Genomic DNA, 57,671 nt, shown 5'->3' with positions numbered 1-57,671 from the left:
CATGCAGAAGGTCACCACATTCCTGTGGTTCGACAAGAACCAGGCCGAGGAGGCGGCGAACCACTACATCTCCGTCATCGGCGGTGACTCCCGCATCCTCGACGTGACCCGCTGGACGGCGGCGGCGCCGGGCGAGGAAGGAGCGGTGATGACGGTCCGCTTCCAGCTGGACGGCACCGAGTACATCGCGTTCGACGGCGGCCCAGAGTTCCCCTTCAGCGAGGCCGTCTCCCTCTCCGTCGACTGCGCCTCGCAGGAGGAGGCGGACCGGCTGTGGGACAAGCTCACCGCGGACGGCGGACAGGAGAGCCAGTGCGGCTGGCTCAAGGACAAATTCGGCGTCTCCTGGCAGATCATCCCGCCCGGTCTCGGCGAGGCGCTGACCGACCCGGACCCGGAGAAGGCGGCCCGCGCGATGAAGGCGATGCTCGGCATGAAGCGGCTGGACATCGAGGCCCTGCGCAACGCCTGAGGCGGCCGGTCTCCCGCGCAGCGCAAGAGGAGGGCGCCTGGCGGTCGATAAGGTCTGGCTCATGGCCAACCGACCTGCGCTGCCGCCACCCCCGCCGCCCGTGGAGATACGCACCTGGCCCGACCGGGGAGCGCTGCTCGCCGACCGGGCCTTCATCCTGGGCGCGTTGGTGAGGATGCACATGGGCCCCGGCCGGTTCGGACTGCTGTGGATGTGGGGAGCGCTCGGCGCGCTCGGCTGGGCGCTGACCGGTACCGCGCTCATCACCTTCGAGGAGTCGTACGACGTCATCAGCGCCTTCCTCGGCGTCATCATGCTGGCGTTGGGCGCCTGTTGCCTCGTGCCCGCCGTCATCCTCGTCGTCATCGGCCTGCGTCGGGACCGGCAGGTGCGCCGACTCCTCACACAGTGGGGGGAGTTGGCCCGCGATCCGGTGAACGATGCCGCGTACCGGCTGCCGGGCGTGAGTCTGTTCTGGCTCCTCGGCTCGTTCCCGCTGTGCGCCTGCGGGCTGTACGCCTGCTTCATCGTGCCGGCGGGCGCCGTCGCGGGCGATGACACCTATGGGCTGATGGCCCTGGCCATGGGTCTCGGATTCATCGGCTGGCTGATCGGCCTCATCGGCGCCACCAAGGCGTACTGGCACCGGCGTTGGGTCCTGCGGACACTGCTCGGGGCACCTGCCCCTGAACCGCTGATCTCGATGAGGGGCGGTGCCCACCGCTGATCCTGGGCCCCGCCCTGCGGTCGTGCCGTCCGGCCGGTGTCAGCGCAGACCGGCCTCCGGGCCGGTCACGGGGCGGCCGATCAGCATCGTCGGCGCGTCCGCGACCCGGGTCAGGAAGACCGTGGCCGCGTTCGGGCCCTGGAGCTTCATCTTCCGCCGCAGTTCCTCCGGTTCGACCGCCGAGCCGCGCTTCTTCACCGTGAGGACGCCGACCTTCCGCTCCCGCAGCAGCGCCTTCAGCCGCTTCATGTTGAACGGCAGCTGATCGGTGATCTCGTAACCGGCGGTGTACGGGGAGTCGTACAGCTCGTCGCTCGTGACGTACGCGATCATCTCGTCGAACAGCCGGCCGTGGCACCGTTCCACGATCCCGGCGACCAGATGCGCCCGGATCACCGCGCCGTCCGGCTCGTAGAGATAGCGCCCCACCGGCCCGACCGGCGGGGCGGGCAGCGCGGCCGGGGCGGACAGGGTGGCGCCGGACGGGAGCAGGGTCGCGCGGTACGAGCCCGCCTCGAAGCCCTCGCCGAACCAGAGCACCGCCTCCTTCACGTCGCCGCCGTCCGAGATCCACTCGGCCTCCGCCTGCGGGCCGATCGCCTCGTGCGGGACGCCCGGGGCGATCTTCAGCGCGGCCCTGGGCGCCTTCAGCGCGGCCGCGGTCGCCCAGGACAGGGGCGGGGAGTACGCCTCCGGGTCGAAGATCCGGCCGCGCCCGCCCCGGCGGGCCGGGTCGACGAACACCGCGTCGTACGGCGAGGTGTCGATCTCCGTGACATCGGCGCACCGCACCTCGATCAGCGCCTCCAGGCCGAGCGCGGCGGCGTTGGCGCGGGCCACCTCGGCGGTCAGCGGATCGCGGTCCACGGCGAGGACGGAGATCCCGGCCCGTGCCAGGGCGATCGCGTCGCCGCCGATCCCGCAGCAGAGGTCGGCGACGCTGCGCACCCCGGCGTCCGCGAACCGCCGCGCGCGGTAGCCGGCCACCGAGGTGCGGGTCGCCTGCTCGACCCCGTTCGGCGTGAAGAACATCCGCTGCGCGTCCTCGGCGCCGAACTTCGCCGCCGCCCGCTGCCGCAGCCGGGCCTGCCCCAGCGCGGCCGAGACGAGGGCGGCCGGGTGGGTGCGGCGCAGCCGGGTGGCGGTGGCCAGTTCGGTGGCGGGGTCGTACGACCGCAGCGCGGCCAGCAGCTCGGCGCCCTCGGGGGTGCGCAGGGCCAGGAAGGCGGCGAGGGGGTCGGGGGCGTCGGGCGGGACGGTCGGGTCGAGAGCGTTCACCCGCCCCATTGTGGGCCAGTCGGCTGTGCGCCAGCCGGGGGAGTGTGCGGGGCGGGCGCTGTGTCGGCCCGGCGGCCCGGCCCGGGGCTGGCAGGATGCGGCGCCATGCAGCTGGTACGACAAAAGGAAGAATTCGCCATGAAGATGCGCAGACCGGGTGCGGTGTCGGGCGGGCGGAGCGGTGGGGAGGGCGGTCGGGGCCCTCTGCGCGGCAGTGGCGGACGCGGCCGGGGCGGTTTGCGGCGCCGGCCGGGCTTCGCGGTCCTCGCCGCGCTCCTGGTCGCCGCGGCCGGCTCCGGCTGCGCGGCCGAAACCGGCGGTCACGCCGCGTCCGACCCGGACCCCGGCCGCGCGGCCGCCGCCAGGGCCGGACAGCCGGGCGGCCCCCCGGTGGGGGCGGCGGGTTCGGTCGCGGCGCAGGCCCGGAAGGCGCGCCTCGCCCAGGCCGCACGGGCCGTCGCCGCGAAGAAGTGGGGCCTGGCGAGCACTCCGCTGGCGCCGCCCGCGCCGCCGGCCGTCAAGCCGCGCCTCACCACCCGCGAGGGCTTCGAGACCGAGGGCGGGAACGCCTCGCTGCCGCCGGTCTTCACCACGGTCCCCACCGACAAGAAGATCGTCTTCCTGACGATGGACGACGGGGACGACAAGGACCCCGAGCTGCTGAAGATGATGGCGGAGCTGAACATCCCGTACAGCGCCTTCCTCACCGACTACGTGGTGCGCGACAACTACGCGTACTTCAAGGAGGCCCAGGCCCGCGGGGCCGTCCTCGGCAACCACACGCTGAACCACCGCTACATGCCCGGCCTCTCGTACGAGGAGCAGAAGCGGGAGATCTGCGACCAGCAGGACATCATGCAGCAGCAGTTCGGCGAGCGACCCCGGCTCTTCAGGCCCCCGTACGGCAACTACGACGGCGACACCCTGCGGATCGCCAAGTCCTGCGGCATCACGGCCGTGCCCCTGTGGGCGGCGGAGGCGTTCCCCGACCGCATGGAGTGGCGGGAGGAGGACCAGGACCTGCACCCCGGCGACATCATCCTCACGCACTTCCGGGGCAAGGAGGACTGGAAGGGCAGCATGCCCGACATGATCCGCAACGTCATGAAGGTCGTCACGGACAAGGGGTACGCCGTGGCCCGGCTGGAGGACTACGTATGAGAAGGGCGCACCGGCTGCTGGCCGGACTGCTGACCACCGGTGCGCTCCTGACCGCCACCGCCGGCTGCGCGCAGTCCGTGGACCCGATCGAGCGGTTGGGCCGGAAGGCGGTTCAGCGGGTGAAGCCGTCTCGGAGTGCCCCTGCGGTGCGCGGTGACCACGGGGCGCCGGGCGCGATGGTCGTCGTCGCCTGCGGCGGGCGGGCCCCGGTACGCGGGTCCGCGGAGCGGCTGGTGCGGTCGGGCGGAGGGGCTGTGGCCGCGGGGTGCGCGAGGCGGTAGCCGCTCCGCGGGACGCGGACCCCGTACGCCACGAGGGGCGTGAATTGGCACTCCGCTTGACCGAGTGCTAATCGCGGTCATAGTCTCAGTGCTGGCACTCCCCACTGGAGAGTGCCAGCAGTTCTGTGCGACCGGCAGGTCCGGCACCCGCGACGACGGGCCCACCTGGTCGCCACCCCAAAGACTGATAACCCCGTGAGATCTCCGAAGGGGGAGACCGGATCGTGTCGACCAGCACCAAGGTTGCGATCAAGCCGCTCGAGGACCGCATTGTGGTCCAGCCGCTCGACGCCGAGCAGACCACGGCCTCCGGCCTGGTCATTCCGGACACTGCCAAGGAGAAGCCCCAGGAGGGCGTCGTCCTGGCCGTGGGCCCGGGCCGCTTCGAGAACGGCGAGCGCCTGCCGCTCGACGTCAAGACCGGCGATGTCGTTCTGTACAGCAAGTACGGCGGCACCGAGGTGAAGTACAACGGCGAGGAGTACCTCGTCCTCTCGGCCCGCGACGTGCTCGCGATCATCGAGAAGTAATTCACCCAAGTTTGCTTCTGTTCTGCGCCCCTGGCCCCCTGCGAAATAACTGCCGGGCGGCAGGGGCGCAGTTCTTGTTTTGAGAGGACAGTTCAGCTCCATGGCGAAGATCCTGAAGTTCGACGAGGACGCCCGTCGCGCCCTCGAGCGCGGCGTCAACAAGCTTGCCGACACGGTGAAGGTGACGATCGGTCCGAAGGGCCGCAACGTCGTCATCGACAAGAAGTTCGGTGCGCCCACCATCACCAACGACGGTGTCACCATCGCGCGCGAGGTCGAGCTGGACGACCCGTACGAGAACCTCGGTGCCCAGCTGGTGAAGGAGGTCGCGACCAAGACCAACGACGTAGCCGGTGACGGCACGACCACCGCCACCGTCCTGGCCCAGGCGCTCGTCCGCGAGGGCCTGCGCAACGTGGCCGCGGGCGCGTCCCCGGCCGCCCTCAAGAAGGGCATCGACGCCGCGGTCAAGGCCGTGTCCGAGGAGCTCCTCGCGACCGCCCGCCCGATCGAGGACAAGTCCGACATCGCCGCCGTGGCCGCGCTCTCCGCGCAGGACACCCAGGTCGGCGAGCTCATCGCGGACGCGATGGACAAGGTCGGCAAGGACGGTGTCATCACCGTCGAGGAGTCCAACACCTTCGGTCTGGACCTCGACTTCACCGAGGGCATGGCCTTCGACAAGGGCTACCTGTCCCCGTACATGGTGACCGACCAGGAGCGTATGGAGGCCGTCCTCGACGACCCGTACATCCTGATCCACCAGGGCAAGATCGGCTCGATCCAGGAGCTGCTGCCGCTCCTGGAGAAGGTCATCCAGGCCGGTGCCTCCAAGCCGCTGCTGATCATCGCCGAGGACGTCGAGGGCGAGGCCCTGTCGACCCTGGTCGTCAACAAGATCCGTGGCACCTTCAACGCCGTCGCGGTGAAGGCCCCCGGCTTCGGTGACCGCCGCAAGGCCATGCTCGGCGACATCGCCACCCTCACGGGTGCGACCGTCATCGCCGAGGAGGTCGGCCTCAAGCTCGACCAGGCCGGTCTGGACGTGCTGGGCACCGCCCGCCGCGTGACCGTCTCCAAGGACGACACCACCATCGTCGACGGTGGCGGCAAGTCCGACGAGGTCGCCGGCCGCGTCAACCAGATCAAGGCCGAGATCGAGTCCACGGACTCCGACTGGGACCGCGAGAAGCTCCAGGAGCGCCTGGCGAAGCTGGCCGGCGGTGTCTGCGTGATCCGCGTCGGCGCTGCCACCGAGGTCGAGCTCAAGGAGAAGAAGCACCGTCTGGAGGACGCCATCTCCGCGACCCGCGCCGCGGTCGAGGAGGGCATCGTCTCCGGTGGTGGCTCCGCTCTGGTCCACGCTGTCAAGGTCCTCGAGGGCAACCTCGGCAAGACCGGCGACGAGGCCACCGGTGTCGCGGTCGTGCGCCGCGCCGCCGTCGAGCCGCTCCGCTGGATCGCGGAGAACGCGGGCCTCGAGGGCTACGTCATCACCTCGAAGGTCTCCGAGCTCGACAAGGGCCAGGGCTTCAACGCCGCGACCGGCGAGTACGGCGACCTGGTGAAGGCCGGCGTCATCGACCCGGTCAAGGTCACCCGCTCCGCCCTGGAGAACGCCGCGTCCATCGCGTCGCTGCTGCTCACGACCGAGACCCTGGTCGTCGAGAAGCCGGCCGAGGACGAGGCCGACGCCGGTCACGGCCACGGCCACTCGCACTAGCGCCCCTCCCGGCAGGCTTTGCCCCGTCGCGCCGCCCGGCACGCACGCTCGCTGCGTTGGCCAAAAGTCCTGGTAGCTCCTCCCCCATAGCCCGAAGGGCATGGGAGGTGCCCCCATCAAGGACTTCCGGCCGCCTTGCGATCGCACGCACTGGACGACGCTCCTTATGGGGCAAACATTGCCGGTCACGGCACTAGCGGTAGTTCTTCCGCGCAAGCGGTGAGGTCCGGCGCCCCTTCGGGGGTGCCGGACCTTTCGCGTGGGGGGGGCGGCGCCTACGGGCGGCGGCGTGCCGTAACCACCGCTCACTGAGGTCCGTACTTGCGGCCCGTCCTGGAGGTCACCCCTCCGAGCAGGCCGCGCGGCGTCACCTTCACCAGCCCCATCAACGCCTTGTACCGCGCGTCCGGGATCGAGAGCGACTTGCCGCGCGCCAGGTCCGCCAGCGCCGTGGCGACCAGCTTGTCGGCATCGAGCCACATCCAGCCCGGGATGTTGCCGGTGCCCATCCCGGCCCGCTGATGGAACTCCGTCCGTACGAAGCCGGGGCAGAGCGCCATCATCCGCACCCCCGAACCGGCCAGGTCCTTCGCCGCGCCCTGGGTGAACTGCACGACCCACGCCTTGGACGCCCCGTACGTACCGCGCGGCACGAAGGCGGCCACCGAGGCCACGTTCACCACGCCGCCCCTGCCGCGCTCCCTCATCCCTGCGGCAGCCGCCGAGGTCAGCCGCAGGACCGCCTCGCAGTGCACCTTCAGCATCGCCAGCTCGTCGGCCATGGACACGTCGAGGAACTGGCCCTTGTTGCCGAACCCGGCGTTGTTCACCAGCAGATCGACCGCCTGCCTGCGGTCCGCCAGCCGGGCCTCGACGGCGGCGATCCCCTCGTCCAGGGACAGGTCCGCGGTCAGCACCTCGGCCTCGATGCCGTGCCGGTCGTGGAGTTCGGTGGCGTGTTCCCGCAGCCGGTCGGTGTCGCGGGCCACCAGCACCAGGTTGTGCCCCCCGGCCGCGAGCCGCCGCGCGAAGGCGGCCCCGATGCCCGCGGTCGCGCCCGTAATCAGTGCAGTCGTCATAGGCGGCACGTTAGTGCCCCGAGTGCGCCTGCGGACGACCCGTCCGGCGCTCGTCGCCCGCCCCTTGGCGCGCCACGTACTCGCGTGCCTTCCGCAGGGCCTCGGGGTCCAGCGCCTCACCGGCCGGCAGCACCAGCGGCAGCAGGTCACGCCGGGTCGTCGCGGCCCGGAATTCCAGTTCCACGGTCACCTCGTGGTCCGGCCGGTGCACGATCTCGACCGGGTCACCGGCCCGGATGCTGCCCGGCGTGATCACCCGCAGGTACGCCCCGGGGGCCGCCGCCTGCGTGAACCGCCTGACCCAGCGCGCCTCGTCGAGGTGGCCCGCGAACGTGCGGCACGGAATCCGGCCGGAGGCGACCTCCAGGACCAGTTCCGCGCCGATCCGCCAGCGCTCGCCGATCAGCGCGCCGCTGACCGTCACGCCGCTCGTGGTCAGGTTCTCGCCGAACGAGCCGTTGGCCAGCGGGCGCCCCAGCTCCCGCTCCCACGCGTCGAGCTCCTCGCGGGCGAAGGCGTACACGGCCTGGTGCGAGCCGCCGTGGTGGCGCAGGTCGCAGACCGCGTCCCCGGCCACGCCGCTGCCGCCCTCACCCTTCGGGCCCGGGTCGCAGACCCGTATGAGCCCCTCGACGGGGCGCTTGTCGATCCCGGTCACGCCGCCCGGGGAGTCGGTGTAGGGCGCGGGCGTCGGGCGGCCGGCGTTCACGGTCAGGACAGTCATGGCAGTCATGCCCGCACGGTAGCGACATCCGACCCAAAGGCGCGCGCCAATAATGCGCAGGAAGCCCAAGAGTCCCTTATATTCGAGGGGTGATCGAAGCCCGTCATCTCCGAGTCCTGCGCGCCGTGGCCGGCACCGGCTCCTTCTCCGCCGCCGCACGCGAGCTGGGCTGCACCCAGCCCGCCGTGAGCCAGCAGATGAAGGCCCTGGAGTCCTCGGCGGGCACCACGCTGCTCATCCGCACCGGACGCGAGATGCGGCTGACCCAGGCCGGTGAGGCGCTCGTACGCCACGCCTCGGGCATCCTCGCCGGGCTCACCGCCGCGGAGGAGGAGGTCGCCGCGATCGCCGGGCTGCGCGCCGGCCGGGTCCGGCTGGTCTCCTTCCCCAGCGGCAGCTCCACCCTGGTCCCCGGCGCCCTGGCGGCTCTCCGTGCCGCTCACCCCGGCACCCGCGTCTCGCTGGTCGAGGCCGAGCCGCCGCGCTCGGTGGAGATGCTGCGGGACGGCGACTGCGACATCGCGCTGGCCTTCCGGTACGGCACACAGGGTGCCGAGTGGGACGACCTGGTGGTGCGGCCCCTGCTCACCGACCGGCTGATCGGCCTGCTTCCCGAGGGGCACGGGCTAGCGGACCGGAGCGAGGTGGGCATCGGCGAACTCGCCGGGGAGCCGTGGATCGCCGGCTGCCCGCGCTGCCGCTGGCAGCTGGTGGAGGTCTGCGAGGCGTCCGGTTTCACCCCGCGCATCGACTTCGCCACCGACGACTACCCAGCGGTGATCGGTCTGGTCGGCGCGGGGCTGGGAGTGGCCGTCCTGCCGGCGCTGGCGATCGAGTCGGTACGCCCGAGGGGAGCCAGGACCGTCTCGGTGGAGCCCGCCATCGAGCGCGAGATCGTCGCGCTGACCCTGCCCGACCTGGCGCAGGTCCCGGCGGTGGCGGCCACGCTGGACCAGCTGTCGCTGGCGGCTGCGCGCTGAGCGGTCGGGCTCTGGGCGGTCGGGCGCAGGGGGACGGCCGTCGCTGGGACCGGCGCGTGCCTCGGTCCCGGGCCGGGCTCGGTGTGAAGAAACGTTTCTGTTGTGGTTCGGCGTGGTGGGTGTCAGCCGTGCCCGGGCGGGGACGAGGGTGTCGCCGCGCTGATCAGCCGGTTGCGGGCGCGGCCCATGAGCTCCTCGCGCTCGTCCTCGGTCAGTCCTCCCCACACTCCGTAGGGCTCGCGTACCGCCAGCGCGTGCGCGGCGCACTCGGCGCGTACCGGGCAGCGCATGCAGACCTCTTTCGCGGAGGTCTCGCGGGCGCTCCGGGCGGCTCCGCGTTCCCCTTCGGGGTGGAAGAACAGGGAGCTGTCGACCCCGCGGCAGGCCGCCAGCAGCTGCCAGTCCCACAGATCGGCGTTGGGTCCGGGAAGGCGGGAGAAATCTGCCATTGCTTGTCCCCTCGAAACCGTGCTGAGTCGGAAACGTCGTGGTCGTCCGTCGTGCCGTGCCCCTGACCGTACATCTACGGTCGTAGTAGATGTAAATATGACTGATTGCGAATCTAGCCACAGACACCAGCAAAAGGGAAGAAATCCCGCTAAATGGTGCATAAGTTCGTCGGAAGGTTCGGTTGACGGCTGGACGACCCCGTGGCGCTCTCCTCCGTGTACGACCCCTCACGTAGAGTGCCGAACTCGGTTGTCCGACCCGTAACTCTTTCGAGTGACCATCGTTGAGAGTGCGGAGGCGGTTGGCAGAGAAAGCGATCGGGCAGATGTCCGAGAGCGTCAACCGCACAGGTGACGACTGGTAACAGCCTGGAGGCTCAAGGTGACGCGCATCAGCTTCGGAGGGCGGTCATGACATCCGTTCTCGTCTGCGACGATTCCCCGCTTGCCCGAGAAGCGCTCCGCCGCGCGGTCGCGACCGTGCCCGGCGTCGAGCGTGTGACGACGGCGGCCAACGGGGAGGAAGTCCTCCGCCGCTGGGGCGCCGACCGTTCGGATCTGATTCTGATGGACGTACGCATGCCCGGTCTGGGCGGTGTGGAGACCGTCCGCCGGCTGCTCTCGGCCGATCCCGGGGCGCGGATCATCATGCTGACCGTCGCCGAGGACCTGGACGGGGTCGCGCTGGCGGTCGCCGCGGGGGCTCGCGGCTACCTGCACAAGGACGCCTCCCGGGCGGAGCTGCGGGCGACCGTCACCCAGGCCCTCGCCGATCCGACGTGGCGGCTCGCCCCGCGCCGGCTGCGGTCGGCCGAGATGGGCGCGGCGCCCACGCTCACGGCGCGTGAGATCCAGGTGCTCGAAGGGATGAGTCACGGCCGCTCCAACGCGGAGATCGGCCGTGAGCTGTTCCTCTCGGAGGACACCGTGAAGACGCACGCCAGGCGCCTGTTCAAGAAGCTCGGCGCCTCCGACCGCGCGCACGCGGTGGCACTCGGTTTCCGCTGGGGCCTGGTCCGCTGAGCGGCTGCCGGGTGACCTCGGGCCCACCCCCGTCCGGGATGACCCGACAGCCTCCCGGGACCGGCCGCCCGATCCACTCCCCGTCCGCTCGCGGGCGGACGGGGCGACCCCGGGCCAGGGGTGCGGAGACCGGTCGGGTCCCCGGACGCGACCGCTCGCATCCCGCCCGTGCAGCCCGCCGCCCCCGCGGCATGTGACGCTTCCCGGCCGATGACGCATCCTTGATACGTGGAGTTCCTCGGGAACGATTCGGTCGAGCGGAAGGGGAGGGCGCAGGACATGACTTCCGGCGCACCCGCTCATAACGCTTCAGTGCACAACTACGGACGCGGTGCCGCGGATGACGCGGCGCCGGGGCACCATGGTCCGATGCGCGAGGACGGAACGACGGCGATCGGTGCCCTGGTGCATCGTGCCGTCGAGGGTGACGCGCAGGCCACGCACGATCTGCTGGCCCATGTCCACCCCCTCGCGCTGCGCTACTGCAGGTCCCGGCTGAACCGGCTGCCCGGTGATGCCCGTCACTTCGTGGAGGACCTGGCGCAGGAGGTCTGCGTCGCGGTGCTGATGGCGCTGCCCCGGTACAAGGACACCGGCAGGCCCTTCGAAGCCTTCGTGTTCGCCATCGCCGGCCACAAGGTGGCCGACCTCCAGCGGGCCGCGATGCGGCACCCGGGATCGACCGCGGTGCCCTCCGACGAGATGCCGGAGCGGCCGGACGACTCGCTCGGGCCCGAGGAGCGGGCGCTGCTCAGCAGTGATGCCGCCTGGGCCAAGAAGCTCCTCGCCAACCTTCCGGAGAATCAGCGCGAGCTGCTGGTGCTGCGGGTCGCCGTCGGGCTCACCGCCGAGGAGACCGGACAGATGCTCGGCATGTCGCCGGGGGCCGTCCGGGTCGCCCAGCACCGTGCGCTCAGCCGGCTGCGGGCCCTCGCGGGACAGTGAGACCGGGTCGGCCGGCCCGGCGGGAGAGCCGCCGCGGGCCGTGCCCGGCCCCGTAGAAAGCTACAGAACCTGCGGGTGATCTTGCTCGTGGAATGAGACGCCTCCCGAGGCCGTTAGCATGGACATCCGCACCGATCAAGGCCATTTGGGGAAGGTGTCATGACTGCAAACGTCGACGGAGTGCCCGAGAAATTCGCGACGCTCGGGCTGACATACGACGACGTGCTGCTGCTGCCGGGCGCATCAGAGGTGCTGCCCAACGCGGTCGACACCTCGACGCTCATCTCGCGGAACGTACGCGTGAACATCCCGCTGCTGTCCGCCGCGATGGACAAGGTGACCGAGGCGCGCATGGCCATCGCCATGGCCCGTCAGGGCGGCGTCGGCGTACTGCACCGCAATCTCTCGATCGAGGACCAGGTCAACCAGGTCGACCTGGTGAAGCGGTCCGAGTCCGGCATGGTCACCGACCCGATCACGGTCAGCCCGGACGCCACGCTCGGCGACGCGGACGCGCTCTGCGCCAAGTTCCGCATCAGCGGCGTCCCGGTCACCGACCCGGCGGGCAAGCTCCTCGGCATCGTCACCAACCGCGACATGGCCTTCGAGTCCGACCGCTCGCGCCAGGTCCGCGAGGTCATGACGCCGATGCCGCTGGTCACCGGCCGGGTCGGCATCTCCGGCGTGGACGCCATGGAGCTGCTGCGCCGCCACAAGATCGAGAAGCTTCCGCTCGTTGACGAGGCGGGCATCCTCAAGGGCCTCATCACGGTCAAGGACTTCAAGAAGGCCGAGCAGTACCCGACGGCGGCCAAGGACGCCGAGGGCCGCCTGCTCGTCGGCGCGGCCGTCGGCGCCAGCCCGGAGGCGCTCGACCGCGCCCAGGCGCTGGCCGGTGCCGGGGTGGACTTTCTGATCGTCGACACCTCGCACGGCCACAACAGCAACGCCCTCAACTGGATGGCGAAGATCAAGTCGGCCGTGAACGTGGACGTGATCGGCGGCAACGTCGCGACCCGTGACGGCGCGCAGGCCCTGATCGACGCCGGCGTGGACGGCGTCAAGGTGGGCGTCGGACCCGGTTCGATCTGTACGACGCGTGTGGTCGCCGGTATCGGCGTCCCGCAGGTCACCGCGATCTACGAGGCGGCGCTGGCCGCCCGTGCCGCGGGCGTCCCGGTCATCGGCGACGGCGGCCTGCAGTACTCCGGCGACATCGGCAAGGCGCTCGCCGCCGGCGCCGACAGCGTGATGCTGGGCTCCCTCCTCGCGGGCTGCGAGGAGTCGCCGGGCGAGCTCCTCTTCATCAACGGCAAGCAGTTCAAGTCGTACCGCGGCATGGGTTCCCTGGGCGCGATGCAGTCCCGCGGACAGGGCCGCTCGTACTCGAAGGACCGCTACTTCCAGGCCGAGGTCTCCTCCGACGACAAGCTCGTCCCCGAGGGCATCGAGGGCCAGGTGCCCTACCGCGGCCCGCTGGCCAACGTGCTGCACCAGCTCGTCGGCGGTCTCCGCCAGACGATGGGCTACGTGGGCGCGGCCTCGGTCGACGAGATGGAGAGCAAGGGCCGCTTCGTCCGGATCACCTCGGCGGGCCTCAAGGAGAGCCACCCGCACGACATCCAGATGACGGTCGAAGCACCGAACTACAGCAGGAAGTAACGCAATAGCGCAGGTGAGGGGCGGTCCGGGGTTCCCGGGACCGCCCCTCACCTGTGTGTCGGGGATACTGGACAGCGCAGACGTAGAGGGAAAGGCCACACATCGTGACTGAGATCGAGATCGGGCGCGGCAAGCGCGGCCGCCGGGCGTACGCATTCGACGACATCGCCGTCGTCCCGAGCCGCCGGACCCGCGACCCGAAGGAGGTCTCGATCGCCTGGCAGATCGACGCCTACCGCTTCGAGCTGCCGTTCCTGGCCGCTCCCATGGACTCCGTCGTCTCCCCGCAGCATGCCATCCGCATCGGTGAGCTCGGCGGCCTCGGGGTGCTCAACCTGGAAGGTCTGTGGACCCGGCACGCCGACCCGCAGCCGCTCCTCGACGAGATCGCGGAGATGCCCGTCGAGTCCGCGACCCGCCGGCTCCAGGAGATCTACTCCGCCCCCATCCAGGAGGAGCTGATCGGCCAGCGCATCAAGGAGGTGCGCGACGCGGGTGTCGTCACCGCCGCCGCGCTCTCCCCGCAGCGCACCGCCCAGTTCTCCAAGGCCGTCGTCGACGCGGGCGTGGACATCTTCGTCATCCGGGGTACGACGGTCTCCGCCGAGCACGTCTCGGGCGCGGCCGAGCCGCTCAACCTGAAGCAGTTCATCTACGAGCTGGACGTCCCGGTGATCGTCGGCGGCTGCGCCACGTACACCGCGGCCCTGCACCTGATGCGCACCGGCGCGGCCGGTGTCCTCGTCGGCTTCGGCGGCGGCGCCGCGCACACCACGCGCAACGTCTTCGGCATTCAGGTCCCGATGGCGACCGCGGTCGCCGATGTGGCCGGGGCCCGCCGCGACTACATGGACGAGTCCGGCGGCCGCTACGTGCACGTCATCGCGGACGGCGGCGTCGGCTGGTCCGGCGACCTGCCCAAGGCCATCGCCTGCGGTGCGGACGCCGTGATGATGGGCTCCCCGCTCGCCCGCGCGACGGACGCGCCGGGCCGCGGCCGGCACTGGGGCATGGAGGCCGTCCACGAGGACGTGCCGCGCGGCAAGCTGGTCGACCTGGGCTCCGTCGGCACGACGGAGGAGGTCCTCACCGGTCCTTCGCACACCCCCGACGGCTCGATGAACATCTTCGGCGCGCTGCGCCGGGCGATGGCGACGACGGGGTACAGCGACCTCAAGGAGTTCCAGCGCGTCGAGGTCACGGTGGCGGACTCGCAGCACCGGCGCTGAGTCCTCGGGACATGACGGGAGGGCCTGGACCGCGACGGTGATCGCGGTCCAGGCCCTCCCGTGTGTCGTGGGGCCGGTGGCTACGAGGCCTTCCGCGCGCCGCCGACCGCGCCGAGCGCGCCGATCGCGAGGAAGAGGTACTGCTTGAAGCCAGCCGCCTCCGTCCACGCGTCCGAGAGGACGCCGAAGTGGTCAAAGAAGAAGCTCAACGCAGACTGGCCCGCAACGTCGGACACGGCTACCGAGGCACCGAAGAGCTGGCCGAGATAGACGGCCGCGATCGACAGCACGGCGCTGACGACGGTCACCACCGGGTTCGAGCCGCCGGCCTTGCTTGCCGCGAAGCCGACTAGGAAGCCGGCACCGACCGCGATGAAGCCGATCTCGCGGTCGACCGAGCCGACGATGAAGCCGTACAGGGCCGCCGCCACGAGCGCCGCGACCACGGCCGCCAGGAGTCCGAGCCCCACGTTGTTGCGCGCGGGCGCCACCGGAGCGAACGGGGCGCCGACCGGCTGCTGGCCCCCGAAGGGGTTGCCGGTCGGGGCGCCGGGCTGCGGCTGGCCGGGCTGCGCGGCGTACGGGTTGCCGGGCGTGGGCTGGGCGTCGTACGGCTGGTTCGGTGGTACGGGCGTGCTCATGGTGGTTCCCCCTGGGACGGTGGCGCACGAGTGTGCGATGAGTGACGCCGCAGGCTAGCAGCCGGTGCCGACATCGACCCACCGAAATCGTTGGGGGAGCTGCGATCAGAGGCGGTGCGCGGCCCCCGCCGGGGTCGCGCCGCGGGTGTCGAGAAGGAGTTGTGCCTTCACCGCGAGGCCCTGGAGGTCGTATGTGCGGTGGTGCTGGAGCAGCACCGTCAAATCGGCGCTGGAGGCCGCTTCGTACAGCGAGTCGGCGCGGGGGACCGGGAGTTCGCGGACGCGCCAGTCCAGGACGTGCGGATCGTGGTAGCCGATCTGGGCGCCCATGTCCATCAGCCGGGTGGCGATCTCGCGGGAGGGGGAGGCCTCCTGGTCGGCGAGGTCCGGCTTGTAGGTGACGCCGAGGAGCAGGATCCGGGCGCCGCGGACGGACTTGCCGTGTTCGTTGAGGAGGGTGGCGCAGCGCTGGATCACGTACTGCGGCATCCTGTCGTTGATCTCCTGGGCGAGCGAGACCATCCGCAGCGGGTGTCCGGGGGTGCGGGTGTTGTACGGGAGACAGCCCGGGTCGACGGGGGCGCCGTGGCCGCCGACGCCGGGGCCGGGGCGGAAGGGCTGGAAGCCGAAGGGCTTGGTCTCGGCGCACCGGATGACGTCCCACAGGTCGACGCCGAGGTCGTGGCAGAGCACGGCCATCTCGTTGACGAGGGCGATGTTGACGTGCCGGAAGTTGGTCTCCAGGACCTTCGTCATCTCCGCCTCGCGCGGGCCGCGGGCGCGGACGACCTTGTCGGTGAGCCGGCTGTAGAAGGCGGCGGCCGACTCGGTGCAGGCGGGGGTGAGGCCGCCGATGACCTTGGGGGTGTTGGTGTAGACGTGGCTGCGGTTGCCGGGGTCGAGCCGGCTGGGGGAGTGCGCGAGGTGGAAGTCGCGTCCGCCGCGCAGCCCCGAGCCCTCCTCGAGGAGGGGGAGCAGGAAGTTCTCGGTGGTGCCGGGCGGGACGGCCGATTCCAGCAGCACGGTGGTGTGCGGGCGCAGCCGGGCCGCCAGGGCGCGGGCGGCGTCGCCGACGCCGGTGAGGTCGAGGGTGCGGTCGGGGCCCAGGGGGGTGGGCGCGCAGATGACGGCGGTACGGACCCGGCCCAGCTCGGCCTGGTCGGTGGTGGGGCGGAATCCTCCGGAGAGCATCCGGCGGATGTCGGACGCGGTGAGCGATCCCTCGACGGGGGTGCGGCCCGCGGAGAGCTCCGCGAAGGCCCGTGGGTCGGTGTCGTAGCCGACGGTCTGGATACCGGCGGCGACGGCGGCTTGGGCGAGGGGCAGGCCGAGGTGACCGAGTCCGATGACGGCGAGGTCTGCAGGCACGTGGGCCGTCCTTCCCTAAGACCATGAAGACAGAAAGCGCAACCGCTGAGGGCAGCGCAATGTCAGACTAGGCGTAAATATGACCTATATGTCGCATTGCAGGGCCCTTGTCGCCCGGGTGTTGTCCACAGGCGGTGGCTGAAGTCGCGGACCGCGGACAGAATCGAGAGGTGGGCACGGGCGCCCGACCCCGCGGTCGGACCGCATCCCCGTGCCGGACCACCCCGATCTACCGGGAGGCAGCAGTGAGGACAGCGACACTGGGACCCGCGGAGCGTGCCGAGGCGCTCGCCGCGATGGCCGAGCGCGAACTGGACGTGCTGGTCGTGGGGGCGGGCGTGGTCGGCGCCGGGACGGCGCTGGACGCGGTGACAAGAGGGCTCTCGACCGGACTGGTCGAGGCGCGTGACTGGGCGTCCGGCACGTCGAGCAGGTCGAGCAAGCTGATCCACGGCGGGCTGCGCTATCTGGAGATGCTCGACTTCGCACTCGTCCGCGAGGCGCTGAAGGAGCGGGGGCTGCTGCTGGAGCGCCTCGCCCCGCACCTGGTGAAGCCGGTGCCGTTCCTCTACCCGCTGCAGCACAAGGGCTGGGAGCGGCTGTACGCGGGTTCCGGCGTCGCGCTGTACGACGCGATGTCGGTGTCGTCCGGGCACGGCCGCGGACTGCCCACCCACCGGCACCTCTCCCGCCGCCACGCCCTGCGGGTCGCGCCGGCGCTCAAACGGGACGCCCTGGTGGGTGCCCTGCAGTACTACGACGCCCAGATGGACGATGCCCGGTACGTCGCGACGCTGGTGCGCACCGCCGCCGGATACGGCGCGCAGGTGGCGAACCGGGCCCGGGTGACCGGCTTCCTCCGGGAGGGCGAGCGCGTCGTCGGCGCCCGGGTGGAGGACGTCGAGGCGGGCGGAACGTACGACGTCAGGGCCAAACAGGTGGTCAATGCCACCGGCGTCTGGACGGATGACACCCAGGCGCTGATCGGCGAGCGCGGGCAGTTCCACGTACGGGCGTCCAAGGGCATCCATCTGGTCGTCCCGAAGGACCGCATCCACTCCTCCACGGGCCTGATCCTGCGCACCGAGAAGTCCGTGCTCTTCGTCATCCCGTGGGGACGGCACTGGATCGTCGGGACGACGGACACCGACTGGGACCTGGACAAGGCGCACCCGGCCGCCTCCAGCGCGGACATCGACTATCTGCTCGAGCACGTCAACTCGGTCCTGGCCACGCCGCTGACCAGGGACGACGTCCAGGGCGTGTACGCGGGGCTGCGCCCGCTGCTGGCCGGCGAGTCGGACGCGACCAGCAAGCTGTCTCGCGAGCACACGGTGGCGCACCCGCTGCCGGGCCTCGTCGTCGTCGCGGGCGGGAAGTACACGACGTACCGGGTGATGGCCAAGGACGCCGTCGACGAGGCGGTGCACGGCCTCGACCAGCGTGTCGCGGAGTGCGTCACGGAGGACGTCCCGCTGCTGGGCGCCGAGGGCTACCGGGCCCTGTGGAACGCGCGGGCCAGGATCGCCGCCCGGACCGGCCTGCACGTCGCCCGGGTGGAGCACCTGCTGAACCGGTACGGCTCGCTGACCGAGGAGATCCTGGAGCTGATCGTCGCCGACCCGGTGATGGGCGAACCGCTGCCGGCGGCCGACGACTACCTGAAGGCCGAGATCGTGTACGCGGCCTCGCACGAGGGGGCCCGCCACCTCGACGACGTACTGACCCGGCGCACCCGGATCTCCATCGAGACCTTCGACCGCGGCACCCTGTCCGCCCGGCTGTGCGCGGAGCTGATGGCGCGGGTGCTCGGCTGGGATCAGGGCAGGATCGACCGGGAGGTCACGCACTACGAGAAGCGGGTCGAGGCGGAACGGGAGTCGCAGCGCCAGCCCGACGACCTGACCGCGGACGCGGCACGGCTGGGGGCACCGGACATCATTTAGGGCCTTGCCGCGCCGCTGTCCCCGCCCGCCGGCCGGGTTCCGGCGGGCGGGGCGTCAGGTTGGGCCGGGAATGGGGCGGTTCGGAGCGTCGCTCCCGACGACGGGCCGTGGTAGGCAGGGGGTGCGCCGGGGGCGGTCCCCGGACCCGGCACCAGGGCCGGTCCCGGGGTGAGGGACAATGAACGCTCTGCCAGGGCGGGTTGATCGCAGAGGGGACGCATGTCGGAGGCGGAGCAGGCACGGGAGCCCGGGCGGGACAAGGACGGACGTCTTCTCGCGGGGCGTTACCGGCTCGGAGAGGTCCTCGGCCGGGGCGGAATGGGCACGGTCCACCGCGCCGTCGACGAGACGCTGGGCCGCACGGTGGCGGTCAAGGAGCTGCGGTTCCCCTCGGCCATCGACGACGACGAGAAGCGCCGGCTCATCACGCGCACGCTGCGTGAGGCCAAGGCGATCGCCCGCATCCGCAACAACGGCGCGGTCACCGTCTACGACGTGGTCGACGAGGACGACCGGCCGTGGATCGTCATGGAACTCATCGAGGGCAAGTCGCTCGCCGAGGCGGTACGTGAGGACGGCGTCCTGACACCGAAGCGGGCGGCCGAGGTCGGTCTCGCCATCCTCGACGTGCTGCGCTCGGCGCACCGCGAGGGCATTCTGCACCGCGACGTGAAGCCGTCCAACGTGCTGATCGCCGAGGACGGCCGGGTCGTGCTGACCGACTTCGGGATCGCCCAGGTCGAGGGCGACCCGTCGGTCACCTCCACCGGCATGCTCGTCGGCGCCCCCTCGTACATCTCGCCGGAGCGGGCACGCGGGCACAAGCCCGGCCCGCCCGCCGACCTGTGGTCGCTCGGCGGACTGCTGTACGCGAGCGTCGAGGGCTCCCCGCCGTACGACAAGGGGTCCGCGATCGCGACCCTGACCGCGGTGATGACCGAGCCGCTCGACCCGCCGAAGAACGCGGGCCCGCTGGAGGAGGTCATCTACGGGCTGCTCGCCCGGGACCCCGAGCAGCGGCTCGACGACGCGGGCGCGCGCGCCCTGCTCAACGACGTCATCGACGCCCCGGAGAAGCCGGAGGCGCCGGTCCCGCCGCCGGCCGACGCCACCCAGGTGATCGCGCTCCCGAAGAACGTGGCCGACGCCCCGCCCAAGGCGGCGCAGAAGTCCGGCGAGAGCGGCGAGGGCGCCCGGGACCGGCTGCGCGGGGCACTGCGCTCCGCGCGGAACGCGAAGAAGACGCCCGCCGCGGCCGCCGGTGCCGCCGCCGTGGTGTCCGCCCCGCCCCGTCCGGCCACGGCCCCCACGACGGCCACGGCCTCCCCCTCGGCGGCCGTACCGCCGCCGCGCCCGGCCACCTCGCCGGTCGGCCCGCCCCGCGCCTCCCTCACGGACGTGGTCCCGCGCCGCACGCTGGCGATCATCGCGGCCGTCATCGTGCTCGCCGTGCTCGGCACGGTCCTCGCGCTCACGCTCGGCGGGGACGACGAGGGCTCCGGCAACGCGGGCAAGGCCAAGGACGGCACGTCCGCCTCGGCCGGATCCTCCGCGGGCAGCGGCTCCGGGGGCTCCGCGGGTTCCGGCGGCTCCACCGACACGGAGCAGGGCAGCGGCAAGGAGCAGGGCGAGGGCAAGGACGACGCCGAGAAGAGCGGCGGCCAGGGCACGGACGACGACTCCGGCAAGGGATCGGACGACTCGCGGGGCGACAAGCAGGACGACGCCGTCCCCGCCGGTTACAAGGTCGTGGAGAACAAGAAGTTCCACTTCTCCATGGCGATGCCCGCGGACTTCCGCTTCGACAAGACGGCGGGCGCCAACTCCGGTGCCATATACAACGTCAGCGGTGGTTTTCCCCGGATCCAGGTCGACTACACCGACTCGCCCGGCGGCGACGCCGCCGCTGCCTGGAGGGCCGCCAGGGCGGCCGTCGCGGCCACCAGCAACGGCTACCACCACCTCGGCATAAACGAGGTCCAGTACAAGGGCTACCCGACCGTCGCCGACTGGCAGTTCGAGCGTACGCAGCAGGGACAGCGGGTCCGGGTGATCAACCGGGGCTTCAAGGTCGACGGCGGCCACGGATACGCGATCATGATCAGCTGCGCGGCCGACGCGTGGGACGGCGCGGACTGCCGGAACCTGCGCAAGACGGCGTTCGACACGTTCAAGCCGCTCGACTGAGGGAAACCGAGGGAAACCGCCCGGCCGGGTTGCGCCGACCCTGCCGCGCGGCCGCCCCGTGCCACGTATTGTGAGAGCTCGAAGACCGTACGCAGCCGAAACCACGGGTCAATTGCACAGTAAGTGACCGAAATTGACGGTTTAATGCGGTCTACGTGACCGGGGGACAGCGCGCTCTGGGGAGGCGTCGTGGACGACTATGCGGGTCGGGTGCTTGCCGACCGCTACCGCCTTCCGCTGCCCCCGTCCGACGCGTACGAACTGGTCGAGACCCGGGCGTTCGACACGTACAGCGGCCAGGAGGTGCTGGTCCGTCAGGTGCCGCTGCCGGAAGTCGTGGACGCCGAGGTGCTCGACGCGGACGGGCTGCCCACGGCCGCGCGGCGCACCGGCGGACGCACGGCACGGCGGTCCACCGACCCCGCCGTCCGGCGCGCCATAGAGGCCGCCCAGGCGGCGGCACAGGTGCCCGACCATCCGCGTCTCGACCAGGTCTTCGACGTGTTCGCGGAGGCGGGTTCCCTCTGGATCGTGAGCGAACTGGTCGCGGCCCGGCCGCTGGCGGCCCTGCTCGCGGAGCGCCCGCTCAATCCCTACCGGGCCGCCGAGATCGGCTCCGACGTCCTGACCGCGCTGCGCGTCCTGCACGCCCACGGCTGGACCCACCGCAACATCACCGTACGCACGGTGCTCATCTGCGACGACGGACGCGTCGTGCTGACCGGCCTGGCGGCCGGGGCAGCCGAAGAGGCGCTCTGCGGGTACGTCCCGGTGCCCCGCACCGACGACGACGCCGACGACGGGTACGGCGCCCCCGCGATCGAATCCGGCCCCACGGGGCCGTACGCGCCGCCGGCGGGGGATGCGGACGCGTACGGCAGCCCCGCCGAGCTGGAGTCCGTGCGCCGGCCGGCGCCGCCCGCCACCGTGCCCGTCCCCGCCTCCGAGGCCGGCAGCGCGCAGGCGCGGGCCGCGCGGGCGGGCGCCATCGCCGCCTACCGTGCGGGCGCCCGCGCCGCCGCCCGCATCGGCGAGGAGGAGCGCCGCGCCGGCAGGGACCAGGCGCAGGACACCGGCGCCCTTCCTCTCCAGCGGCCCGCCCACCCCCCGCAGCCCCTCGCCGGGCCCGCCACCCCGGGCCCGTACGACGACGAGGACCTGTACGACGACGAGGATCCGTACGACGACGAGGGCGACGACGGCCCGCCGCCCCGGCGGCTCCATCTGACCGGTTCGTGGGACGACGGCCCCGGGCGCCCGGTACCCGCCGGGGGCTCCTCCAACGAGGACGCCCTGCGCGCCGACTCCCGTCGCCACGGCGCCACCCCGGCCGTGCGGCCAGAGCTGCCGGCCGCCACGGGGGAGGCCTCCCCGGGCCGCTGGGACGAGATCGTCGTCGGAAACCGCGACACGTCCGCGTACCGCGGCCCCGCGACCACCCTCGCCGCCGAGCGCGCCCGGCAGGCCCGCATCGCGGTCGTCGGCGCGGTCACCGAGCGCTGGGCGCCCGAGCAGGCCGGGCCGGTCCACGAGAACTGGCAGCTGGCCCCGCCCATCGGCCCCTCCACCGACCTCTGGGCGCTGGGCGCCCTCCTCTTCCGCGCCGTACAGGGCCACGCCCCGTACCCCGAGGAGAACGCCGCCGAACTCGTCCAGATGGTCTGCGGCGAACCGCCCGCCTACGCCGAGGAGTGCGGCCCGCTGCGGCCCGTCGTCGAGTCGCTGCTGCGCCAGGACCCGGGTGAGCGGCCCGACTTCGAGGAACTGCGCGGCTGGCTGCGCTCACTCGTGCGGTCGGCGCCCGAGCCGGAGGCCGGTCTCGACGTCGTGCCGATGCCCTCCGCCGACGCCACCCGGCTGCCCGTCGTACGCCGTCGCGGCGAACTCGTCCGCAAGCGCCGCGGCCGCCGGGGCGGGGCGGCGCACGGCCGGCACCGCCACACCAAGGAACGGCTGGAGCCCGCGGGGCGGGCGGCCGCACCGCAGCCGCTCGAGCCCAGGAGCCCCCGGCCGCGCCGCGAGCCCAAGGGCCCGAAGGCGCTGCGGACCCCGCCCCGGCCGCGACCGGGCGAGGGCCGCGCGCCGCGCCGGCTCGGCCGGCTGCTGCTCGTCCTGATCCTGCTGCTCCTGGCCGCGGCGGTCGCGTACGCGGTGATGTTCATGCCCAAGTCCGGTAGCGGCAGCGGGCCGGAGGCCGCCGCCACCCCCACCCGTACCGCTTCCGGAGCACCCGGGACGGGCGGCCAGGACTCCGCAGAGCCCTCCCCGTCGCGGTCCGCGGGCGCACAGCAGCCGCAGACCAGCCGCTCCGCCGTGGCCCTCGCACCCGGCTACACCCTGCGCAAGGACCCGGAGGGCTTCGAGGTCGGGACGCCCAAGGGCTGGGCACGCGTCGGCCCCACCGCGGACCGTCAGATCCGTTACGGCGACGGCGGATTCAGCGTGCTGATCGTCCCGGGGCGCGACGCCGTCGAGGCCGGCGGCGCCGACCCGCTCGGCTACCAGCGGAACAAGGAGCCGGAGCTGAAGGAGTTCCGCGACTCGAGTTGGGCGACGGCGAGTGGACTGCGCCGGATCGACGTCGGGCAGCAGGCCATGGCCGAGGGGCAGTTCACCTGGCAGACGGCCGGCGGCGGGGAGGTCTACGTCCGCAACCTGGTCATGGTCGTCAAGGGCAAGTACCACATCCTCCAGGTCATCGGCCCGGAGAGTCAGCGCGACAAGGTGACCGAAATCTACCAACAGGCGACCGCTTCCTACCGTGTGACGTAGTGAAAGTGAACGGTTCGGCGGCGCACGGGCCGGAAGCGACAAGCATCACAGTGCGATCTCGTGAGCGGTGCGAGGTTCCGTGGCCGTACCTCCCCTCCGTAACCTGTCATCCGAAGGAACGGGGCGGGGACACGTGGATCGATCACAGGGCACGGAAACGGGACTGCTGCTCGCCGGGAGATACCGGCTCGGCGAAGTCCTGGGACGCGGCGGCATGGGCAAGGTGTGGCGCGCCCACGACGAGGTGCTGCACCGCACCGTCGCCGTCAAGGAACTGACCGCCGGGCTGTACGTCGCCGAGGCCGACCGGGCCGTGCTGCACGCGCGTACCCAGAAGGAGGCCCGCGCCGCCGCCCGCATCACCCACCCCGGCGTGGTCACCGTCCATGACGTGATCGAGTACGACCACCGGCCGTGGATCGTCATGCAGTACGTCGACGGGCCGTCACTCGCCGACCACGCCAAGGAATCCGGCGAGATGGACCCGCGCGAGGCCGCCCGGATCGGGCTCCATGTGCTGGGCGCCCTGCGCGCCGCACACGGTGCCGGGGTGCTGCACCGCGATGTGAAACCGGGCAACGTGCTGCTCGCCCGGGACGGCCGGGTGCTGCTCACCGACTTCGGGATCGCGGCGATAGAGGGCGACTCCACCATCACCCGGACCGGTGAACTGGTCGGCTCCATCGACTACCTGGCGCCCGAGCGGGTGCGCGGCGGCGATCCGGGCCCCGCGTCCGACCTGTGGTCGCTGGGGGCCACGCTGTACACCGCGGTCGAGGGGCGGTCGCCGTTCCGGCGCACCTCCCCGATCTCCACGATGCAGGCCGTCGTCGCGGAGGAACCTCCGGCGCCCACGCGGGCCGGCGCCCTCGGCCACGTCATCACGGCGCTGCTCCGCAAGGAACCCGGGGACCGGCCGTCGGCCGCGGAGACGGAACGGATGCTGCTGGAGGCCATGGAGGGGCGCGAGCCCCGGTCGGCCCAGGCGTACGTGCCCACGCAGCGGGTCCCCGAGGAGGCCCTGCACGCGATGGGCGCCGACGGTGCGTCCGGCGGCGGCACGACGAACGGCGGCACCGCCCGGCTGCCCTACCCCGGACCGCCGCTCCCGGTCCCCGGCACCGCAGCGGTGACCCGGCGCAGCCGCGCCCGCTGGCGGACCACGCTCCTGGTCATCGCGCTGGCGGCCCTGGTGGGCGGCGGCGCGGGCATCGCCGCGATGCTGTACGCGAACCGCGCGGACGCGGACAACGGGAGCCGCGGCACGGCCTCCCACGGCACCCCCTCGCCGGGGCCGACCGGCACCACCCCCACCCCCACGCCCTCGCCGGACAAGACGAAGGACCGGGACGGGGTGCCGGACGGCTGGCGGCGCGTGGAGGACCCCGCCGGGTTCAGCATCCTCATGCCGATCGGCTGGGAGCGCCGGGTGGAGGGCACCAACATCGACTACACACCGGACGACGGGGTGCACTACTTCCGCCTCAGCATCGACCCCGCACCCGACTTCGAGGACTCGTACACCCACATGCAGAGCATCGAGACGAGTCTGCGCGAGCGGCTGCCGGACTACCGGAGCCTGGAGATGAACACCAACGTCTACCGCGACTGCCCCGGCTCCATCTGGGAGTTCACCTGGACCGAGAAGGACGGCGCCGGGCCCCGGCACGCGATCGACCAGATGTACTACGCGCAGGAGGGCGGCCCGGAGTACGCGCTGTACATGACGGGACCGGAGGAGGACTGGGACATCACCCGGGACCGGTTCAACACGATGCTGCGCAGTTGGCGCCCACCGGCCGACAACAATTGAGCCCGGCTGTCTCCCGACACCATGGGCAGCAACCACGGGCCGGTGACGCCGAGGGAGATACCCCCTGATCAGCGGTTATTCAGCCAGTGATCACTGGCTCGGTTGGCGGTGGCGGTCGAGGGCTGTTGTGGGGACTGTGAAAAGCCGTTACCCACGGGTACCCAAAGCATCCGGGCCGACGTACTCTCGCCCTCATGACGGACTCGCAGGTCTCCACGCCCACCTCCGCCGCCGTTGCCGGCACCAACCCGGTGGCCGCCGCGCCCGCGGGCGCGCGCACGGCCGCCGACGTCGTGACGCCCGAGGTGATCGCCCAGCTGACCCGTGGCGTCGTCGGCTCCGGTCGTACGGCCAACCACACCCCCTTCACCGGCGAGAAGCTGGCCGACCTGCCCGAGTCCACCCCCGAGGACGTGGCGACCGCCTTCGCGCGCGCCCGCGCAGCCCAGCCCGCCTGGGCCCAGGCGCCCGTCCGGGCCAGGGCCGCCGTGCTGCTGCGCTTCCACGACCTGGTCCTCGCCCGCCAGTCCGAGGTCCTCGACCTCATCCAGCTGGAGACCGGCAAGGCCCGGCTGCACGCCCACGAGGAAGTGCAGGCCGTGGCCGTCGCCGCCCGGCACTACGGCCGCAAGGCCGGCGCCTACCTGAAGCCGAGGCGGCACACCGGCGTCGTCCCGACCCTCACCAAGGTCACCGAGCTGCGCCAGCCGCGCGGTGTCGTCGGCCAGATCGCGCCGTGGAACTACCCCCTCGAGCTGTCCGTCGGCGACGCGCTGCCCGCGTTCGTCTCCGGAAACGCCGTGGTGATGAAGCCCGACACCGAGACCGCGCTGACCGCGCTGTGGGCCCGCGACCTGCTCATCGAGGCCGGCCTTCCGGCCGAGGTGTTCCAGATCGTCCTCGGTGACGGGCCCGTGATCGGCCCCGAGGTCGTCAAGCACGCCGACTACGTCTCGTTCACCGGCTCCACCCGCACCGGCCGCGAGGTCGCCCAGGGCGCCGCTGCCCGCCTCGTCGGCGTCTCGCTGGAGCTCGGCGGCAAGAACGCCATGCTGGTCCTGAAGGACGCCGACGTGGAGAAGGCCGCCGCCGGCGCCGTTCGCGCCTGCTTCTCCTCCGCCGGGCAGCTCTGCATCTCCATCGAGCGCCTGTACGTCCACGAGTCGGTCGCCGACGACTTCCTGGCCCGGTTCGCCGCCCGTACGAAGGCGATGCGGCTCGGCAACTCCCTCGCGTACGGAGCCGAGATGGGCTCGCTCGTCGGCGAGCGCCAGCTGGAGACCGTCAGCCGGCATGTCGCGGAGGCCGTCGAGAAGGGTGCCACGCTCGTCGCCGGCGGCGTCGCCCGCCCCGACATCGGCCCGCTGTTCTACGAGCCGACCATCCTCGACGGCGTCGAGGCCCCGATGGCCGTCTGCACCGAGGAGACCTTCGGACCGGTCGTCTCCGTCTACCGCTTCAGCGACGAGGACGAGGCCGTCGCGCTGGCCAACGGCACCCCGTACGGCCTCAACGCGAGTGTCTGGACCAAGGACGGCCGGCGCGGCCACCAGGTCGCCGCCCGGCTGCGGACCGGCACCGTCAACATCAACGAGGGGTACGCCCCCGCGTACGGCAGCGTGCAGTCCCCGATGGGCGGCATGAAGGACTCCGGTCTCGGCCGACGGCACGGCTCCGAGGGCATCCTCAAGTACACCGAGGCCCAGACCGTCGCCCAGCAGCGGCTGATCCCGCTCGCCCCGTCCTTCGGCATGGACGACGAGAAGTACGCCGCGTTCATGAGCCGCAGCCTCAAGGCGATGAAGGCCTTCCGCCTGCGCTGACCGTCCCGCCCCGCCCAGCTTTTTTCGTACCGCACCGAGGAGAGCCATGTCCCAGGTCAGCCCTGCCCGGAAACAGTCCGTGGATCCGGAAGGAACCGATGACGACGCCGCGTACGACTACGACGTCCTGATCGTCGGTTCCGGCTTCGGCGGCGCGGTGTCGGCGCTGCGGCTCACCGAGAAGGGGTACCGGGTCGGCGTCCTGGAAGCCGGCCGCCGCTTCACCCCCGCCACGCTCCCCAAGAACTCCTGGGACCTGAAGAACTACCTCTGGGCCCCCGCCCTCGGCCTCTTCGGTATCCAGCGCGTGCACCTGCTCGGCAAGGTGATGGTGCTGGCCGGGGCGGGCGTCGGCGGCGGATCGCTGAACTACGCCAACACGCTGTACGTGCCTCCGGCGCCGTTCTTCGAGGACCGGCAGTGGGCGCACATCACCGACTGGCAGGACGAACTCACCCCGTACTACGAGCAGGCCAAGCGGATGCTCGGGGTCAGGCTCAACCCGACCCTGACCCCCTCCGACGTCCACCTGAAGGCGACCGCCGAGGTCATGGGCGTCGGCGACACCTTCCATCTCGCCCCCGTCGGCGTCTTCTTCGGCGACGGCCAGGACGCAGACGGCACCGTGACGGCGAAGCCCGGCGGGACCGTCGCCGACCCGTACTTCGGCGGCGCGGGCCCCGCCCGCAAGGCCTGCACCGAGTGCGGCGAGTGCATGACCGGCTGCCGGCACGGCGCGAAGAACACCCTCAACGAGAACTACCTCCACCTCGCCGAGAAGGCCGGAGCGGTCATCCACCCGATGACGTCCGTCATCGCGGTCACGGACCACCCGGAGGGCGGCTACCACGTCTCCACCGTGCCGACCGACCGGCGCAAGAAGGCGAAGCCCACCCTGCTGCGCGCACGCAACGTGGTCGTGGCGGCGGGCACGTACGGCACCCAGACCCTGCTGCACACCATGAAGGACCAGGGACTGCTGCCCCGTCTCTCGGCCCGCCTCGGCGAGCTGACCCGGACCAACTCCGAGGGCCTCGTCGGCGCGCAGACCTCCGAGCGCCGCTACCGCAAGAAGCACGGCACCGACCCCGACTTCACCCGGGGCGTCGCCATCACCTCCTCGATCCACCCCGACGCGAACACCCACATCGAACCGGTCCGCTACGGCAAGGGATCGAACGCGATGGGCGGCCTGACCATCCTCCAGGTCCCCTACAGCGCCCACCGGGTCCTGGGCTGGGCCGGCAGCATGCTCAGGCACCCGGCGCTCGCCGTGCGCTCGCTCTCCAACCGGCGCTGGTCGGAGCGGACCATCATCGGGCTCGTCATGCAGTCGCTGGACAACTCCCTGACCGCCTACCGCAAACCCCGCGGCCTCGGGAAGGGGCTGCTCACCGCCCGCCAGGGCCACGGCGCGCCCAACCCCACGCAGATCGCCGAGGCGACGCAGAGCGCGTCGCTGCTCGCCGCCGAGATCAACGGCTTCGCGGGCTCCAACATCGGCGAACTGCTGGGCACCCCGCTCACCGCGCACTTCCTCGGCGGCTGCCCGATCGGCGCGAGCGCCGAGGAGGGGGTCATCGACCCGTACCACCGGCTGTTCGGCCACCCGGGCATCTCGGTCGTCGACGGTTCCGCGGTCTCCGCCAACCTGGGCGTCAACCCTTCGCTGACGATCACCGCGCAGGCGGAGCGGGCCATGTCGTTGTGGCCCAACAAGGGCGAGCGGGACCCGCGGCCGGCCCAGGGCGAGGTGTACGAGCGGCTGGCGGCGGTCGAGCCGCAGGCGCCCGCCGTCCCGAAGGAGGCGTTCGGCGCGCTGAGGCTGCCGTTCCTGGGGATGCCGGTGGTGCCGCCGAAGCAGGCGGCGGATTCCGAGTAGCGCCGGCCGGGCCCGGACAGCAGAAGGGGCTGCACCCCCCTCCGAGTGCAGCCCCTCACGCTCTACCGGTGAAGCCGCGTGACGGATGTGACCGGTGGTTCCGTATGCATGACCTACCAGGCCTCCCGATGGTTGTCCCCGGACTCACATATTCCTTATGTGATGCCGCTCACGTCCCGCCCCGTGCCCCCGCCTCTGACGTGCTCAATCCGTGACCTGGACCCGCGCAACTGTTCCTACGGTCCCGGGGTCGAACTCCGTATCGCTGCCACGGCAGCCGCACAGTTCCCACCGACCCCAGAAGGTCCCGCGATGAGAAGCACGACTCCGAGAGCCGTCGCGCGCCGCGCCGCGGGCGCTCTCGCCGCCGCAGGCCTGCTGGCGGCCGGATCGCTCGCCCTGAGCGCCCCGGCCCGCGCCGCCGGTCCGGTCATGGGGTTCGGCGGCCCCGCCGTGACCGCCCTGCACCCCTACCCGGCGAACGGCGGCGGCCCGCAGCGGACCTCCGTCGTGATCACCGTCGACAACCCGTCCCGGGACGCGGAGAACGGCCGCTTCGAGGGCGCGTACACCGTGACGTTCGACCTCGGCGGGATCGCGGGCGTCGCCGAGGCGGCGTTCGGGGCGGAGGATGGCGCGGGCGGCAGCGCGGAGGGCGGCACGGGCGAGGGCGAGGACGGTGGCCCGGACTGCGAGATCACCGGCACGACCGGCGTCTGCCGCGGCGTCGGCCTCTCACCCGGTACGAATCCGCTGCCCGCCCTCCGCGTCGGCGCCTCCGAGGGCAGCGAGAACGGGGACTCCGGCACGATCCGGGTCACCGGCACCGCGGACGGCACGGCCTTCGCCCCGTTCACCACCCGGATCGTGGTCGGCGGCCCCGACCTGGTGATGGAGCGCGCCCCGCTGAAGCAGGAGCTCGAGCCCGGCGAAACCCAGCCGTTCCCGCTGGCCTTCGCGAATCACGGCACCCGCGCGGCCGACGGCGTCGTGCTCACGCTCAGGTACACACGCGGTATCGAGTTCACCGAGCGGTACGCGAACTGCGTGTACAGCGAGGACGACGCCGGTCGGGGCGTCCCCGTGTGGACCACCGCCCGCTGCTCGGTCGAGGGCAGCTACGAGGCGGGCGCCGCCTACGAACTGGCCGAACCCCTGACCCTCAGGGCCATGCGGCACGCCTACCGGGACACCCTGGTCTACCGCATCGACGAGGCCGGCCCGGCGGACCGCGTCGCCGGGCGGTCAGGGACGCGGTCGACCCCCGGCGCCAGGGGCGACGTCCTCACGCTCAAGGAGACCCCCGCCACCCGCTCCGCCGATCTCGACCCGAGCGACAACCAGCAGGAGACCGACTTCAGCACCGCGAACACCGCCGACTTCGTCGCGTACGGGGACGAGGCAGTCGGCCTTCAGGGCAGCACGGTCGGCGTCGACATCGGCTTCCGCAACGAGGGACCGGCGTGGATCGGCAACCCCGGCTCGGGCGAACCGTTCGCGACGGTCGACTTCACCGTCCCCGACGGCGCCACGGTCACCGCGTGGCCCGGCGCCTGCCGGGGCGTGACGGCCGGCGGGCAGGACCGCGAGCGGCAGGCCGGCGCACCGCGCTATGTGTGCGACACGGCGGCGGCCGTCCGCGAGGACACCGACTTCGCGCTGCACTTCGGCCTGAGGATCGACCGGGCCGTCACCGGGGCCTCCGGGACGGTCGAGGTGCGGAACACGCGGGACCGGCCGCTGCCGTTCGACCCGGACCGGGGGAACAACACGGCCGTCCTCGTCCTGAACGCGGCCGGGGCCGGAACATCGGGCGGTGCGGGGGACGCCGGCGGCACGGGAAGCGACACTTCGGGTTCCGCCGGAGGCTCGTCCGCCACCGCGTCCACCACCGGCGGCTCCCCGTCCTCCGGCTCCACGGGGACCACCGGGACCACCGGCGGGACCGCCCCGGCGTCCGGCACCGGCGGCCGTCTCGCCTCGACCGGAACCGGCGCCCTGCCGGCCGCGGGGGCCGCGGCGGCGGCGCTGCTCGCGGGCGGCGTGCTCTACGCGACGGCGAGGCGCCGGGCCGCCCGCTAGGTCCGCGGACGCAGGTACGCGGGTACGCAGATACGCACAATGGCCGGCCAGAGTTTCGGGCGGGCGGAACGCACAAGGGCCCGCGGACCGGTTCTCCGGTCCGCGGGCCCTTGGACACGGCAGGCTTCGGGCGTCCCCGAAGCCTGCCGCTTTCCGAGGTGACCGGGCTGCTGTCCCCTGCCGACCGGTCACGCACGCCGGTGCGCGGTCCCACGGCGTACACGCGGTACGCCATACGCCCCGGCGGAGCCACGCGTGTTTCTTACCGAAGCCGCCCCTGGATGGCACGGACACCGGGACCAACGAAGCCGTGCCGGGCCCGGTCACGCGCCGTACGGGTGAGAGTCCGTCCGAACTGGGATACGTACCTACAGCCCTGTGGCCCCTTGTGGCGCCCGGCCTGCGGCGCGTCACACGCGGCCGCGGCACAGCTCCAGCAGGGTCATCGCGAGGGAGGTGCCGGGCTTGCCCAGGGCGTCCCGGTACTGGCCGAGGATCTCCATCTCGCGGGAGAGGTTGACCCGGCGTCCCCCGGACGTGATGCGAGCCTCCTGGATGACCGTGGAGACGGCCATCCGTTCCTGGACGAGGCCGATGATCCGGTCGTCGAGGGCGTCGATGCGCGCCCGCGCGTCCGCGATCAGGGACGCGGCCTCGTCGGTGTGCGCGCCGGTCACCTCGGCGGCGGACCTGGCTGCGGCGTCGGTGGTGGACCTGGCTGCGGCGTCGGTGGTGGTTGCGGTGCTGCTCATGGCGGTCTCCCGGTGGAGTGCGGCTCCCCGGGGCTCCGACCGGCCCGGAACGCCAGAACGCCCCGGGCCTGTCGGCCCGGGGCGCCTGGAACGTTGCTTGTCAGTTGCTCAAGCAGCACGCCCACGGCAGCCGGCGGGCCGGGTGCCATAGGTAAATTCGAAGGTCGTGTGCTGAAGCATGGGGACAGTATGGACCCGGCGGGGACCCGGCCCGCTGCCGGGCCCGGATGGTGGGACGGCGGTGGTCCCTGTGCCGTATGGCCCGGCGCCCGCGAGCCGTCTATCACGGCGTATCCCGGCGCGACGAGGGCTACTCCCGCGCGCCGGTAGAATTGGAGGACCGACCCCCTCTCCACCGCCGGAAGGCCGCCCCCGTGCCAGCAGCACCCCCCGCCGCCCCCGACACCACCACCGACGTGGTCCTCGTTGTCGACTTCGGCGCGCAGTACGCCCAGCTCATCGCCCGACGCGTCCGTGAGGCCCGGGTCTACAGCGAGATCGTGCCGTCCACGATGCCGGTGGCCGAGATGCTGGCCAAGAACCCCCGGGCGATCATCCTGTCCGGCGGGCCCTCCTCGGTGTACGCCGAGGGCGCGCCCTCGCTCGACCGCGCGCTGTTCGAGGCAGGGGTCCCCGTCTTCGGCATGTGCTACGGCTTCCAGCTGATGGCCACCACGCTCGGCGGCACCGTCGACGACAACGGCGCCCGGGAGTACGGCCGGACCGCGCTCACCGTCTCCAAGACCGGCTCCACCCTCTTCGAGGGCACCCCGGCCGAGCAGCCGGTGTGGATGTCGCACGGCGACGCCTGCTCGGCCGCCCCCGAGGGCTTCACCGTCACCGCCTCCACGGACGTCGTCCCGGTCGCCGCCTTCGAGAACGACGAGAAGAAGCTCTACGGCGTCCAGTACCACCCGGAGGTCATGCACTCCACGCACGGCCAGCAGGTCCTGGAGCACTTCCTCTACCGCGGCGCGGGCATCGAGCCGAACTGGACGACGACCAACGTCGTCGAGGAGCAGATCGCCCTCATCCGTGCGCAGGTCGGCGACAAGCGCGCCATCTGCGGCCTGTCCGGCGGGGTGGACTCGGCTGTCGCCGCCGCCCTGGTACAGAAGGCCATCGGCTCGCAGCTGACCTGCGTGTACGTCGACCACGGCCTGATGCGCAAGGGTGAGACCGAGCAGGTCGAGAAGGACTTCGTCGCCGCCACCGGGGCGAAGCTGAAGGTGGTCGACGCGGAGAAGCGCTTCCTCGACGCCCTGGCCGGCGTGTCCGACCCGGAGCAGAAGCGGAAGATCATCGGCCGCGAGTTCATCCGCGTCTTCGAGCAGGCCCAGCTGGAGATCCTCCAGGAGGACGGCCCCGAGGTCGCCTTCCTCGTGCAGGGCACCCTCTACCCGGACGTCGTCGAGTCCGGCGGCGGCACCGGCACCGCCAACATCAAGTCGCACCACAACGTCGGCGGGCTCCCCGACGACATCGAGTTCCAGCTCGTCGAGCCGCTGCGCCAGCTGTTCAAGGACGAGGTCCGGATGGTCGGCCAGGAGCTCGGCCTGCCGGAGGAGATCGTCCAGCGTCAGCCCTTCCCCGGCCCCGGGCTCGGCATCCGGATCGTCGGCGAGGTCACCAAGGAGCGGCTCGACCTGCTGCGCGACGCCGACGCCATCGCCCGCGAGGAGCTGACCAGGGCCGGCCTCGACCGGGACATCTGGCAGTGCCCGGTGGTCCTGCTCGCGGACGTCCGCAGCGTCGGCGTCCAGGGCGACGGCCGCACCTACGGTCACCCGATCGTGCTGCGCCCGGTCTCCTCCGAGGACGCCATGACGGCGGACTGGTCGCGACTGCCGTACGAGACCCTCGCCAAGATCTCCACCCGCATCACCAACGAGGTCGCCGACGTGAACCGCGTCGTGCTCGACATCACGAGCAAGCCCCCGGGCACCATCGAGTGGGAGTAATCCCTCCCGAGAGTCCGGCCGATGCCGCCGTCCGTTCCCACGGGCGGCGGCATCGCCGCGTTCCGCTCCCGAATCGATCCCCGATCCCTCTGGCCACCTGCGGCGACCGGCGGTAACTTCCGATCCCGTACGTCTGATCCCGCAGGCCTGATCCCGTACGCGCCAGGGAGCACCCGAGGAGTCGCCATGCCCGAGCCCACACCCGTGCCCGTGGACCAGCTCCACTTCGCCATGCCGCCCGTCCACGCCTCCGTGGAGGAGGCGCGCGCCCACCGCAAGGAACGGCTCGCGGGGGCGCTGCGCCTGTTCGGTGCGTACGGGTACGAGGACGGCGTCTCCGGGCACATCACGGCGCGCGACCCGGAATTCGGCGACTGCTACTGGGTCAACCCCTTCGGTGCCCCCTTCGAAGGGCTGCGGCCGGAGGAGCTGATCCTGGTCAACGGCGAGGGCCAGGTCGTCGAGGGCGGGCAGCACGTCAACCAGGCCGCGTTCGCCGTCCACGCACAGGTGCACCGGTCCCGTCCCGACGTCGTCGCCGTCGCGCACACCCACTCCGTGCACGGCAGGGCGCTGGCCGCGCTGGGGGAGCTCGTCGAGCCGATCACCCAGGAGTCCTGCGCCTTCTACGAGGACCACGCGCTGTACGACGCGTACACCGGGGTCGTCGTGGACGAGGACGAGGGGCGCCGGATCGCGGCCGCGCTCGGGTCCCGCAAGGCCATCGTGCTGCGCAACCACGGGCTGCTGACCGTGGGCGACTCGGTGGACGCGGCCGCCTGGTGGTTCCTCACCCTGGAGCGGTCCTGCCAGGTCCAGCTGGCCGCGCGGGCGGCCGGGAAGCCGGTGCTGATCGAGCACCGGGACGCCGTCGCCACCCGCGAACAGCTCGGCAGCGACCTCGTCGCCTGGATCAACTACCAGCCGTTGTGGCGCCGGATCTCTCGAACGTTTTGACGGTCCCGCCCGTCCGGTGTGCCCCGATGCGTGAACCGCTCGTACCGTACGGCACAATTCGCAGCAATCACAGCCGAGTTGGGTTGATCAACGGCTGTACCGGGGCGGAAAAGGGGCGGAGTTCTCCGTGGCGTTGGACGAGGCGAGACAGGGCACGCACGGCGGTGGCTGCACGTGCGGCGACTGCCCGCACGGAGCACGCCAGGGGCACCGGCGCGCGGTGGCCGCCTTCCTGGCCAAGCGGGACGAACTCGCCGCAGGTCAGGGCCTTCCCGCCGGGGTCGCCCAGTCCGCGTCCGCGACCCGGCAGTGGGTCTCGGACGAGCTGACCCAGTCCGCGCGCGCCGTCGCCGACCGGGGCCGGGAAGCCGGCGACGCCTGGCTGTACCGGGTGTGGCAGCGCACCCTGGTCATCGTCTGGGGCGCCGTCGCCGTGCTGGCCGTCGCCGAGGCCGCCACCGCCATCGGGGCGGGCTGGACCCACGCCCGTACGGCGGGACTCGTCGCCGGAGTCGTCACCGCCGGGCTGCTCACCGCCGCCGCGCACGTCCACCGGGCCCGCGGCGGCGTCCTCGCCCCGCTGATCGGCGAGGACAACCGGCTCTCCACCTCCCGCGCGGTCGCCGCGTCCTGGGTGCTGCTCGCCGTCTTCTCCGTCCTCGTCCTCGCCCTCCAGCTGGCGGGCGCCTCCGGCCACGCGCAGCGCGACGCGCTGATCGAGGGTCTGGACCTGGCGCGCGGCGCCGGTGTGGTCACCGTGCTGGCCCTCGTGTGCGCCGTCGCGGTGGTCGTGCGGCGGGTGGTGAGCGTACGGGTGCTGTCCGGGCGGCTCCAGAAGCTGCGGGCGGACCGGCCGCGCGCCGCGGACCTGCTCACCGATGACTCGGGGCGCGGCGGGTTCACGGACGTGAGTTACGTGCTGGTGTCCACCGTCGCCGTGGTCTTCGCCGCGGTCCGCCTCGCCCGCCGGCCCGAGCAGCTGCCCGATCTGCCGTGGGGGCTCGCCCTCCTGGTGGCCGTGTCGGCGGCAGCCTACTTCGCCGGGAAGTACGCGGAGGGCGGGCGGCCCGTGGTGCTGTCGGTGGTCCGGGCGCGCGAGGCCGGCGACCTGGACGCGCCCATCCGCACCGGCGACGACATCGAGATCCGGGGTGCGGGGTTCGTGCCGCCCGGCGCCGGGGCCCCGGACCGGCTGGCCCGCATGGTCGTGCGGATCGGCCCCGTCCACGTACACGTACCCATGGTCCCGGTCACCGGTGGCTTCGCGAACCCGACCGACACCGTGCTGACCGTGCCGGTGCCGGTGGAGGTGGAGCCCGGGGTGGTCGAGGTGCAGGTGGTGACCGCGTCCGGGGCGGAGTCGAACCGGGTCGCGATCGACGTGACGGACTGAACCACTGCGGAACCCGAGCGGGCACCTGGTGAGCCGCGCGTGTGGGGCGTACGTATGGTCGGGTGACGGATCGAACGGTCCGGCGAGGGTCGAACGGCCCTGTTGGCGGACCCGGCGGTCCGGCGGCGGGCCGCGGAAGGCGGGAGAACCATGCACGGGTACGGCACGAACGGGCGCGGGCTGGGCGAGGCCAGGAGCCTGGGGGAGCTGGCGCGGGAGCATGCCCTGCTGCCCCTGCGGATCTTCCTCGGGGTCACCTTCATCTACGCCTCACTCGACAAACTGACCGACAGCGCCTTCTTCCACGCCACCGGACCGGGCTCCATCGGCGAGCAGATGTCCGCCGTCCGCGACTCCGCCGCGATCCCGGCGCTCGTCGACCTCGCCCTGAAGAGCCCGTCCGGCTTCGGATACGCCATCGCCTTCGGTGAACTCGCCGTCGGCATCGGCACGCTGCTGGGCCTGTGGACCAGGCTCGCGGCACTCGGCGGCGCACTGATCTCGCTCAGCCTGTGGCTCACCGTCAGCTGGCAGGTGTCGCCCTACTACCTCGGCAACGACCTGATCTACCTCATGGCCTGGCTGCCGCTGCTGCTCGGCGGCGCCGCGTCGTTCTCCGTGGACGCCTTCCTCGCGACGCGGCGGCGGCGGATCCGGTAGGCCACCCAGGTCACGACGGCGGCCAGCCACAGTCCGCCCACGAGGACCGCGACGAAGAAGGCCCAGGGGGCCTCCCACCTGTCCGCCGCGTCGGCCGCGTAACCGCCCGCGAGGGTCAGCATGACCAGGCCCGCGACGGCCCGCCCGGGCCGCACTTCATGACGCGCCACGGGTGACCTCCACCTGTCCGATGCCCATGTCCAGATCGAGCTCGAGCGTGCCGGCCGGCTTGCTGCCCGCGTCCGGCGGCAGCGTGGTGCGCTCACTGCCGGAGACCCGCACGTTCGACGTGCGCCCCCGCTCTCCGTCCCGCAGAGTGATGTCGCCGATGTCCGCTCGCGCGTCCACCGTCACCGTGACCGTCCGCGGCACGCGCACGACGATCCGGCCCGCGGCCACCACCACCTGCGTCCTGACGGTCCCGCCCTTGGGCACGGCCAGTGCGGTGAGGTCCAGATCGGCCTCTCCGGAGCCCAGTTGGTAGCGCGGCTGCACCGCGGCGACCGACGCCGGCCGCCACTTCTCGCGCACCCAGTGCGTCGTGATGTCCTTGGGCAGGGCCGATGCTCCCGCGAGCAGTCCGGCCGTGATCATCGCCAGCAGGAGCGTGCCGAAACCGGTCCGGCCGACGAAGGCGCTGATCAGCATGCCCATCCCGAAGACCGCGAGCGCGGCGGCCAGGCCGATCTGCAGGCTCGTGCCGAGCGGGTGGGAGTCCCAGCTCAGGCCCGTCCCCAGCCCGCCGGCGATCATCGCGTTGACGAAGACGGCACCTCCGACGGACCGCGGCCCCCGGACCTCCCGCGACCGCTGCGGGGGAAGGAACGGGGCGGCGGCCGTCGCCCGGCGCGCGCCCGGCGCCGGGCCGTCGGCCACGGCGTCCGGCGGCCCCCACAGATAGCCGGCCCCGACCGGCCCCGTGGTGCCGTCCTTGACGATCGGGTCGCGCCACCAGGACGGGCCGGACGGCTTCGGCGGGGCCTTCACCTCGGGCGGCGCCTCGGGCACCGCCCGGTCCGACGCCGGGCTCGCCCCCTCCTGCGGATCGGCCGTCCTGCGGTGCTGCGTCCAGACGATGTAGCCGATGACCGCGACCGAGAGCATCGCGGAGAACGCCAGTGTGCCGCTGTTGCCCAGCATGGACAGGAAGAGCCCGCAGCCGATCAGCGCGCACGCCACCGCGATCAGCGAGGACCCCTCGACCCGGCCCGACAGCAGCCGGCGCGCCTCGTTCTCCTCCTCGCCCTCCCACGGGATCAGCAGCCACGCGAAGCCGTAGAAGATCAGTCCGAGGCCGCCGGTCACGGAGAGCACACCGATCACGATCCGGAAGATCACCGGATCGACGTCGCAGTACCGGCCGAGCCCACCGCACACCCCGCCAACCACCCGCGGGCCGCGGCGCAGCTGCGGAACGGGCCCGGGGGGCGGTGCGGTGCCGGGCGGCGCATCGTGGGGAACGGTCATGGCTCCATGGTGACGGGCGCCGGACCCGTCCGGCACCCGCCCCGACCCTGGCCGGTCCCTGATATTGGCCCGGCCGACCCTGAGACGCCCGCGCACCCGCCGGAAGGCCTCAAAGTCTCAAGCTCTCAAGCTCTCAAGGTCTCAGGGTCGATGTGGGGGCCGACCCTGATGCCACGACCCGCACGGACGTGTGACGATCGGGTCATGCCAGCCGCCACCCCCCGAGCCGCAAGCTCCCTCGCCCCCGACCCGGAGGAGCAGCCCCGGCGCAAGCTGTACCGCAGCGCCGACGGACGGCTGCTCGGCGGCGTCGCACGCGGTCTCGCCGGACACCTCGGGCTGCCGGTCGCCTGGGTGCGCTTCGTCTTCCTCGGACTGTTCTTCGCGGACGGCCTCGGCGCGCTCCTGTACGCCGTCTTCTGGATCGTCGTCCCCCTCGGCGTCGGTGGCGTGGACGGCCCGCGCTCCGTCTTCGAGACCGCCCCCGACGGCACCCGCAGACTCCGCAAACCCGACAAGGGCCAGGTCTTCGCCCTCATCGCGCTGCTCATCGGCGCCCTGATCTTCGTCGGCAACGTCGACATGGGCGGCAAGGCCGACCGCTACATCTGGCCCACCCTGCTGATCGGCGCCGGCTCCGTGCTGGTGTGGCGCCAGGCCGACAACGCCCGCCGCGCCCGCTGGATGGAGGTCGGCAGCCGCCGCCGCGTCCTGCACCTGGCCCGCGGGCTCGCCGGAGTCGCCCTGGTGGGTCTGGGACTGGCCGGATTCATGGTCGTACGCGGCTCCGCCGCACAGCTGGGCAACGTCCTCACCGCGGCCATCGCCGTCCTCACCGGCATCGCCCTGCTCGCCGGTCCCTGGCTCGTCCGCATGACCCAGGACCTCTCCGAGGAACGCCTGATGCGCATCAGGGCCCAGGAACGCGCCGAGGTCGCCGCCCACGTCCACGACTCGGTGCTGCACACCCTCACCCTGATCCAGCGCAACGCCGAGGACGCCGGCGAGGTCCGCAGACTGGCCCGCGCCCAGGAACGCGAACTGCGCAACTGGCTCTACAACCCCGAGGGCACCGGCAAGGACGAGGGCGACGAGCCCGAGACCCTGGCCGAGGCCGTCAAACGCGCGGCGGCCGAGGTCGAGGACAAGCACGGCGTCCCGCTGGAGGTCGTCGTCGTCGGCGACTGCCCGCTGGACGAAAAGCTGACCGCACAGATGCAGGCCGCGCGCGAGGCGATGGTCAACGCCGCCAAGTACGGTGGCGAGGGCGGCGCCGTCCAGGTCTACGCGGAGGTCGAGGGCCGCACGGTCTTCGTCTCGGTCCGCGACCGAGGCCCGGGATTCGACCTGGATTCCGTACCGGGGGACAGAATGGGCGTACGAGAATCAATCATCGGCCGGATGCAGCGCAACGGCGGTACCGCACGGCTGCGTCCGGTGCCCGGCGGGGGCACGGAAGTCGAGCTGGAGATGGAGAGGACGAGCGATGAACGGGACCACTGAGGCGACCGGAGGCCACGAGGGCCCGGAGCGCCGGGTACGAGTCGTGCTCGTCGACGACCACCGGATGTTCCGCACCGGAGTCCAGGCCGAGATCGGCCGCACCGAGGAGACCGGCGTCGAGGTCGTCGGCGAGGCCGCCGACGTCGACCAGGCGGTCACCGTCATCACGGCGACCCGCCCCGAGGTCGTCCTCCTCGACGTCCACCTCCCGGGTGGCGGCGGCGTCGAGGTGCTGCGCCGCTGCGCCCCGTTCATGGGCGCGGTGGAGAACCCGGTCCGCTTCCTGGCGCTGTCCGTCTCGGACGCCGCCGAGGACGTCATCGGCGTCATCCGCGGCGGCGCCCGCGGCTATGTCACCAAGACCATCACCGGCGCGGACCTCGTCGACTCGGTCTTCCGGGTCCAGGACGGCGACGCGGTGTTCTCGCCCCGGCTGGCCGGCTTCGTCCTCGACGCCTTCGCCTCGACGGACGCCCCGCCGGTCGACGAGGACCTCGACCGGCTGACGCAGCGCGAGCGCGAGGTGCTGCGGCTGATCGCCCGCGGTTACGCGTACAAGGAGATCGCCAAGCAGCTGTTCATCTCCGTGAAGACGGTCGAGTCCCACGTCTCGGCGGTGCTGCGCAAGCTCCAGCTCTCCAACCGGCACGAGCTGACGCGATGGGCGACCGCGCGCCGGCTGGTCTGAGGTCGCTTCCGGCTTCCGGGTCAGGCGCCTTCGCGTTCCGGGTCGAGCGAGATGTTCAGCTTCTCGCCGATCCGGCGGTAGCCGATCCCGGCGTAGATCCGCTCCACGTCGGCGTCGCCCGGCTCCAGCCACACCACCCGGCAGCCCCGCGCGAACGCCCTCTCCGTCAGATGGACGGAGAGCGCGGCCCCGATGCCGCGGCGGCGGAAGTCCGCCGCCACCGCGAGTCCCGCGAGCTCGCTGAGACCGTCGACCGGGACCGAGCAGCCGCCCGCGCCCGCCGGGGTGCCGTCGACGGTCGCGAGGGCGGCGACCCCGCCGTCCCTCGCGGCGGTGCGCAGCCACTGCGCCATGCCCGCCTCGGGCTCGCCCGTCCCGCCGTAGCCCAGGTGCTGGACGAGCGCGGCGGCGTCGAACTCCGCGTCCGTGGCGGGCTCCGCCATCACCAGGCCGTCCACCGGCTTCGGCGGCAGCAGTCCGCCCGGGGAGCAGGCCAGCAGCGGGGCGCGGTTCTCCTCGGTGAACCCGGCGGCCAGCAGCGCCGGTTCGACCGCGGGCGCCCAGGTGGGCAGGTACTCCAGGCGCGGCATCCGGTCCAGCTCGCGGAACGCCGCGATCAGCGCGTCGACTTCGGCGGGCGTCGGCTCGGCGCCCTGGTCGGGGATCGCGTAGTTGGCGAACTTCAGCGACCAGCCGGGGTTGTAGCGGATCGCGAAGGGGCCCACCCGGACATGGTCCGGGGAGCGGAGGGTGAGCGTACGGGTGTGGGTCTGGACGTCGACGTCCATGGGCATGGGTGAGTGTCCTTCGGGCAGTTGGCTCGGAAGGCGGGAGCCTATGCCACCCGGGTCGCCCCCGCGAAAGGCATTTGGTCGATCGGGGCGATGCGGACCGGGGCTCCGGGGCGCGGGGCGTGGATCATCTGGCCGTTGCCGATGTAGAGGCCGACATGGCTGATGCCCGAGTAGAAGAACACCAGGTCCCCCGGGGCGAGTTCGGACTGCGCTACGCGGGTGCCCGCGTTGATCTGCGTGTACGTGGTCCGGGGGAGCGAGACGCCCGCAGAGCGCCAGGCGGCCTGCGTCAGGCCGGAGCAGTCGAACGAGGAGGGGCCGGTGGCGCCCCAGACATACGGCTTGCCCAGGGCGGTGTACGCGAAGGCGACCGCCTCGGCGGCACGGGAGTTGGGCGCCTGCTCCGAGCCGCGCGGGGCGCTGCGGTCGGCGTGGACGCCGCCGCGGCCGTCGGACGAGCCGTCCGAGGCGTCGTAGGAGGCGCGGTCCGCGGGGGAGAGGCGGGCGAGCAGTTGCCGGGCCTCGGCGAGCTTGGTGCGGACCGTGGCCTTGTGCTTCTTCAGGGCCGCCTGGCGGCTCGCGAGCTCGGTCAGCTGACCGGCGGCCTCGGTGCGGACCTGGGCCACTTCCGCGACCTGGCGCTGCACGGTGCGGACCTCGGTGGCGCGGTGCTGCCCGGCCCGTTCCACGTACGAGGCGCGCTCGAGGTACTGGTCGGGGTCGGAGGAGAGCACCAGCTGCACGGCGGGGTCGAGGCCGCCGGAGCGGTACTGCGCGGCGGCGTACGAACCGAGCGCGTCGCGTGCGGCGTTGAGGCGCGCGGTCCGGCGGGCCGCCTCGTCGCGCAGGGCGTCCACGGACTTCTCGGCGGCGGTGGCCTTCACCTTGGCCCCGTTGTACTGCTCGGTGGCGACCTCCGCCTCCCGGTACAGCCGGTCCACCTCGGCCTTCACCTGGGCGGGGGTCGGCGCCGGATCGGCGTGCGCGGATCCCGGCAACGCGGCAGCGGTGGCGGCCCCGGCGAAGGCCAGCGTCGCTGCGGTGCGGGCAGCGGAGCCGGTGTACCGGCGCTGCTTGGGTTTCCGGTGCGCTGCCACGAGGGCGGGCGTCCTTCCTCTCGACAGCCCGCCGGGGACTACCGACGGGCCCGCCCGGCCCGGAGGCGGGCCGCCAACAGGGGGAGCGGCCCGGCGCCGGAACCTCGGCGGGGTGACCGGGGAACGCCGCCCGGGAACGGATCGGCCTGTGCCGGTCACCTGGATAGGGACGCTAAACCCGGGACACGGGAAAGAGTTGTAGTGACGCTTATTGTGTGAATTTGGCGTTGCGTTGTCGCCTGGCGATCGGAAAAATTGCGCCAGAATCAGGCAATTGGTACATCTCACGGTCAAGTAGTCGCTCACTACCACCTGGCCGCGGAGTGCTGATATGGCCGCGGCTAGGCTGCGGAACCATGCGCGTACTCATCGATGTCTTCGTCGCCCTGCACATCATCGGCATCGCCTCCCTGCTGGGCGGTTTCCTCACCCAGATGAAGGCGATGGGGGCGGGCACGGCACGGTTCGTCCCGGCCATGCTGCACGGCGCGCTGACCATGCTCGTCACCGGAATCGCCCTGGTCGGCCTCGACCAGGCCGACGACCACCCCGTGAACAACGTCAAGATCGGCATCAAGCTGCTGATCCTCGTCGTGATCCTCGGGCTCGTCTACGTCAAGCGCGACGAGGAGAAGGTGGACAAGGGCCTCTTCGCGGCGGTCGGCGGACTGACGATCGTGAACATCTTCATCGCCACGCTCTGGACCTGAGGCGCAGGCCGGGCTCGGCTCCCGGGGCCGGAGGCCTACGGCGCTACTCCCGCCCGCCGGGCGCCCCGTCGCCGAGGCCGTAGCGGGCCTCCGCCGCGGTCAGCCGCGCGCGTCCCGTCTCCGCGGCCGACGCGCGCAGCCCGTGGACGTGCAGCGTCTGCTCCTCGGGACTCCACGCCATGATCCGCTCGACGTCCCGATCCTGGATCACGTCCTCCTCGGCGGCCGTCGCGCCGTCCCCCGTGTCCAGTGCCCGGGCGAGCGCCCGCGCCGACTCGGAGGGGCCGGCCGCGCCGTCCGGGCCCTGGTCGATGAGCATCGCCACCCCGGCGAACAAGGCCCTGAGCGCGAGCACCGCCGCCGCCGTGAGGCCGTCCGGGCGGAGCTCCGGGGCGAGTTCGGGAAGCACGCTCAGCCGGCGGTGCATGGCGGCGGCCACGTCCTCGTCCGGCGGCGTGATCTCCCACAGAAGCTCCAGGGCGGCCACACAGGTGTCCTGGTCCGCCGGGCGGCTCTCGTCGGCGAGGTACCGCAGGAGCACCCCCGCGGTGCGCTCGGCGCAGGCCGCCGAGAACAGCCTGGCCTGGCCGAAGGTGCCGAGGGTGGCCAGGTCCCGGACGCTCTCCAAGATCTTCACGGTCGTTCACTCCTGCAGGGTGCTCGTCCTGTGTGCGCTGCCCGTCCGGTGCCGGGCACCTTCCGCACGGTACCCGGCACGCGAACCCCGCAGGGCAGGCTCCGGCGCCCCTGCCGCCGGCCGTTTGGTACCCGGCACGCGAACCCCGCAGGGCAGGCTCCGGCGCCCCTGCCGCGGGCCGTTTCTAGGCGGGACGCACGCTCCCGTAGATCGGCATGTAGTAGATCGACTCCTCGCGCACGTTCGCCCCCGGCTTCGGCGCGTGGATCATCATGCCGTCGCCCTTGTAGATGCCGACGTGGCTGATGTCGTCGTAGAAGAAGACCAGGTCCCCCGGCTGCAGATCCGCCGTGGCGATCCGGGTGCCCACGTTCACCTGGTCCCAGGTGGTCCGCGGAATGTCGACGCCGGCCGCCTTCCAGGCCGCCTGGGTGAGCCCCGAGCAGTCGTACGAGGCCGGGCCGGTCGCCCCCCAGACGTACGGCTTGCCGAGCTGCGCCTCGGCGAACGCCATGACCTTGTCCGCCTTGGTCGAGGCGTCGGCGTCCGCGCCCGTGCCCGAGTCCGTGCCTGTCCCGGTGTCCGTTCCCGTGCCGCTGCCGGCCTCCTCGGCGGCCGCCTCGGCCGCCGCGGCCTCGCGCTGGGCCTCGGCCTTCGCGGCGGCCTGCTTCTTCGCCAGTTCCGCCGCCTTGCGCTTGGCCTCCGCCTCCTTCTTGCGCTCCAGCTCGGCCAGCCGCGCCTTCTCCTCGGCGGTCAGCTTCGACAGCAGGCCGCGGGCCTCGGACAGCTTCGTCTGGACGTTCTGCTTGCTGGTGCGCAGCGTCGCCTGCGACTCGGTGAGCGTCTCCAGGCTCGCCACGGCCTCGGCCCGCTGCTTGGACGCCTTCGCCTGCTGCGTACGGAAGTCCGACACGGCGCGCTGCTGGCGCTCGGTCATCCGGTCCATGAGGTGCGTCTGGTCGAAGAACGACTGCGGGTCGTCGGCCAGGAAGAACGTGGCGGTCGGGGCGAGGGTGCCGCCGCGGTACTGGGCGGCGGCGAACGTGCCCAGCGTCCTGCGGGCCTCGTTCAGCTTCTCGGTGCGCTGGGCGACGTCGTCCAGCAGCGTGTCCACCTTGGATCGCTGCCCGGCCGTCGCCTCCTTCGCCTGGTTGTACTGCTGGGTCGCGGTGCCCGCCTGCCGGTAGAGGTCGTCGACCTTCTTCTGCACGTCCTCGATGCTGGGCTTGGGAGCCGGAGCGGCCAGTGCGCTCTGCGAGGACAGCAGGGTCACCGACGCCAGGGCGGCCGTCGTGAGCCCGACGGCGGGGCCGGAGCTGCGCAGGGGAGTGCGCGGTTTGCGATGCGATGCCAAGGCCGGCATCTCCTTCCGTGGACCGCCTACCGGGTTAGCTGTCGGGTTCGGGCGGAACGGAAGGCTGCCCTACGGTCCTGGTGGGGGTTGCGGACCGATTCACCCCGGTGATGCGTGTGGGTCCCCGGTTCCGGACTCCCCTGAAGGACAGCCCGGATTCGGCGTGGAAGCCCGCTCGGCGTGGATCGCCTCTGGGGGTACGGGCCGCCCGAACGAGCACGCTAGCCAACCCATGGTGCCGCTGTGAAGGTTGATGTTCGATATGCCCGATACATTTTCGTGACCTCGGCGGATCGGGGTGCCGCGGGCAGGCGGGGACCGGGATTCCCGGACGCGGTGCGGTCCGCCGATCGCTCTGTGTGCGCGGTGCTGGGTGCGTGCTTCGTCACTCTGCCCCGGAGTGTCAGTGGGGCGCCCTAGACTCGGGAGGCGATGAGCAGCCTCTTTGACGACAGTTTCCTGGCCGGCCTCCAGCACACGGAGGAAGGGCCCCCGCCGCCCCCCGAGGACTCCGCACCCGAAGCGGTGCCGGAGGACCTCTTCGCGGGCGTGTTCGACGGGCCCCCGCCGCCCCGCGACGCGTACTACCGTGACGGGGCCCACCGGCCCGTCATCGACGCGGCCGCGCTGCTCGACGGGCTGAACACCGAGCAGCGCGCGGCCGTCGTGCACGCCGGGTCCCCGCTGCTCATTGTCGCCGGCGCCGGTTCGGGCAAGACCCGCGTACTGACCCACCGCATCGCCCACCTGCTGGCCGAGCGCGGGGTGCACCCGGGCCAGATTCTGGCGATCACCTTCACCAACAAGGCCGCCGGCGAGATGAAGGAGCGCGTCGAGCAGCTCGTCGGGCCCCGGGCCAACGCCATGTGGGTCATGACCTTCCACAGCGCGTGCGTACGGATCCTGCGCCGTGAGTCGAAGCGGCTCGGCTTCACCTCCTCGTTCTCGATCTATGACGCCGCCGACTCCAAGCGGCTGATGGCCCTGGTCTGCCGCGATCTCGATCTCGACCCGAAGCGTTTCCCGCCGAAGTCGTTCACGGCGAAGGTCTCGAACCTGAAGAACGAACTGATCGACGAGGAGACCTTCGCCGGCCAGGCGACGGACGGCTTCGAGAAGACCCTCGCCCAGGCCTACGCGCTGTACCAGTCCCGGCTGCGCGAGGCCAACGCCCTGGACTTCGACGACATCATCATGACGACGGTCCACCTGCTCCAGGCGTTCCCCGACGTCGCGGAGCACTACCGCCGCCGCTTCCGTCATGTCCTCGTCGACGAGTACCAGGACACCAACCACGCCCAGTACACGCTCGTACGGGAACTGGTCGGCCCGGCCGGTCCCGAGAACGCCCCCGCCGAACTGTGCGTCGTGGGTGACGCGGACCAGTCGATCTACGCCTTCCGCGGCGCGACCATCCGCAACATCCTCCAGTTCGAGGAGGACTACCCCGACGCCACGACGATCATGCTGGAGCAGAACTACCGCTCCACGCAGACGATCCTGTCCGCGGCCAACGCGGTGATCGAGCGCAACGAGAGCCGCCGCCCGAAGAACCTCTGGACCAACGCCGGCAGCGGCGCCCGGATCACGGGCTACGTCGCGGACACCGAGCACGACGAGGCGCAGTTCGTCGCCGACGAGATCGACCGGCTCACGGACGCCGGGGACGCGAAGGCGGGCGACGTCGCCGTCTTCTACCGCACGAACGCCCAGTCCCGTGTCTTCGAGGAGATCTTCATCCGCGTCGGTCTGCCCTACAAGGTGGTCGGCGGCGTGCGCTTCTACGAGCGCAAGGAGGTCAGGGACGTCCTGGCCTACCTCCGGGTCCTCTCCAACCCCGAGGACACCGTCCCGCTCCGGCGCATCCTGAACGTGCCCAAGCGCGGCATCGGCGACCGCGCCGAGGCGATGATCGACGCGCTGTCGATGCGCGAGAAGATCTCCTTCCCGCAGGCGCTGCGCCGCGTCGACGAGGCGTACGGCATGGCGGCCCGCTCGGCCAACGCCGTCAAGCGGTTCAACACGCTGATGGAGGAGCTTCGCACGATCGTGGAGTCCGGCGCCGGACCGGCGGTCGTCGTGGAGGCCGTCATGGAGCGGACCGGCTATCTCGCCGAACTCCAGGCGTCCACCGACCCGCAGGACGAGACCCGCATCGAGAACCTCCAGGAACTCGCCTCCGTCGCCCTCGAGTTCGAGCAGGAGCGGGCGGAGGACGAAGGCGCGGGCACCCTCGCCGAATTCCTGGAGAAGGTCGCGCTCGTCGCCGACGCCGACCAGATCCCCGACGAGGACGAGGACGGCTCCGGCGTCGTCACGCTGATGACGCTGCACACCGCGAAGGGCCTCGAGTTCCCGGTGGTCTTCCTGACCGGCATGGAGGACGGCGTCTTCCCGCACATGCGGGCGCTGGGCCAGGTCAAGGAGCTGGAGGAGGAGCGCCGGCTGGCGTACGTCGGCATCACGCGTGCCCGCGAGCGGCTCTATCTCACCCGGGCGGCGATGCGCAGCGCGTGGGGCCAGCCCGCGTACAACCCGCCGTCGCGGTTCCTGGAGGAGATCCCGGACCAGCACCTGGAGTGGAAGCGCAAGGGCCCGATGGCGGCCGCGGCGGGCCCGACATCGGGCATCACCTCGTCGCTCTCCGCGTCCCGCGCACGCTCCGGCCCCTCGGGCTTCGCGACGCGGCGGACCTCGGACAAGCCGACGATCACGCTGGTGGCCGGCGACCGGGTGACCCACGACCAGTTCGGTCTGGGCACGGTGACGGCGGTCGAGGGCATCGGGGACCAGGCGAAGGCCACGGTCGACTTCGGCGACGAGCGGCCGAAGAAGCTGCTGCTGCGATACGCGCCGGTCGAGAAGATCTGACGCGGGGGCGCGGGGGCACGCGAGCGCTGGGGCGCGGGCCGGCCGGGGTGTTCCGCCCCGGCCGTCGTGAGCGCGCGCCGGTCAGTTCGGGTTGACGTTGTGGCTGCGCAGCCACGGCAGCGGGTCGATGGCCGCGCCGCCGCCGGGCCGCACCTCGAAGTGCAGGTGCGGGCCGGTCGAGTTGCCGGAGTCGCCGGAGTGCGCGATGACGTCACCGGCCTTGACCCAGCCCGAGCGGATCCGGGTGCTGCTGAGGTGGCAGTACCAGGTCTCGGTGCCGTCGGCCGCGGTGACGATGGCCATGTTCCCGTAAGCGGTGTTGAACTGCGTGCGCACGGTGCCGTCGGTCGCGGCCATCACAGGGGTGCCGTAGTCGACGGGGAAGTCGATCCCTGTGTGCACGGACATCCAGTTGACGCCGGCCTGGCCGAAGTACGCGCTGAGCTGGTGATTGGCGACCGGCATGACGAACTTGGGGCGCAGGGCCTCCTTGCGGGCGGCCTCCGCCGCACGCCTCTTCTTCTCGGCGGCCTGCCGCTCCTTCAGGTCGATGCGTTCCTGGGTGCGGCTGGCGCGGTCGGCGAAGTTCTCCGCGTCGGCGCTGAGGTTGGCCAGCTGGGTGTCGAACTTGTTGTTGGCCGCGACGGGCTTGACCGTGCCGGGGTCGGCGGCCGCCATCGTCGTGGTCTCGTCCTTCTTCTCCTCGCCGCCCATTCCGCCGACGGAGGCTGCGGCGATCCCCGCCACGCTCATCACGCAGGCGGAGGGGACGGCGACGGTGAGGAGTGCGGAACGCTTCGCGGGGGAGCGCCTGCGGCTTCGCCCGCCGCTGCGGGTGACGGGGCGGCCTGCGGTGCGGTGGCCGGTGGCCGGCGGCGCTGCTTCGGCTGCGGTTCCTGCGGCTTCGTGGTCCTGGGCGTGGTCTTCGGGCTCGGGGCCGGTGCCGTGGGTCCCGTCGGTCGTCTCTGCGTCGAGGTCCGTCTCCGGGAGGCTGAACTCGGCGGTCCTGTACGGCTCCGGCTCGTAGAGGTCGTAGGCGTCGAAGGAGGCCGGCGCTTCGTACGGTGCTTCCTGAGGAGCCTGCTGCGGAGTGGTGTGCCCGGTCTGCTGTTCGTACCCGGGCGTGGCGCCGGTGTTCCAGGCGGTGGCGTCGTAGGCACCGGTGTCGTAACCCGTCGTGCCGGCGTCGGCCCACTGGCCGCTCTGCTGCCAGGTGGTGTCCCACTGGCCGGAGGAGTCGGGGGCGGGGTGCTGGGCCGGGATCGTGGGGCCGTAGCCGCCGTCCGCCGGGATCCAGGTCGCGCCGGTGTCGTACGGGGAGCCGGTGTCGTACGGGTGCTGCTGCTGGTTCTGCTGGTTCTGCTGGGGCTGCTCGGTGTAGGCCGTGTAGTCGGCGGCGGCGTGGCCGTACGCGGCCGTGGGGTGCGCGCCCGTGTCCCACTGCGAGGAGTCGTACGTGCCGCTGTGGCCGGCCTGGTCGCTGCCGTAGGGGGCGGCGTAACCCGTCGCGGTCTCGTACGTGCCGCCGTACGAGGCGTCATACGTGCCGTCGTGCGTGCCGTCGTGCGTGCCGTCGTGCGTGCCTTCGTACGTGCCGGGGAGGGAGCCGAAGAGCGGGTCGGTGTCGAAGCCGCCCGTGGAGTGGCCGTCATATCCGGCGTACCCGGCGTGGGGGTGCTGGTCGTTCACCAACTTCTCTCTCGCCTCGGCAGCAGGGCCAGCATGTCCCGGGCCCAATGGGGCTCCGTGGGACAGCAGTGGCCGCGACTGTACCCGGCGGTATGCGACGCCGACAATCTTCGCCGGCCTCCGGGTGCTCAGGAAACGGGCAATCGGCCGCCTTTCGGAGGGCTGCTCACACAGCCTTGGCTCTACGTTCGAAATTCGTTCTATTTATGGGCGGTGTGAAACGTTGACGGGGCGGGGTGCGGCTTCCGAAATCAGATGGATTGAGTCGGATTAGGGCGGATTCACGCCACGGAGGCGGCGTCGGCCGACCCATGGGCGGACGCGGGCGCGTCGAGCGCCTGGCGGACGCCGGCGGCCACGGCGGGGTGCACGGGCAGGGCGAGATGCCCGACGCCGCTGACGCGTACGTTCACCGCGTCCAGATCCGGATGGTCGATACAGGCCGCCTCGACCGGGACGATCACCTGGTCCAGCTCGCTCCAGAAGCTGACGAACCGGGTGCGGCAGCCGGGCGCGGGGAGCCGCAGCTCCTCGATCGGCGCCGAGCCGCTGCGCATCTGGCGCACGATGGGGTGGGCGGCGGCCAGTGGGGCGACGGAGGTGCCGCCGTGCGGTGTGCCGAGGGTGACGAGCGTGCGGACCCGTCGGTCGCCGCCCAGCCGCTGGACGTAGTAGCGCGCTATCAGGCCGCCGAGGCTGTGCCCGACGATGTCGACCTCGCGATGGCCGGTGCGGGCGCAGATCTCCTCGATGTGCCGGTCGAGCAGTTCAGCGGCCGTGCGGATGTCGCAGGTCAGCGGGGAGTAGTTGAGCGACTCCAGGTGGTGCCAGCCGTACCGGGCCAGCGAACGGCGCAGCAGGACGAAGACGGACCGGTTGTCGATGAAGCCGTGCAGGAGCACGACCGGCGGCCGCTCCGGGTGGTCGGCGGGCAGCGCCGTCGTCCCTGCGGGAGCGGGCGTGGGGGCTGTCTGTCCTCCTGGCGTGCCGGCCATCGCCCTTCCCGGTTCCGCACCGCCCGCGGGGGGCCGCTCACCGGTGATGCCGGTCGGGTACAGGAGCGTGTGCCCGGCGAGGACCACCAGCTCTAGGGCGGTGGCCCTGAGCAGGGCCGCGGACAGCCGGGGGGACGGTATCCGGGTGGACGGCAGCCATGTGCCCGCACACAGCCGGCGCAGCAGTAGGGGAAGAAAAGGCAGGGTCTTCACGGTCGACCTCCTGCTCCGGCACCCGGGGGAGAAGCGGCTCGCTGCCCCGTATGCCCTCGTGGGGCGCCGTGTCGGAGGTCCGGGCCCGGCCGGTCGCCGTCCCGGGACCCGCTGCCTGCCCGTGACCTCCGGATCGCCTGCGGTGACCGGCGGACGGGCAGATGGCGAGCCGTGTCACCGTGCCGTGCGGCTGACGGCGCGGTGACGCGGCGACCTCGTCGCGGCTCCCCTGGCGGCCGGTCCCGCACGGCATGGCTGCCGTGTGCTGCGGGGACGGCGCCCGGTGAACATGTCCCACGTGTGATTTCCCCCTCCCCGTCCACCGCGAAACTGCGGCGTGCGGGATGCTGTCGATAACGTTCGTTCACATCCCCGGGCCTTCAGGCACGGGAGACGCATGTGGAGGCAGTGATGGGTGTGACCGGTCCGATCCGTGTCGTGGTGGCCAAGCCGGGCCTCGACGGCCATGACCGCGGGGCCAAGGTGATCGCGCGAGCGCTGCGCGACGCCGGTATGGAGGTCATCTACACGGGCCTCCACCAGACACCTGAGCAGATCGTCGACACCGCGATCCAGGAGGACGCCGACGCCATCGGCCTCTCGATCCTCTCCGGTGCGCACAACACGCTCTTCGCGAAGGTGATCGAGCTGTTGAAGGAGCGCGAGGCGGCGGACATCAAGGTCTTCGGCGGCGGGATCATTCCGGAGGCGGACATCGCGCCGCTGAAGGAGCAGGGTGTCGCGGAGATCTTCACCCCGGGCGCGACGACGGTCGCGATCGTCGACTGGGTCAACGCGAATGTCCGCCAGTCGGCAGAGGCGTGAGCCGTTTCGCCGGGTCGGCTCAGGCGTGAGCCGTTTCGCCGGTCGGTGGAGGGGTGGGCCGCTTCGCCGGGTCGACTCAGGCGTGAGCCGTTCCCCCGGTCGGTGGAGGGGTGGGCCGCTTCGCCGGTCGGCGGCCTGAGCCGGGAGATGGCCGACCGTGACCGGGCGAGGCCGCCGTCCGGTGGTGGCCGTCGTCCGGCGGCGGGCTGCCCTGCCCCGTGCCCGGCCGTGCCGTGCCGGGCCGGGCCGGGCCGTAGTCAACCCGCAGCCCGGGCCGGACGCCAGCACGTCCCCCCACTGCCCGGCCGGACACGGCGAGGCGCCCCCTAGCAGGCTCAGCTGGCCGGTATGAACTCCCGGTCCATCGCCGCGCGCAGCCGCAACGTGGAGACCAGGCGCTGGAACGCCTCCGACCAGTAGCCGTTCGCACCCGGTGAGGCGTCCGCGGGCTCGTCGGGCGTGGTGGTGAGCACCTCCAGCCGGTCCGCCTCGGCCGGGTTCAGACAGCGCTCTGCGAGGCCCATCACTCCGCTGAAGCTCCAGGGGTAGCTGCCCGCGTCCCGGGCGATGTCGAGGGCGTCCACGACGGACCGCCCCAGCGGCTCGGCCCAGGGCGTCGGGCAGACGCCCAGGAGCTGGAACGCCTCCGACAGGCCGTGGGCCGCGATGAACCCGGCCACCCAGTCGGCCCGTTCCGCGGCGGGCAGTACGGCCAGGAGCTTCGACCGCTCGGCGAGCGACGCCGTGCCGGGGCCGTTCGACGGAGGCGTGGAGGGGGCACCGAGCAGAGCCCGCGCCCAGTCAGGGTCGCGCTGCCGGACCGCCGCCCGGCACCAGGCCGCGTGCAGTTCCTCGCCCCAGCCGTCGGCCACGGGAAGCTCCACGATCTCCTGGGCGCAACGGCCGCCGAACCGCGCCGGCCAGACGGACAGCGGCGACGCCTCCACCAGCTGGCCCAGCCACCAGGAGCGCTCGCCCCGCCCGGACGGCGGGACCGCCACCACGCCGTCGTGCTGCATCGCCGCATCGCATTCGTGAGGGGCCTCCACGGCCACGGACGGACCGGTGCCGGTGAGCCCCGGGCTCACGCAGGACAGGGCGCGGGCCGCCATCCGACGGGCCAGCGCCGATCCGGGCAGGGCGGACAGCAACTCGGCGGCCGTGGCGCGCACATTGCGGCTGCGGTCGGCGAGGCCCTGCTCCAGGAACTCCTCGTCGGCCCCGGAGAGACCGGTGCGCAGCGAGTCGAGGAACATCAGCCGGTCCTCGGCCCGCTCCGTGGACCAGGTGGTGGCGAGCAGGGCGCGGGCGGCGTCCGCGTCATGCGCCCGTACGGCGGACAGCAGGGCGACGCGTTCGGCGAACAGGCCCTCCTCCCACAGGCGGCGCACCGCCTCCCGGTCCGTCACCTCGGGCAGCAGCGCGCTGCCGGACGCGCCCCGCAACGCGAACTTCCAGTCGGGGTTCAGCCCGGCCAGCCACAGTCCGCGCGGTCCGGCGAACGTCAGGGCCTGGGGCCGCAGATCGGTACGTGCCCGGGCCGCGTCCAGCAGAGGCGGCAACGCGGCGTCCGGGGCTCGGTAGCCGTACTGGTTGGCGACGGCGAGCCACTGCGGGATCAGTTCCGTGAGATCGGGTGCCGTGCCGCGCCTGCCCCCGGAACCGCTGGGCGCCGCCCGGTCCGCGAGCAACTGCGCCAGCCTGCTCCGGGCGGCCTCCGGAAGCGCCGGCCGTGTGTCTTCTGGCGCGGGAGCGGGCCGGGGCCCGGCGGGGGCCGGCAGCAGACCCGCACGGCGCCGCACGGTGTGCAGCGCGGCGGCGTCCAGCAGTGCGGCCGCGGCGGCGTCCGGGCCGGTGCCGGACGAGGCTGCGGGCGGCCGGCGGTCGGTGCCGAGCAGCGCCGAGGTGACGAGTTCCTCCCACGGCGGGGGCAACCGGCCGCCGGCGGGCGCGGTGGCGGAAGAACCGGTCCGGGACGCGGCCGTGCGCGGGGTCGTGCGTGCGGTGGCGGGCGGGGGAGTGGTGGGTGTGGGTGTGGTGGGCATGGGGGTGGTGGTGCGTGGCAACGTTCCTCCTCCAGGGTCAGATGAGCGGCACGGTCCCGGTGGTGTCGGGCCCGGCGTGCGACGACGGACCGGCCGGCGCGGCGCCGCCTCCCTCGCCTCCTGACGGCCATGCCGCGAGCGGGTCGAAGCCGCGGTGGCCGCACTCACCGAAGACGGTGACCGGGCCACCGCCGGAGAGCGCGACGAGCTTCCACAGCGCCGGCCGGGACAGTGCGCCAGCGGCGACGGGCAGGGCCGCATCGCCCCGCGCGTCCGCCAGTTGCCAGCCGTCCGCGGCCGGCACCGGTATGACATCGCTCAGCGTCACCGGCCAGGAGTCCAGCCATGGGTCCTCGCTCAGCGCCCTGCCGTAAGCGGCGATCGCCCCGCCGACCGCAACCCCGCGCGGCGGCGGTCCGGCCACCACGGGCACACCGAACTGCTCGCCCAGTTCGGCCCGCAGCTGTCCGGAGCCGGGATGGAACGTGACCTCGGCATCGAGCGTGGACCCAATCGGCAGCGCCTGCGCGGGCGAGCGGCCCGCAGCCCCGAAGGACAGCAGCAGCGCGATGCGGCCCGAGCCCCTGCCGTACAGCCAGATGCGGCGTGTGACGATCTTGCCTTCGGGCGTGTCGTACTGCGCGAGGACCAGCCACTGGTCACGCACCGGCGGCCCCTCCGCGGCGGCCGTAAGGCCCACGCGGGTGCGGACCGTCGCCGCCAGCGGCTGCGGAAGCCGCTCGATGCCCAACCACGCCGTGTCCAGCAGGTGGAGCAGCGCGCACTCCTCCAGCAGCCGCACCGGCCAGCCCGGACCGGACGCCGGAATCGCGCCCAGCTCCCGCACCCGGCCGGCCAGACCGGGCGCCTGCGCGTCGACCATGCGGGCGGCCGTCTCCTCCCACAGCCCGTACCCCGCCTGCTCGGCCGCGGCCAGCCCGCCACGGAGCAGGTCGGTCAGGCGCCGCTCCAGCTCCTGAGCACCGCCGCCGATCCGCTCGGCCCGGCGCTCGGCGCGGCGCCGGGCGGCCTCCGGATCGGCCGGAACGCCGCCCGCGGCCTGTTCCTTGACCTGGGCGCGAGCCCGACGGCCGGCCAGCCACTCTCCCGCCCAGTCGGGCGGATCGCCGGCGGGAACCGCCGATCCGTCGGACGCGTGGAGCAGCAGCAGGCCCAGCGCGTGCTTGCACGGGAACTTCCGGCTGGGGCAACTGCACTTGTACGCAGGGCCCGTCGTGTCGATCACCGTCCGGTACGGCGTGCGCCCGCTTCCCCGGCACAGCCCCCACACCGCGCCCGCACCATCCCCTCCGGTGTCCGACCACGGACCGGCCGAACCCAGCTTGTTCCCCGCCTTGCGTGAAGCGTCGTCAGGAGCCAGGGCCAGGACCTGCTCCACCGTCAGGTGCGCCGCCGGAGCAGCGGCGCCCAAGGGTTTTCCCCCGTCAGTCAGCAGCATGGTCACGACGGTAGGCCCCGCCACTGACAACCGGCTCCCACCTGCGGAAAGACCGATTGTCAGTGCCATGGTGCACCGTGGGAAGCGCATCAGGCCGAACGACCTGGAGGGGGATCCATGACCGTGTCCGACACCACCACGACCATCGGCGCAGAAGTCCTGCGCCCGCATGCCGAGGACGCCTTCGCCGACGAGCTGAAGGCACTCGCCGCCGCCGACGACCGCCCCAGGCCCGAGCGTTGGCTCCTGTCGCCGTGGGCCGTCGCCACGTACCTGCTCGGTGGCGCCCTGCCCGACGGCACGGTGATCACACCGAAGTACGTGGGCCCGCGCCGCCTCGTGGAGGTCGCCGTCACCACCCTCGCCACCGACCGGGCGCTGCTGCTCCTCGGCGTGCCCGGCACCGCCAAGACCTGGGTGTCCGAGCACCTCGCGGCCGCCGTCAGCGGTGACTCGACGCTCCTCGTCCAGGGCACGGCGGGCACACCCGAGGAAGCCGTCCGCTACGGATGGAACTACGCCCGGCTGCTCGCCCATGGCCCCAGCCGCGACGCGCTGGTGCCCAGCCCGCTGATGCGCGCCATGTCCGAGGGGATGACCGCCCGGATCGAGGAGCTCACCCGCATCCCCGCCGATGTGCAGGACTCGCTGATCACGATCCTGTCGGAGAAGACCCTGCCGCTGCCCGAACTGGGGCAGGAGGTCCAGGCCGTCCGCGGCTTCAACGTCATCGCCACGGCCAACGACCGCGACCGCGGCGTCAACGAGCTGTCCAGCGCCCTGCGCCGCCGCTTCAACACCGTGGTGCTGCCGCTGCCCGCCACGCCCGAGGCGGAGGTCGACATCGTCTCCCGGCGCGTCGACCAGGTCGGGCGCTCGCTCGACCTGCCGCCGGCGCCCGACGGCCTCGCGGAGATCCGCCGCGTGGTCACGGTCTTCCGCGAACTGCGCGACGGAGTCACCACCGACGGCCGCACCAAGCTCAAGTCCCCCTCGGGGACCCTGTCCACGGCCGAGGCCATCTCCGTCGTCACGAACGGCCTGGCCCTCGCCGCCCACTTCGGCGACGGCGTGCTGCGCCCCGGGGACGTCGCCGCCGGGATTCTCGGCGCGGTCGTCCGTGATCCGGCGGCCGACCGGGTGGTCTGGCAGGAGTACCTGGAGACCGTGGTGCGCGAGCGGGACGGCTGGAAGGACTTCTACCGCGCCTGCCGTGAGGTCTCCGCGTGACCGCCGCCCGCCCGCCGGGGCCGCTGCTGCTGGGGGTGCGGCACCACGGCCCGGGCTCCGCCCGCGCCGTCCTCGCCGCGCTGGACGCCGCCTGCCCGCAGGCGGTGCTCATCGAAGGGCCGCCCGAGGGCGACGCGCTGCTGCCGCTCGCCGCCGACGAACAGATGCGCCCGCCCGTCGCCCTGCTCGCCCATGCGGTGGACGATCCGGGCCGGGCGGCGTTCTGGCCGCTCGCCGCGTTCTCGCCCGAATGGGTCGCGATCCGCTGGGCGCTGGCACACGATGTCCCGGTCCGCTTCATCGACCTGCCCGCGGCCCACTCCCTCGCGATGACGGAGGAGGGCGCGGGGGGCGGCCATGCGGAACGGTTCGAAGGCGAGCAGGAGGAGGACGGGCCCCGGCCCGTTCCCGTGGACCCGATCCGGGTGCTGGCCGAGACGGCGGGCTACGACGACCCCGAGCGCTGGTGGGAGGACGTCGTCGAGCATCGCGTCCCCGGAGCACCGGGCGCCCCCGGAGCCGCCGGTGCATCAGGCGTCCCCGGCGCCACGACGGCCCCGGTGCCCGCCGACCCGCTGGCCGCCTTCGCCGCGCTCGGCGAGGCGATGACGGCCCTGCGTGAGGTGTACGGGGACGGCGGGCACCCCAGGGACGCGGTCCGGGAGGCGCACATGCGCATCCAACTCCGCGCCGCACGCAAGGAGTTCGGGGACGCCTTCGCCGTGGTCTGCGGCGCCTGGCACGTTCCCGCGCTCGAAGCGAAAACGACGCAGGCCGCCGACCGGGCCCTCCTCAAGGGCCTCCCCAAGGTCAAGACCGAGCTGACCTGGGTGCCCTGGACCCATCAGCGGCTCGCCCGCCACAGCGGATACGGGGCGGGCATCGACTCGCCCGGCTGGTACGAGCACCTCTTCGCCTCTCCGGACCGCCCGGTCGCCCGGTGGATGACCAAGGTCGCCGGACTCCTTCGCGACGAGGACCGGTTCGTGTCCTCCGCCCATGTCATCGAAGCCGTCCGTCTCGCCGACACCCTTGCCGCCATGCGGGGCCGGCCGCTCGCCGGACTGAGCGAGACCACCGACGCCGTCCGGGCGGTGATGTGCGAAGGCTCCGACGTGCCGCTCGCCCTCGTCCGGGACCGCCTGGTCGTCGGCGTGACCCTCGGCGAGGTTCCCGACACCGCGCCGGCCGTACCGCTGCAGCGCGACCTCAACCGGCAGCAGCGCACCCTCCGGCTCAAACCGGAGGCGAGCGAACGGGAATTGGACCTCGACCTCCGCAAGGACACCGACGCGGCACGCAGCAGGCTCCTGCACCGGCTGCGCCTCCTCGGCATCGGCTGGGGAGAACCCACCGCGGGCCGGGGGAGTACCGGCACCTTCCGCGAGAGCTGGCGGCTGCGCTGGGAGCCCGAGCTGTACGTACGGGTCGCGGAGGCTGGCGTCTGGGGCACCACCGTCCTCTCCGCCGCCACGGCACGCGCCGAGTCGGACGCCCTGGCGGCCCCCGCCCTCGCCGAGGTGACCGCCCTGGCCGAGCGGTGCCTGCTCGCCGGGCTCACGGATGCCCTCCCCGTCGTGATGCGGGTCCTCGC

At 72.4% G+C, this 57,671-nt stretch carries 46 protein-coding genes and 1 riboswitch (1 of these 47 only partly in view); of the genes, 29 read left to right on the top strand and 17 right to left on the bottom strand.

Annotated features, from left to right (window positions below; genetic code table 11):
- Position 1: 1 nt before the first annotated feature.
- Together ABTX18_RS16050 and ABTX18_RS16045 are read left to right on the top strand one after the other, a co-directional pair.
- Positions 2-472 carry a VOC family protein gene (locus tag ABTX18_RS16050; protein ID WP_352123336.1) on the top strand — a complete coding sequence of 157 codons (471 nt, stop codon included), beginning with the start codon at positions 2-4 and terminating at the stop codon, positions 470-472.
- A gap of 61 nt (positions 473-533) precedes the next feature.
- Entirely contained in the window at positions 534-1,199 is a 666-nt protein-coding gene (locus tag ABTX18_RS16045; RefSeq protein ID WP_352123335.1) for a hypothetical protein, read from the top strand.
- 39 nt (positions 1,200-1,238) lie between these two features.
- Here the strand turns inward: ABTX18_RS16045 and ABTX18_RS16040 are convergent, their stop codons facing one another.
- A complete protein-coding gene (locus ABTX18_RS16040; RefSeq protein WP_352123334.1) occupies positions 1,239-2,486 on the bottom strand; it encodes a class I SAM-dependent methyltransferase in 1,248 nt (415 codons plus the stop codon).
- Positions 2,487-2,582: 96 nt separating this feature from the next.
- On the opposite strand from ABTX18_RS16040, the gene ABTX18_RS16035 reads away from it, so the two are divergent.
- From ABTX18_RS16035 to groL, 4 genes are all read left to right on the top strand, one after another.
- Positions 2,583-3,638 (top strand): polysaccharide deacetylase family protein, encoded by a 1,056-nt coding sequence (locus tag ABTX18_RS16035; RefSeq protein ID WP_503061157.1) that lies wholly within the window; start codon positions 2,583-2,585, stop codon positions 3,636-3,638.
- A complete protein-coding gene (locus tag ABTX18_RS16030) occupies positions 3,635-3,919 on the top strand; it encodes a hypothetical protein (protein ID WP_352123332.1) in 285 nt (94 codons plus the stop codon). The genes ABTX18_RS16035 and ABTX18_RS16030 overlap by 4 nt, the downstream gene beginning before the upstream one ends.
- A 221-nt stretch (positions 3,920-4,140) precedes the next feature.
- On the top strand, positions 4,141-4,449 hold the full coding sequence (groES, locus tag ABTX18_RS16025; RefSeq protein ID WP_024490209.1) for a co-chaperone GroES: 309 nt from the start codon (positions 4,141-4,143) through the stop codon (positions 4,447-4,449).
- Between the two features lie 100 nt (positions 4,450-4,549).
- Positions 4,550-6,172, top strand: coding sequence for a chaperonin GroEL (groL, locus tag ABTX18_RS16020; protein ID WP_352123331.1), 1,623 nt, complete (start codon positions 4,550-4,552; stop codon positions 6,170-6,172).
- 305 nt (positions 6,173-6,477) lie between these two features.
- Here groL and ABTX18_RS16015 read toward each other — a convergent pair whose 3' ends face one another.
- Together ABTX18_RS16015 and ABTX18_RS16010 are read right to left on the bottom strand one after the other, a co-directional pair.
- Positions 6,478-7,251 carry an SDR family NAD(P)-dependent oxidoreductase gene (locus ABTX18_RS16015; RefSeq protein WP_352123330.1) on the bottom strand — a complete coding sequence of 258 codons (774 nt, stop codon included), beginning with the start codon at positions 7,249-7,251 and terminating at the stop codon, positions 6,478-6,480.
- Positions 7,252-7,261: 10 nt separating this feature from the next.
- The gene (locus ABTX18_RS16010) at positions 7,262-7,975 is read right to left on the bottom strand and encodes an MOSC domain-containing protein (RefSeq protein ID WP_352123602.1); all 714 of its coding nucleotides are present in this window, start codon (positions 7,973-7,975) and stop codon (positions 7,262-7,264) included.
- A gap of 89 nt (positions 7,976-8,064) precedes the next feature.
- On the opposite strand from ABTX18_RS16010, the gene ABTX18_RS16005 reads away from it, so the two are divergent.
- On the top strand, positions 8,065-8,955 hold the full coding sequence (locus ABTX18_RS16005; RefSeq protein WP_352123329.1) for a LysR family transcriptional regulator: 891 nt from the start codon (positions 8,065-8,067) through the stop codon (positions 8,953-8,955).
- Between the two features lie 122 nt (positions 8,956-9,077).
- Here ABTX18_RS16005 and ABTX18_RS16000 read toward each other — a convergent pair whose 3' ends face one another.
- Positions 9,078-9,404, bottom strand: coding sequence for a WhiB family transcriptional regulator (locus ABTX18_RS16000; RefSeq protein WP_352123328.1), 327 nt, complete (start codon positions 9,402-9,404; stop codon positions 9,078-9,080).
- A gap of 411 nt (positions 9,405-9,815) precedes the next feature.
- Here ABTX18_RS16000 and ABTX18_RS15995 point away from each other — a divergent pair, with 411 nt between their 5' ends.
- The 4 genes from ABTX18_RS15995 to ABTX18_RS15980 all read left to right on the top strand — a co-directional run bounded on the left by ABTX18_RS15995 (position 9,816) and on the right by ABTX18_RS15980 (position 14,263).
- Positions 9,816-10,427 (top strand): response regulator transcription factor, encoded by a 612-nt coding sequence (locus ABTX18_RS15995; protein WP_003948568.1) that lies wholly within the window; start codon positions 9,816-9,818, stop codon positions 10,425-10,427.
- Positions 10,428-10,796: 369 nt separating this feature from the next.
- Positions 10,797-11,372, top strand: a complete 576-nt coding sequence (locus ABTX18_RS15990; protein WP_352123327.1) for a sigma-70 family RNA polymerase sigma factor — start codon at positions 10,797-10,799, stop codon at positions 11,370-11,372.
- A gap of 159 nt (positions 11,373-11,531) precedes the next feature.
- Positions 11,532-13,034: an IMP dehydrogenase gene (gene guaB, locus ABTX18_RS15985; protein WP_352123326.1), complete on the top strand. Its 1,503-nt coding sequence runs from the start codon at positions 11,532-11,534 to the stop codon at positions 13,032-13,034.
- A gap of 104 nt (positions 13,035-13,138) precedes the next feature.
- Complete coding sequence (locus tag ABTX18_RS15980) at positions 13,139-14,263, top strand: GuaB3 family IMP dehydrogenase-related protein (RefSeq protein ID WP_093707048.1); 1,125 nt, start codon at positions 13,139-13,141, stop codon at positions 14,261-14,263.
- Positions 14,264-14,343: 80 nt separating this feature from the next.
- Here ABTX18_RS15980 and ABTX18_RS15975 read toward each other — a convergent pair whose 3' ends face one another.
- Both ABTX18_RS15975 and ABTX18_RS15970 read right to left on the bottom strand, forming a co-directional pair.
- Positions 14,344-14,904, bottom strand: a complete 561-nt coding sequence (locus tag ABTX18_RS15975; RefSeq protein ID WP_352123325.1) for a hypothetical protein — start codon at positions 14,902-14,904, stop codon at positions 14,344-14,346.
- A gap of 105 nt (positions 14,905-15,009) precedes the next feature.
- Positions 15,010-16,272 (bottom strand): nucleotide sugar dehydrogenase, encoded by a 1,263-nt coding sequence (locus ABTX18_RS15970; protein WP_352123324.1) that lies wholly within the window; start codon positions 16,270-16,272, stop codon positions 15,010-15,012.
- A gap of 245 nt (positions 16,273-16,517) precedes the next feature.
- On the opposite strand from ABTX18_RS15970, the gene ABTX18_RS15965 reads away from it, so the two are divergent.
- From ABTX18_RS15965 to ABTX18_RS15935, 7 genes are all read left to right on the top strand, one after another.
- Positions 16,518-18,218: a glycerol-3-phosphate dehydrogenase/oxidase gene (locus ABTX18_RS15965; protein WP_352123323.1), complete on the top strand. Its 1,701-nt coding sequence runs from the start codon at positions 16,518-16,520 to the stop codon at positions 18,216-18,218.
- Between the two features lie 219 nt (positions 18,219-18,437).
- Positions 18,438-20,405, top strand: a complete 1,968-nt coding sequence (locus ABTX18_RS15960; RefSeq protein WP_352123322.1) for a serine/threonine-protein kinase — start codon at positions 18,438-18,440, stop codon at positions 20,403-20,405.
- Positions 20,406-20,594: 189 nt separating this feature from the next.
- On the top strand, positions 20,595-23,177 hold the full coding sequence (locus tag ABTX18_RS15955) for a serine/threonine kinase C-terminal domain-containing protein (RefSeq protein ID WP_352123321.1): 2,583 nt from the start codon (positions 20,595-20,597) through the stop codon (positions 23,175-23,177).
- 133 nt (positions 23,178-23,310) lie between these two features.
- On the top strand, positions 23,311-24,990 hold the full coding sequence (locus tag ABTX18_RS15950) for a serine/threonine-protein kinase (protein WP_352123320.1): 1,680 nt from the start codon (positions 23,311-23,313) through the stop codon (positions 24,988-24,990).
- 194 nt (positions 24,991-25,184) lie between these two features.
- Complete coding sequence (locus ABTX18_RS15945; protein ID WP_352123319.1) at positions 25,185-26,813, top strand: succinic semialdehyde dehydrogenase; 1,629 nt, start codon at positions 25,185-25,187, stop codon at positions 26,811-26,813.
- 46 nt (positions 26,814-26,859) lie between these two features.
- On the top strand, positions 26,860-28,695 hold the full coding sequence (locus ABTX18_RS15940; protein ID WP_352123318.1) for a GMC oxidoreductase: 1,836 nt from the start codon (positions 26,860-26,862) through the stop codon (positions 28,693-28,695).
- 312 nt (positions 28,696-29,007) lie between these two features.
- Positions 29,008-30,777 (top strand): peptidase, encoded by a 1,770-nt coding sequence (locus tag ABTX18_RS15935; protein ID WP_352123317.1) that lies wholly within the window; start codon positions 29,008-29,010, stop codon positions 30,775-30,777.
- A 410-nt stretch (positions 30,778-31,187) separates the two neighbouring features.
- On the opposite strand, the gene ABTX18_RS15930 is transcribed toward ABTX18_RS15935, so the two are convergent.
- Entirely contained in the window at positions 31,188-31,529 is a 342-nt protein-coding gene (locus ABTX18_RS15930) for a chorismate mutase (protein WP_352123316.1), read from the bottom strand.
- Between the two features lie 374 nt (positions 31,530-31,903).
- Between ABTX18_RS15930 and guaA the strand changes: the two genes are divergently transcribed.
- The 4 genes from guaA to ABTX18_RS15910 all read left to right on the top strand — a co-directional run bounded on the left by guaA (position 31,904) and on the right by ABTX18_RS15910 (position 36,500).
- Positions 31,904-33,490, top strand: coding sequence for a glutamine-hydrolyzing GMP synthase (guaA, locus tag ABTX18_RS15925; protein ID WP_352123315.1), 1,587 nt, complete (start codon positions 31,904-31,906; stop codon positions 33,488-33,490).
- Between the two features lie 186 nt (positions 33,491-33,676).
- Entirely contained in the window at positions 33,677-34,447 is a 771-nt protein-coding gene (locus ABTX18_RS15920) for a class II aldolase/adducin family protein (protein ID WP_352123314.1), read from the top strand.
- Between the two features lie 127 nt (positions 34,448-34,574).
- Positions 34,575-35,840: a hypothetical protein gene (locus ABTX18_RS15915; RefSeq protein ID WP_352123313.1), complete on the top strand. Its 1,266-nt coding sequence runs from the start codon at positions 34,575-34,577 to the stop codon at positions 35,838-35,840.
- A 150-nt stretch (positions 35,841-35,990) separates the two neighbouring features.
- Complete coding sequence (locus ABTX18_RS15910; RefSeq protein ID WP_352123312.1) at positions 35,991-36,500, top strand: DoxX family protein; 510 nt, start codon at positions 35,991-35,993, stop codon at positions 36,498-36,500.
- On the opposite strand, the gene ABTX18_RS15905 is transcribed toward ABTX18_RS15910, so the two are convergent.
- A complete protein-coding gene (locus tag ABTX18_RS15905; RefSeq protein WP_352123311.1) occupies positions 36,407-36,670 on the bottom strand; it encodes a hypothetical protein in 264 nt (87 codons plus the stop codon). The two genes, ABTX18_RS15910 and ABTX18_RS15905, sit on opposite strands and share 94 nt — an antisense overlap.
- On the bottom strand, positions 36,657-37,967 hold the full coding sequence (locus ABTX18_RS15900; RefSeq protein ID WP_352123310.1) for a PspC domain-containing protein: 1,311 nt from the start codon (positions 37,965-37,967) through the stop codon (positions 36,657-36,659). The genes ABTX18_RS15905 and ABTX18_RS15900 overlap by 14 nt, the downstream gene beginning before the upstream one ends.
- Before the next feature lie 204 nt (positions 37,968-38,171).
- Between ABTX18_RS15900 and ABTX18_RS15895 the strand changes: the two genes are divergently transcribed.
- On the top strand, positions 38,172-39,470 hold the full coding sequence (locus ABTX18_RS15895; protein ID WP_352123309.1) for a PspC domain-containing protein: 1,299 nt from the start codon (positions 38,172-38,174) through the stop codon (positions 39,468-39,470).
- Positions 39,454-40,158 (top strand): LuxR C-terminal-related transcriptional regulator, encoded by a 705-nt coding sequence (locus ABTX18_RS15890; protein WP_136327611.1) that lies wholly within the window; start codon positions 39,454-39,456, stop codon positions 40,156-40,158. Before ABTX18_RS15895 ends, ABTX18_RS15890 begins: the two co-directional genes overlap by 17 nt.
- 20 nt (positions 40,159-40,178) lie before the next feature.
- Here ABTX18_RS15890 and ABTX18_RS15885 read toward each other — a convergent pair whose 3' ends face one another.
- Positions 40,179-40,952 (bottom strand): GNAT family N-acetyltransferase, encoded by a 774-nt coding sequence (locus ABTX18_RS15885; protein WP_352123308.1) that lies wholly within the window; start codon positions 40,950-40,952, stop codon positions 40,179-40,181.
- A 41-nt stretch (positions 40,953-40,993) separates the two neighbouring features.
- Positions 40,994-42,049 carry a C40 family peptidase gene (locus tag ABTX18_RS15880; RefSeq protein ID WP_352123307.1) on the bottom strand — a complete coding sequence of 352 codons (1,056 nt, stop codon included), beginning with the start codon at positions 42,047-42,049 and terminating at the stop codon, positions 40,994-40,996.
- Positions 42,050-42,405: 356 nt separating this feature from the next.
- Here ABTX18_RS15880 and ABTX18_RS15875 point away from each other — a divergent pair, with 356 nt between their 5' ends.
- The gene (locus tag ABTX18_RS15875; protein WP_136327614.1) at positions 42,406-42,759 is read left to right on the top strand and encodes a hypothetical protein; all 354 of its coding nucleotides are present in this window, start codon (positions 42,406-42,408) and stop codon (positions 42,757-42,759) included.
- A 43-nt stretch (positions 42,760-42,802) separates the two neighbouring features.
- Here ABTX18_RS15875 and ABTX18_RS15870 read toward each other — a convergent pair whose 3' ends face one another.
- Both ABTX18_RS15870 and ABTX18_RS15865 read right to left on the bottom strand, forming a co-directional pair.
- The gene (locus ABTX18_RS15870; RefSeq protein WP_352123306.1) at positions 42,803-43,396 is read right to left on the bottom strand and encodes a hypothetical protein; all 594 of its coding nucleotides are present in this window, start codon (positions 43,394-43,396) and stop codon (positions 42,803-42,805) included.
- Positions 43,397-43,580: 184 nt separating this feature from the next.
- Complete coding sequence (locus ABTX18_RS15865) at positions 43,581-44,759, bottom strand: C40 family peptidase (protein ID WP_352123305.1); 1,179 nt, start codon at positions 44,757-44,759, stop codon at positions 43,581-43,583.
- Positions 44,758-44,924, bottom strand: a riboswitch (cyclic di-AMP (ydaO/yuaA leader). Its footprint overlaps the gene before it by 2 nt.
- 258 nt (positions 44,925-45,182) lie before the next feature.
- Between ABTX18_RS15865 and pcrA the strand changes: the two genes are divergently transcribed.
- Entirely contained in the window at positions 45,183-47,621 is a 2,439-nt protein-coding gene (gene pcrA / locus ABTX18_RS15860) for a DNA helicase PcrA (RefSeq protein WP_352123304.1), read from the top strand.
- Positions 47,622-47,702: 81 nt separating this feature from the next.
- Here the strand turns inward: pcrA and ABTX18_RS15855 are convergent, their stop codons facing one another.
- Positions 47,703-49,310 (bottom strand): peptidoglycan DD-metalloendopeptidase family protein, encoded by a 1,608-nt coding sequence (locus ABTX18_RS15855; RefSeq protein ID WP_352123303.1) that lies wholly within the window; start codon positions 49,308-49,310, stop codon positions 47,703-47,705.
- 281 nt (positions 49,311-49,591) lie between these two features.
- The gene (locus ABTX18_RS15850) at positions 49,592-50,518 is read right to left on the bottom strand and encodes an esterase/lipase family protein (RefSeq protein ID WP_503061156.1); all 927 of its coding nucleotides are present in this window, start codon (positions 50,516-50,518) and stop codon (positions 49,592-49,594) included.
- Between the two features lie 411 nt (positions 50,519-50,929).
- Between ABTX18_RS15850 and icmB the strand changes: the two genes are divergently transcribed.
- The gene (gene icmB / locus ABTX18_RS15845; RefSeq protein WP_352123302.1) at positions 50,930-51,343 is read left to right on the top strand and encodes a coenzyme B12-dependent isobutyryl CoA mutase small subunit; all 414 of its coding nucleotides are present in this window, start codon (positions 50,930-50,932) and stop codon (positions 51,341-51,343) included.
- A gap of 335 nt (positions 51,344-51,678) precedes the next feature.
- On the opposite strand, the gene ABTX18_RS15840 is transcribed toward icmB, so the two are convergent.
- Together ABTX18_RS15840 and ABTX18_RS15835 are read right to left on the bottom strand one after the other, a co-directional pair.
- Entirely contained in the window at positions 51,679-53,388 is a 1,710-nt protein-coding gene (locus ABTX18_RS15840) for a DUF5691 domain-containing protein (RefSeq protein WP_352123600.1), read from the bottom strand.
- A gap of 37 nt (positions 53,389-53,425) precedes the next feature.
- On the bottom strand, positions 53,426-54,847 hold the full coding sequence (locus ABTX18_RS15835; protein ID WP_352123301.1) for an SWIM zinc finger family protein: 1,422 nt from the start codon (positions 54,845-54,847) through the stop codon (positions 53,426-53,428).
- Positions 54,848-54,964: 117 nt separating this feature from the next.
- On the opposite strand from ABTX18_RS15835, the gene ABTX18_RS15830 reads away from it, so the two are divergent.
- Together ABTX18_RS15830 and ABTX18_RS15825 are read left to right on the top strand one after the other, a co-directional pair.
- Positions 54,965-56,077 carry an ATP-binding protein gene (locus ABTX18_RS15830; RefSeq protein WP_352123300.1) on the top strand — a complete coding sequence of 371 codons (1,113 nt, stop codon included), beginning with the start codon at positions 54,965-54,967 and terminating at the stop codon, positions 56,075-56,077.
- A protein-coding gene (locus ABTX18_RS15825; protein ID WP_352123299.1) for a DUF5682 family protein crosses the window boundary here: on the top strand, positions 56,074-57,671 show its 5' portion. Its footprint extends 847 nt past the window's final position; the window shows 1,598 of its 2,445 coding nt (coding positions 1-1,598); it begins with the start codon at positions 56,074-56,076; the stop codon falls past the right edge of the window. The genes ABTX18_RS15830 and ABTX18_RS15825 overlap by 4 nt, the downstream gene beginning before the upstream one ends.

It is taken from the genome of Streptomyces sp. NPDC096323 (assembly GCF_040302845.1).
Lineage (GTDB): Bacteria > Actinomycetota > Actinomycetes > Streptomycetales > Streptomycetaceae > Streptomyces.
The sequence above is the reverse complement of the archived record's forward strand: the minus strand, read 5'-3'. Positions and strand labels throughout refer to the sequence as shown.

Excerpts from the sequence above, each read along its gene's own strand:
- ABTX18_RS15990 (WP_352123327.1), top strand. The coding sequence starts at position 10,797 with ATGCGCGAGGACGGAACGACGGCGATCGGTGCCCTGGTGCATCGTGCC.
- ABTX18_RS16050 (WP_352123336.1), top strand. The coding sequence starts at position 2 with ATGCAGAAGGTCACCACATTCCTGTGGTTCGACAAGAACCAGGCCGAG.
- ABTX18_RS15945 (WP_352123319.1), top strand. The coding sequence starts at position 25,185 with ATGACGGACTCGCAGGTCTCCACGCCCACCTCCGCCGCCGTTGCCGGC.
- icmB (WP_352123302.1), top strand. The coding sequence starts at position 50,930 with ATGGGTGTGACCGGTCCGATCCGTGTCGTGGTGGCCAAGCCGGGCCTC.
- ABTX18_RS16045 (WP_352123335.1), top strand. The coding sequence starts at position 534 with ATGGCCAACCGACCTGCGCTGCCGCCACCCCCGCCGCCCGTGGAGATA.
- groL (WP_352123331.1), top strand. The coding sequence starts at position 4,550 with ATGGCGAAGATCCTGAAGTTCGACGAGGACGCCCGTCGCGCCCTCGAG.
- ABTX18_RS15885 (WP_352123308.1), bottom strand. The coding sequence starts at position 40,952 with ATGCCCATGGACGTCGACGTCCAGACCCACACCCGTACGCTCACCCTC.
- ABTX18_RS15835 (WP_352123301.1), bottom strand. The coding sequence starts at position 54,847 with ATGCTGCTGACTGACGGGGGAAAACCCTTGGGCGCCGCTGCTCCGGCG.
- ABTX18_RS15910 (WP_352123312.1), top strand. The coding sequence starts at position 35,991 with ATGCACGGGTACGGCACGAACGGGCGCGGGCTGGGCGAGGCCAGGAGC.
- ABTX18_RS15920 (WP_352123314.1), top strand. The coding sequence starts at position 33,677 with ATGCCCGAGCCCACACCCGTGCCCGTGGACCAGCTCCACTTCGCCATG.
- ABTX18_RS16030 (WP_352123332.1), top strand. The coding sequence starts at position 3,635 with ATGAGAAGGGCGCACCGGCTGCTGGCCGGACTGCTGACCACCGGTGCG.
- ABTX18_RS15960 (WP_352123322.1), top strand. The coding sequence starts at position 18,438 with ATGTCGGAGGCGGAGCAGGCACGGGAGCCCGGGCGGGACAAGGACGGA.
- ABTX18_RS15995 (WP_003948568.1), top strand. The coding sequence starts at position 9,816 with ATGACATCCGTTCTCGTCTGCGACGATTCCCCGCTTGCCCGAGAAGCG.
- ABTX18_RS16040 (WP_352123334.1), bottom strand. The coding sequence starts at position 2,486 with ATGGGGCGGGTGAACGCTCTCGACCCGACCGTCCCGCCCGACGCCCCC.
- ABTX18_RS15975 (WP_352123325.1), bottom strand. The coding sequence starts at position 14,904 with ATGAGCACGCCCGTACCACCGAACCAGCCGTACGACGCCCAGCCCACG.
- ABTX18_RS15830 (WP_352123300.1), top strand. The coding sequence starts at position 54,965 with ATGACCGTGTCCGACACCACCACGACCATCGGCGCAGAAGTCCTGCGC.
- ABTX18_RS15930 (WP_352123316.1), bottom strand. The coding sequence starts at position 31,529 with ATGAGCAGCACCGCAACCACCACCGACGCCGCAGCCAGGTCCACCACC.
- ABTX18_RS15865 (WP_352123305.1), bottom strand. The coding sequence starts at position 44,759 with ATGCCGGCCTTGGCATCGCATCGCAAACCGCGCACTCCCCTGCGCAGC.
- pcrA (WP_352123304.1), top strand. The coding sequence starts at position 45,183 with ATGAGCAGCCTCTTTGACGACAGTTTCCTGGCCGGCCTCCAGCACACG.
- ABTX18_RS16015 (WP_352123330.1), bottom strand. The coding sequence starts at position 7,251 with ATGACGACTGCACTGATTACGGGCGCGACCGCGGGCATCGGGGCCGCC.
- guaB (WP_352123326.1), top strand. The coding sequence starts at position 11,532 with ATGACTGCAAACGTCGACGGAGTGCCCGAGAAATTCGCGACGCTCGGG.
- ABTX18_RS16035 (WP_503061157.1), top strand. The coding sequence starts at position 2,583 with ATGCAGCTGGTACGACAAAAGGAAGAATTCGCCATGAAGATGCGCAGA.
- ABTX18_RS15840 (WP_352123600.1), bottom strand. The coding sequence starts at position 53,388 with ATGCCCACCACACCCACACCCACCACTCCCCCGCCCGCCACCGCACGC.
- ABTX18_RS15940 (WP_352123318.1), top strand. The coding sequence starts at position 26,860 with ATGTCCCAGGTCAGCCCTGCCCGGAAACAGTCCGTGGATCCGGAAGGA.
- ABTX18_RS16010 (WP_352123602.1), bottom strand. The coding sequence starts at position 7,975 with ATGACTGTCCTGACCGTGAACGCCGGCCGCCCGACGCCCGCGCCCTAC.
- ABTX18_RS15895 (WP_352123309.1), top strand. The coding sequence starts at position 38,172 with ATGCCAGCCGCCACCCCCCGAGCCGCAAGCTCCCTCGCCCCCGACCCG.
- ABTX18_RS15935 (WP_352123317.1), top strand. The coding sequence starts at position 29,008 with ATGAGAAGCACGACTCCGAGAGCCGTCGCGCGCCGCGCCGCGGGCGCT.
- ABTX18_RS15890 (WP_136327611.1), top strand. The coding sequence starts at position 39,454 with ATGAACGGGACCACTGAGGCGACCGGAGGCCACGAGGGCCCGGAGCGC.
- ABTX18_RS15900 (WP_352123310.1), bottom strand. The coding sequence starts at position 37,967 with ATGACCGTTCCCCACGATGCGCCGCCCGGCACCGCACCGCCCCCCGGG.
- ABTX18_RS15875 (WP_136327614.1), top strand. The coding sequence starts at position 42,406 with ATGCGCGTACTCATCGATGTCTTCGTCGCCCTGCACATCATCGGCATC.
- ABTX18_RS16000 (WP_352123328.1), bottom strand. The coding sequence starts at position 9,404 with ATGGCAGATTTCTCCCGCCTTCCCGGACCCAACGCCGATCTGTGGGAC.